The organism is Lacticaseibacillus zeae subsp. silagei, assembly GCF_030770335.1.
Lineage (GTDB): Bacteria > Bacillota > Bacilli > Lactobacillales > Lactobacillaceae > Lacticaseibacillus > Lacticaseibacillus zeae.
This window is the reverse complement of the sequence record NZ_CP132484.1, coordinates 2,420,793-2,478,463: the sequence shown is the minus strand read 5'-3', so window position 1 is coordinate 2,478,463 and position 57,671 is coordinate 2,420,793. Positions and strand designations below refer to the sequence as shown.

The 57,671-nt window shown below is 47.4% G+C and carries 48 protein-coding genes, 1 pseudogene and 1 riboswitch (2 of these 50 cut by a window edge); of the genes and pseudogenes, 34 read left to right on the top strand and 15 right to left on the bottom strand.

Features of this window, described 5'->3' with window-relative positions:
• The 4 genes and pseudogenes from LACZS1_RS11520 to LACZS1_RS11510 all read left to right on the top strand — a co-directional run.
• On the top strand, nucleotides 1–104 hold the 3' end of the coding sequence (locus tag LACZS1_RS11520) for a bacterial Ig-like domain-containing protein (RefSeq protein WP_070652041.1). Its footprint begins 142 nt before the window's first position; the window shows 104 of its 246 coding nt (coding positions 143–246); the start codon falls outside the window, past its left edge; the stop codon is at nucleotides 102–104.
• Between the two features lie 191 nt (nucleotides 105–295).
• A pseudogene (locus tag LACZS1_RS14165) lies at nucleotides 296–403 on the top strand (KxYKxGKxW signal peptide domain-containing protein); the annotation flags it as partial.
• Between the two features lie 36 nt (nucleotides 404–439).
• Nucleotides 440–2,989: a CAP domain-containing protein gene (locus tag LACZS1_RS11515; RefSeq protein ID WP_168165313.1), complete on the top strand. Its 2,550-nt coding sequence runs from the start codon at nucleotides 440–442 to the stop codon at nucleotides 2,987–2,989.
• Nucleotides 2,990–3,151: 162 nt separating this feature from the next.
• Nucleotides 3,152–4,525, top strand: coding sequence for a prolipoprotein diacylglyceryl transferase (locus LACZS1_RS11510; RefSeq protein WP_070652043.1), 1,374 nt, complete (start codon nucleotides 3,152–3,154; stop codon nucleotides 4,523–4,525).
• A gap of 141 nt (nucleotides 4,526–4,666) precedes the next feature.
• Here the strand turns inward: LACZS1_RS11510 and LACZS1_RS11505 are convergent, their stop codons facing one another.
• Entirely contained in the window at nucleotides 4,667–6,898 is a 2,232-nt protein-coding gene (locus LACZS1_RS11505; RefSeq protein WP_070652044.1) for a coiled-coil domain-containing protein, read from the bottom strand.
• 837 nt (nucleotides 6,899–7,735) lie between these two features.
• Between LACZS1_RS11505 and LACZS1_RS11500 the strand changes: the two genes are divergently transcribed.
• The 5 genes from LACZS1_RS11500 (at nucleotide 7,736) to LACZS1_RS11480 (ending at nucleotide 14,482) form a co-directional block, all read left to right on the top strand.
• Nucleotides 7,736–8,623: a hypothetical protein gene (locus LACZS1_RS11500; protein ID WP_143450883.1), complete on the top strand. Its 888-nt coding sequence runs from the start codon at nucleotides 7,736–7,738 to the stop codon at nucleotides 8,621–8,623.
• A gap of 38 nt (nucleotides 8,624–8,661) precedes the next feature.
• A complete protein-coding gene (locus LACZS1_RS11495; RefSeq protein ID WP_070652046.1) occupies nucleotides 8,662–10,125 on the top strand; it encodes a hypothetical protein in 1,464 nt (487 codons plus the stop codon).
• Nucleotides 10,126–10,185: 60 nt separating this feature from the next.
• Nucleotides 10,186–10,722 carry a hypothetical protein gene (locus tag LACZS1_RS11490; protein ID WP_010492491.1) on the top strand — a complete coding sequence of 179 codons (537 nt, stop codon included), beginning with the start codon at nucleotides 10,186–10,188 and terminating at the stop codon, nucleotides 10,720–10,722.
• A gap of 613 nt (nucleotides 10,723–11,335) precedes the next feature.
• The gene (locus tag LACZS1_RS11485; RefSeq protein ID WP_274804376.1) at nucleotides 11,336–12,004 is read left to right on the top strand and encodes a B3/B4 domain-containing protein; all 669 of its coding nucleotides are present in this window, start codon (nucleotides 11,336–11,338) and stop codon (nucleotides 12,002–12,004) included.
• 396 nt (nucleotides 12,005–12,400) lie between these two features.
• Nucleotides 12,401–14,482, top strand: coding sequence for a matrixin family metalloprotease (locus LACZS1_RS11480; protein ID WP_093997882.1), 2,082 nt, complete (start codon nucleotides 12,401–12,403; stop codon nucleotides 14,480–14,482).
• Between the two features lie 78 nt (nucleotides 14,483–14,560).
• Here the strand turns inward: LACZS1_RS11480 and LACZS1_RS11475 are convergent, their stop codons facing one another.
• The 3 genes from LACZS1_RS11475 to LACZS1_RS11465 form a co-directional block, all read right to left on the bottom strand.
• Nucleotides 14,561–14,863, bottom strand: a complete 303-nt coding sequence (locus LACZS1_RS11475; protein ID WP_070652060.1) for a hypothetical protein — start codon at nucleotides 14,861–14,863, stop codon at nucleotides 14,561–14,563.
• 127 nt (nucleotides 14,864–14,990) lie between these two features.
• On the bottom strand, nucleotides 14,991–15,638 hold the full coding sequence (locus LACZS1_RS11470) for an ABC transporter ATP-binding protein (RefSeq protein ID WP_070652048.1): 648 nt from the start codon (nucleotides 15,636–15,638) through the stop codon (nucleotides 14,991–14,993).
• 3 nt (nucleotides 15,639–15,641) lie between these two features.
• Nucleotides 15,642–17,759, bottom strand: coding sequence for a DUF1430 domain-containing protein (locus LACZS1_RS11465; protein ID WP_070652049.1), 2,118 nt, complete (start codon nucleotides 17,757–17,759; stop codon nucleotides 15,642–15,644).
• Between the two features lie 366 nt (nucleotides 17,760–18,125).
• Here LACZS1_RS11465 and LACZS1_RS11460 point away from each other — a divergent pair, with 366 nt between their 5' ends.
• The 12 genes from LACZS1_RS11460 (at nucleotide 18,126) to LACZS1_RS11405 (ending at nucleotide 29,241) form a co-directional block, all read left to right on the top strand.
• Nucleotides 18,126–18,941, top strand: a complete 816-nt coding sequence (locus tag LACZS1_RS11460) for an ABC transporter permease subunit (RefSeq protein WP_070652050.1) — start codon at nucleotides 18,126–18,128, stop codon at nucleotides 18,939–18,941.
• A complete protein-coding gene (locus LACZS1_RS11455) occupies nucleotides 18,938–19,642 on the top strand; it encodes an ABC transporter ATP-binding protein (RefSeq protein WP_010492477.1) in 705 nt (234 codons plus the stop codon). Before LACZS1_RS11460 ends, LACZS1_RS11455 begins: the two co-directional genes overlap by 4 nt.
• Nucleotides 19,639–20,877 (top strand): acyltransferase, encoded by a 1,239-nt coding sequence (locus LACZS1_RS11450; RefSeq protein WP_070652051.1) that lies wholly within the window; start codon nucleotides 19,639–19,641, stop codon nucleotides 20,875–20,877. Before LACZS1_RS11455 ends, LACZS1_RS11450 begins: the two co-directional genes overlap by 4 nt.
• The gene (locus LACZS1_RS11445; protein WP_070652052.1) at nucleotides 20,828–22,360 is read left to right on the top strand and encodes an AMP-binding protein; all 1,533 of its coding nucleotides are present in this window, start codon (nucleotides 20,828–20,830) and stop codon (nucleotides 22,358–22,360) included. Before LACZS1_RS11450 ends, LACZS1_RS11445 begins: the two co-directional genes overlap by 50 nt.
• On the top strand, nucleotides 22,350–23,318 hold the full coding sequence (locus LACZS1_RS11440) for an aliphatic sulfonate ABC transporter substrate-binding protein (protein ID WP_070652053.1): 969 nt from the start codon (nucleotides 22,350–22,352) through the stop codon (nucleotides 23,316–23,318). Before LACZS1_RS11445 ends, LACZS1_RS11440 begins: the two co-directional genes overlap by 11 nt.
• 195 nt (nucleotides 23,319–23,513) lie before the next feature.
• A complete protein-coding gene (locus LACZS1_RS11435) occupies nucleotides 23,514–23,852 on the top strand; it encodes a PadR family transcriptional regulator (protein WP_047105447.1) in 339 nt (112 codons plus the stop codon).
• On the top strand, nucleotides 23,849–24,469 hold the full coding sequence (locus LACZS1_RS11430; RefSeq protein WP_306402860.1) for a DUF1700 domain-containing protein: 621 nt from the start codon (nucleotides 23,849–23,851) through the stop codon (nucleotides 24,467–24,469). The genes LACZS1_RS11435 and LACZS1_RS11430 overlap by 4 nt, the downstream gene beginning before the upstream one ends.
• Nucleotides 24,466–25,335, top strand: coding sequence for a DUF4097 family beta strand repeat-containing protein (locus LACZS1_RS11425; RefSeq protein ID WP_070652055.1), 870 nt, complete (start codon nucleotides 24,466–24,468; stop codon nucleotides 25,333–25,335). Before LACZS1_RS11430 ends, LACZS1_RS11425 begins: the two co-directional genes overlap by 4 nt.
• Before the next feature lie 21 nt (nucleotides 25,336–25,356).
• Nucleotides 25,357–26,217: an ATP-binding cassette domain-containing protein gene (locus LACZS1_RS11420; protein ID WP_070652056.1), complete on the top strand. Its 861-nt coding sequence runs from the start codon at nucleotides 25,357–25,359 to the stop codon at nucleotides 26,215–26,217.
• 14 nt (nucleotides 26,218–26,231) lie between these two features.
• Nucleotides 26,232–27,734, top strand: coding sequence for a hypothetical protein (locus LACZS1_RS11415; protein ID WP_141753081.1), 1,503 nt, complete (start codon nucleotides 26,232–26,234; stop codon nucleotides 27,732–27,734).
• A gap of 931 nt (nucleotides 27,735–28,665) precedes the next feature.
• Nucleotides 28,666–28,914 (top strand): hypothetical protein, encoded by a 249-nt coding sequence (locus LACZS1_RS11410; protein WP_010492460.1) that lies wholly within the window; start codon nucleotides 28,666–28,668, stop codon nucleotides 28,912–28,914.
• Between the two features lie 78 nt (nucleotides 28,915–28,992).
• Entirely contained in the window at nucleotides 28,993–29,241 is a 249-nt protein-coding gene (locus tag LACZS1_RS11405; protein ID WP_070652058.1) for a hypothetical protein, read from the top strand.
• 156 nt (nucleotides 29,242–29,397) lie between these two features.
• On the opposite strand, the gene LACZS1_RS11400 is transcribed toward LACZS1_RS11405, so the two are convergent.
• Nucleotides 29,398–32,136 carry a family 78 glycoside hydrolase catalytic domain gene (locus tag LACZS1_RS11400; RefSeq protein ID WP_070650627.1) on the bottom strand — a complete coding sequence of 913 codons (2,739 nt, stop codon included), beginning with the start codon at nucleotides 32,134–32,136 and terminating at the stop codon, nucleotides 29,398–29,400.
• A 652-nt stretch (nucleotides 32,137–32,788) separates the two neighbouring features.
• Between LACZS1_RS11400 and LACZS1_RS11395 the strand changes: the two genes are divergently transcribed.
• The 3 genes from LACZS1_RS11395 to LACZS1_RS11385 all read left to right on the top strand — a co-directional run bounded on the left by LACZS1_RS11395 (nucleotide 32,789) and on the right by LACZS1_RS11385 (nucleotide 35,396).
• Nucleotides 32,789–34,303: an MFS transporter gene (locus LACZS1_RS11395; RefSeq protein ID WP_070650626.1), complete on the top strand. Its 1,515-nt coding sequence runs from the start codon at nucleotides 32,789–32,791 to the stop codon at nucleotides 34,301–34,303.
• A gap of 211 nt (nucleotides 34,304–34,514) precedes the next feature.
• A riboswitch (Fluoride riboswitch) is annotated at nucleotides 34,515–34,570 on the top strand.
• 71 nt (nucleotides 34,571–34,641) lie between these two features.
• Nucleotides 34,642–35,055, top strand: coding sequence for a fluoride efflux transporter FluC (locus LACZS1_RS11390; RefSeq protein WP_029345598.1), 414 nt, complete (start codon nucleotides 34,642–34,644; stop codon nucleotides 35,053–35,055).
• Nucleotides 35,049–35,396 (top strand): fluoride efflux transporter FluC, encoded by a 348-nt coding sequence (locus LACZS1_RS11385; RefSeq protein WP_010492455.1) that lies wholly within the window; start codon nucleotides 35,049–35,051, stop codon nucleotides 35,394–35,396. Before LACZS1_RS11390 ends, LACZS1_RS11385 begins: the two co-directional genes overlap by 7 nt.
• Nucleotides 35,397–35,469: 73 nt before the next feature.
• Here the strand turns inward: LACZS1_RS11385 and LACZS1_RS11380 are convergent, their stop codons facing one another.
• The 5 genes from LACZS1_RS11380 to LACZS1_RS11360 form a co-directional block, all read right to left on the bottom strand.
• Nucleotides 35,470–35,619 (bottom strand): hypothetical protein, encoded by a 150-nt coding sequence (locus LACZS1_RS11380; protein ID WP_041084771.1) that lies wholly within the window; start codon nucleotides 35,617–35,619, stop codon nucleotides 35,470–35,472.
• A gap of 202 nt (nucleotides 35,620–35,821) precedes the next feature.
• Nucleotides 35,822–36,724, bottom strand: coding sequence for a metal ABC transporter solute-binding protein (locus LACZS1_RS11375; RefSeq protein ID WP_070650625.1), 903 nt, complete (start codon nucleotides 36,722–36,724; stop codon nucleotides 35,822–35,824).
• Between the two features lie 210 nt (nucleotides 36,725–36,934).
• Nucleotides 36,935–38,956 (bottom strand): SpaA isopeptide-forming pilin-related protein, encoded by a 2,022-nt coding sequence (locus tag LACZS1_RS11370; protein WP_070650624.1) that lies wholly within the window; start codon nucleotides 38,954–38,956, stop codon nucleotides 36,935–36,937.
• Nucleotides 38,957–39,115: 159 nt separating this feature from the next.
• Nucleotides 39,116–39,757, bottom strand: coding sequence for an NAD(P)H-binding protein (locus LACZS1_RS11365; protein WP_070650623.1), 642 nt, complete (start codon nucleotides 39,755–39,757; stop codon nucleotides 39,116–39,118).
• A gap of 518 nt (nucleotides 39,758–40,275) precedes the next feature.
• On the bottom strand, nucleotides 40,276–41,205 hold the full coding sequence (locus LACZS1_RS11360; protein ID WP_010492449.1) for a metal ABC transporter solute-binding protein, Zn/Mn family: 930 nt from the start codon (nucleotides 41,203–41,205) through the stop codon (nucleotides 40,276–40,278).
• 199 nt (nucleotides 41,206–41,404) lie between these two features.
• On the opposite strand from LACZS1_RS11360, the gene LACZS1_RS11355 reads away from it, so the two are divergent.
• The 5 genes from LACZS1_RS11355 to LACZS1_RS11335 all read left to right on the top strand — a co-directional run bounded on the left by LACZS1_RS11355 (nucleotide 41,405) and on the right by LACZS1_RS11335 (nucleotide 44,784).
• Complete coding sequence (locus LACZS1_RS11355) at nucleotides 41,405–41,524, top strand: putative metal homeostasis protein (protein WP_306402859.1); 120 nt, start codon at nucleotides 41,405–41,407, stop codon at nucleotides 41,522–41,524.
• A gap of 76 nt (nucleotides 41,525–41,600) precedes the next feature.
• Entirely contained in the window at nucleotides 41,601–41,870 is a 270-nt protein-coding gene (gene rpsN, locus LACZS1_RS11350) for a 30S ribosomal protein S14 (protein WP_010492445.1), read from the top strand.
• A gap of 342 nt (nucleotides 41,871–42,212) precedes the next feature.
• Entirely contained in the window at nucleotides 42,213–42,956 is a 744-nt protein-coding gene (locus LACZS1_RS11345; RefSeq protein WP_010492443.1) for a metal ABC transporter ATP-binding protein, read from the top strand.
• On the top strand, nucleotides 42,953–43,846 hold the full coding sequence (locus LACZS1_RS11340; protein WP_070650622.1) for a metal ABC transporter permease: 894 nt from the start codon (nucleotides 42,953–42,955) through the stop codon (nucleotides 43,844–43,846). The genes LACZS1_RS11345 and LACZS1_RS11340 overlap by 4 nt, the downstream gene beginning before the upstream one ends.
• The gene (locus tag LACZS1_RS11335) at nucleotides 43,843–44,784 is read left to right on the top strand and encodes a metal ABC transporter solute-binding protein, Zn/Mn family (RefSeq protein ID WP_070650621.1); all 942 of its coding nucleotides are present in this window, start codon (nucleotides 43,843–43,845) and stop codon (nucleotides 44,782–44,784) included. Before LACZS1_RS11340 ends, LACZS1_RS11335 begins: the two co-directional genes overlap by 4 nt.
• A gap of 163 nt (nucleotides 44,785–44,947) precedes the next feature.
• Here LACZS1_RS11335 and LACZS1_RS11330 read toward each other — a convergent pair whose 3' ends face one another.
• The 3 genes from LACZS1_RS11330 to LACZS1_RS11320 form a co-directional block, all read right to left on the bottom strand.
• Nucleotides 44,948–45,280, bottom strand: a complete 333-nt coding sequence (locus LACZS1_RS11330) for an ArsR/SmtB family transcription factor (protein WP_047105461.1) — start codon at nucleotides 45,278–45,280, stop codon at nucleotides 44,948–44,950.
• 138 nt (nucleotides 45,281–45,418) lie between these two features.
• Nucleotides 45,419–46,048 (bottom strand): cation efflux transmembrane domain-containing protein, encoded by a 630-nt coding sequence (locus tag LACZS1_RS11325; RefSeq protein WP_070650620.1) that lies wholly within the window; start codon nucleotides 46,046–46,048, stop codon nucleotides 45,419–45,421.
• 122 nt (nucleotides 46,049–46,170) lie between these two features.
• On the bottom strand, nucleotides 46,171–46,371 hold the full coding sequence (locus LACZS1_RS11320; protein ID WP_010492431.1) for a hypothetical protein: 201 nt from the start codon (nucleotides 46,369–46,371) through the stop codon (nucleotides 46,171–46,173).
• 132 nt (nucleotides 46,372–46,503) lie between these two features.
• On the opposite strand from LACZS1_RS11320, the gene LACZS1_RS11315 reads away from it, so the two are divergent.
• Together LACZS1_RS11315 and LACZS1_RS11310 are read left to right on the top strand one after the other, a co-directional pair.
• On the top strand, nucleotides 46,504–48,033 hold the full coding sequence (locus LACZS1_RS11315; RefSeq protein ID WP_070650619.1) for a multicopper oxidase family protein: 1,530 nt from the start codon (nucleotides 46,504–46,506) through the stop codon (nucleotides 48,031–48,033).
• A 35-nt stretch (nucleotides 48,034–48,068) separates the two neighbouring features.
• Nucleotides 48,069–49,439 (top strand): MFS transporter, encoded by a 1,371-nt coding sequence (locus LACZS1_RS11310; RefSeq protein WP_070650618.1) that lies wholly within the window; start codon nucleotides 48,069–48,071, stop codon nucleotides 49,437–49,439.
• A gap of 240 nt (nucleotides 49,440–49,679) precedes the next feature.
• Here the strand turns inward: LACZS1_RS11310 and LACZS1_RS11305 are convergent, their stop codons facing one another.
• Both LACZS1_RS11305 and LACZS1_RS11300 read right to left on the bottom strand, forming a co-directional pair.
• The gene (locus LACZS1_RS11305) at nucleotides 49,680–50,045 is read right to left on the bottom strand and encodes a hypothetical protein (protein WP_070650617.1); all 366 of its coding nucleotides are present in this window, start codon (nucleotides 50,043–50,045) and stop codon (nucleotides 49,680–49,682) included.
• Between the two features lie 288 nt (nucleotides 50,046–50,333).
• Nucleotides 50,334–53,051, bottom strand: coding sequence for an HAD-IC family P-type ATPase (locus LACZS1_RS11300; protein WP_070650616.1), 2,718 nt, complete (start codon nucleotides 53,049–53,051; stop codon nucleotides 50,334–50,336).
• Between the two features lie 687 nt (nucleotides 53,052–53,738).
• Between LACZS1_RS11300 and LACZS1_RS11295 the strand changes: the two genes are divergently transcribed.
• The 3 genes from LACZS1_RS11295 to LACZS1_RS11285 form a co-directional block, all read left to right on the top strand.
• Complete coding sequence (locus LACZS1_RS11295; RefSeq protein WP_070650615.1) at nucleotides 53,739–55,346, top strand: Nramp family divalent metal transporter; 1,608 nt, start codon at nucleotides 53,739–53,741, stop codon at nucleotides 55,344–55,346.
• 344 nt (nucleotides 55,347–55,690) lie between these two features.
• Complete coding sequence (locus tag LACZS1_RS11290) at nucleotides 55,691–56,446, top strand: hypothetical protein (RefSeq protein WP_070650629.1); 756 nt, start codon at nucleotides 55,691–55,693, stop codon at nucleotides 56,444–56,446.
• Between the two features lie 150 nt (nucleotides 56,447–56,596).
• Nucleotides 56,597–57,671 carry the 5' portion of a class II fumarate hydratase gene (locus tag LACZS1_RS11285; protein WP_070650614.1) on the top strand. The gene runs 302 nt beyond the window's last position, so only the first 1,075 of its 1,377 coding nucleotides appear in the window; it begins with the start codon at nucleotides 56,597–56,599; the stop codon falls past the right edge of the window.

Genomic DNA, 57,671 nt, shown 5'->3' with positions numbered 1-57,671 from the left:
CTACTAATCCAGGTTTCTATCCTGTTAAAGTTGCGTTTTATGACGAGGTATCTGGTAAGAGAGTTGAAGAAAAGACAGTTGTCACAGTCCACGAAGTTGAGTAAGAAAGTTTTTATGTGAACAGTCACATCAGTTCACTGAAGGCGGGAAAGAAGTTAATCCGAGCTTTTGGGTTGACTTCTTTTTTTAAGTTTCAGTGCAAAAGATCATGATTTGAACAAGGAGACTGTTTTTGCAGTTATGAGTGAATTGCTTAGACATTAACGTTGGCAATTATGGAGAAGGAGATTAAATAATGGGGAATCATAGTGGGCAAAGGTGGCTTAAACAACAAACCAAGATCACTCGGTTTAGAAGATGGAAATCTGGAAAGAAGTGGTTGTATGCTTCGAGTGTGATTGTAACTTTTGCAAGTGGGGTATTTTTGGCGGATACAATCATGACAAATCATGTCAGGGCAGATACGCAATCGGATATTGAAACTGCCATTAAAGTGGCGGATCAGGTCCAGAAAACAGCAATTCAAGTTGCTAATACACAGAATTCTGAAGTACCAAGGGACAGGAATGCTGATTTGCAAGTGACTAGCGACCAAAATAATCAACCAACTGTTGACACTCAAGAAAAAGCAACAATATCGCCGCAGCAAGAGACACAACAAGTTTCGACAACAAAAGAGGCATCACAGGCAAGTGCACCTACCTCGCATCAAAGGAATGAAACGGTTGCAACAACGACAGAAGAGCCGGTTGTTCACTTAGCTTCTACAACTTCCGAAAACGATCCGAGTCGCAGTGCACAAAACGTTTCGCAGCCTGCTGCCACCGCCGAATTAACCAAAAACGATAAATATACTGAAGAAGGGTCTTCAGTGAGTGCTGAACTTCAAAGCATCGCTGAAAGTGAGATCAAGACTAGTTCTAGCGTCAGTCAAGATCCCACATCAATCACTCCCACCGCAACCAGTGACGAAACAGGAAAAAATCAAGAAGCATGGATTCGTCAAGCCATCAATGCCAGTCTTCACATTGATCAGTACGTATCCAATGTCAATCAGAGTCAAAATGAGGTAAAGCTGGAAGAAATCACATCATCATCAGCTGCTAATCACGCGTCAGCAATCATACTAGGCGCAACGAGTACATCAGCAGCAGCGCAACCGTGGCTTACGGCTCCGGACCTGAGTCAGATGGTCAAGCAAATTAGTGACGTCTACAATTTGACACTTGGAGATGCCGTTAAGTGGGCCATCAAAAATGGTGTTAATGGTGCTCTAGATGGGCTTTCCGCAATCGTTTCCGGGTTGCGGTCCGTAGCAGGATCGCTGCCAATTGTTAATGTGATTTTGCCACTTGCTAGTGGTGCAATCAAAGCTGCCCAAGATGCAGTTACTGTTGCCAATTCGCTTGGCATTGACCCAACCGGTTTGGTTTCCGGCGCACTAAACCTTGGCATTAACACGATTGGTAAAGCGATTCAAGGTGTGATCTCACCGGTATTAAAAGCCATTCCATTTATTGGTCAAAATCTGGCAAACTCCATTAACCCACTTTTAGATACTGCGACGAATCTAGGACCCGCTTCGATCGTCAAGGCGGTGGCGGGGGTTGTTGGACTTTCAGGTGTTTTGACCGGCGTTTCAAACATCACGGCCACAGTTGCACCAACAATCATTAACGCACTGCAAGGCGTTTTGAATATCAGTGTGTCAGTGGTCAATGGGATTGCTTCGTTTGCCGGATCGGCAATGACGATGTTTAAAGATGTTCTTGGCGGCATCATGGCACCAATTCAATGGGTGATTAACCAAGTGAAAACAACGATCCAAGGATTGTTTCCGGGTTCATCCAGTACCGGTGCAGCGACAAATAACAATAATGACAAGAACCATCAAAATGGTGACTCAAAGACGCCTGCCCCTGAAACCCCTGATGCCACCAATAGTGATAGTCCAGACACATCGAAGAGCACTACGCTAACACCATACATTAATCTTTTCGATATGAGCATTCCTTTGGGCACGCGTTGGAATCCAACTAAAATGTTAATAGCTGCTGTCGATTCCACTGGGAAAGCAGTTAGCTTGTCAGACATCAGAATTGATGGTACGGTTCCGGTAACATTACCAGGAATTTATTTTCAACGTTTTGAGTTTACCGATCCCAACGGCACTATCGTTACCAAAATGGGAAAAGTTAGAGTGGGAGGTAAAGAATCTTATGCCATCCCTTCTGACAGTGCCACGCTTGCTAGTATAACGAATGCTATCCAAGCCTTGCCGCACACTGACAGCAACCTTGCCTCCAGATTCACTTCCACAACGAATTACCCGAGCAAAGAAGCAGTTTATCTTGCTGCTAATCCGGACTTCAAACCAGACGCCAAAGAAATCGCTGCTGAATTTCTACAGTATGTCAATCAGCTACGCACGCTAAATGGCCAGAAACCGCTGACTTATTCAGCCAGTGAAGAGGCTTTTGCCACGAAGCGGGTTCAAGAAATTATGACGAACTTTAGTCACGATGGTTCTCATGGATCAACTGAGGATATTGGAGCCAGCAAGGGGATTATTGAGGACATGCGCTCTAATCAGGAAATCGCCTATTATCTGGTCATGGATTGGTATGATGAATCGGATAATCCGGAACCGATTGGCAATGGCCATTACGGTCACCGGGCTAATCTGCTGTATGGCGGTCCGACAATGGGGTTGGCATTTGCCCAATCGCCGAGCGAAAAAAATCAGTACAGCTATTATTACGCTTTTGAAGCTCCAACTTACAGTGATAAAAGCCTGTATGATAAGGCCTTGGCAATGGCCAATGCAAAGACAAATCCCCAAACAGTACCGCTCCCAGACACAACTTTTGTTTATGTTGACTCGCCGAAATTTGCAAGTCTTCAAGCACAGTTGAAACAGTTACAAACTGAACAAAAAGCAGTTGCGCCAAACCCGGCCCCAGCAATTAAAACCGTGGCGATCGCGTAATTGGGCTATTGGGTGCAAAAATAATGTTGCGAGATAATCGCACACGTCGTTGTTTTAAAAGTTACTGACAATGAAACGTGTGAGCCGATTTTTAGAAAGGAAGATGAAGATGGGCCTATTTTCCAAGAAAAAACGTCAGATCAGGATGATCTTCTCGGTGCGTTGGAGAAGCAACTGCGTAGGGCTGGGGATGATGGTCTCGCAGGCCTTGCGGAGTTGCTGCCCCGAACGGACACCAACGGTTTACAGACAGGGATCGCAGGGTCAGCGACAGCCGATGAATCAGAGTCATCCGGTAACGAGGGGGAAGCGCAGGCGGATGACGTTCCTGAAAAGTCTGAAGTAGTGAAAAGCAAAAACTGGACGATGAACATTTCCAAAGGTGCGCAACTGAGCTTTGCTAACGATCAGTTAACACTTTATGTTGATTCTGAGCAATCCGCGAGCAATCAAGCGGCATCTTCGGCTTCAGCGGCCGATGCTAATGATGCTGCTGATTTGAAAGTAACTGCTACTGAAAAGGAGAAAAAAGAAGGCGAAGCGTCAACTCCGGCAGCAGGCATGGCTTTTAAAACGGACAATGTGATTGACATTGATCATTTCAATCATAAAAGTCTCTCTGAAGCTGATGCGCAGGCTTCCGATGCTGCGGCCATTGCATCAGCAGGTGATACCCGTACCGAGATAGCCGCAACCGCCTCATCGGATTCGGCAAAAACAACACAACAACTTCAAGATGGAGAGAATGACTCGACCCCGGAAATGAATGTAGCCAAGTCAGCTTCACAAGCCTCAGCTGGAAAGGTTATCGAAGTCCCACCAGAAAAGAATGGAGAATTGAGTTCAACAGCAAACTCAACCCATTCACAGGCTCCAACTGAGGGTAGCTCTGGCGCATCTGCACCTAAACAACAGGCTACGCAAGTTTCGGAGGATCAACCGAGTGTTGAGCATGTAACTACCGAAAAGCCAAGGGTATCTGACCAAGCTTCCGACTCAACTGAAGTGCCTAGTGCCACAGATCGCAGCTCGGAGACGCAGACCGCTGTGATGGTCGCCATCAAAGCACTTCAGCAACAAAGCCAAACGAACCAGGAACAAATAGCGGTCCTGTCCACGAAACTTGCGCAGCACTTGGATGCTTCTACTGAGCTTGAGCGCACACATAGTAAAACGGTTAATAAACTTAGCGAGATTTTGATTAACCTGATTGTGACTAAGAATGAGCTTGAACAAACGAAAAAGGATTTAAATGTTACGAATGAAGCGCTTGGCAAGATTCGCGAACAGGTCAAACAAACACATGAAGAGGTGCTTGATCGCCAAAACGTTCAAAACGAAAGCCAGCATGTGCTTGTGACTGAATTGCAGGCCAAACTCCAAGAGGCACAAAAGTCGATCAAGACATTAACTGACAAGTATGCAGAAAGTCAAGAGCAAACGAAAACACTGCAAGATAAGGTCAACAATCTGCGCTTTGAAAATTTGCAGTTACAACATCAGATTGAGGACAGTAAGATGATTCAAGCTGAATAAACGATCTTTTCGGTCAGTATCAGAAGAGACAACAATAAGAACCCAGCGCGGTGAGCTCATCTAAGTGAGCAAAGCGCTGGGTTCTTATTGTGTGACCGGTTTGCAACCGAGTTCTTTTTCTATAGAAATTTTGGCTAATGATCAATCAGCGGGCATCGAAAGTTGAACCGGTAACGGCGCCTGCTTGAGCACATTAACATAAAGTGGCAGCTTGGCCTTTTTGGCTAAAGTACTTTGCGTGGTGACGTTGTTGGTGATAAATGCCTGTTGCTTGTGATCGGCCATCCAGCGAGTAAAGTCGTCTGTGTCGACAACGGCTTCATCGACAAATGGCACTAACTTGACGCCGGAATTAGCGGTTAAATCACGGTAGGCTTTGGATTTGAAGTTGCCAATCATAGCGCCTTCCTGTGGGAATGACTTTTGTAGCCACCAAACGTTGAGAGCTGCAAGCGAGTCGAAAGAGTTGATTTGCAAACCGGCTTCGTTGAAGACGCTAATGTCGCTCAACTTCTGACCTTGATAAGTTGCTGAAACGACGAGCAAACCATCGCGGCGGTAAAATTCTTTGCGCGTGATACCGTTGGCAGCGTCATAGAACGTGTTGGCCGATAGCACACCATTCTTACGGAAGAAGCTTTCTTTCGTGAGTTTGTCACCTTGACGATAAGCAATTTTTGAAATGAGCTTGGTCGGCTGCTTCTGGGCATCGAGTTGATAGGTGACAAGCATGTTCGTTTGCCCATCTGGCATGGTGATGGTTTCGGCCGTGTGGTTCTCATTCCATTGCCGATTTTTGATATTGGCAGGTAGCGTTGCCGCATTCTCGCTACCCTCACCAGCATTTTGCAATTGATAAAGGCAGTTGATGATTTGGATTTCATCTGGATTGAAGTTGTTAGCCGTTGACCAGGCATCGATGGTCGGGACCAAATCAATGTTGAAATAGGTCGTGAAAATACCGACCTGTTTCTTCGGCATTGATTGCAACATGTCGCTTAATTGGGGTAAAGCTTCAAAGTCATGAGCAGAGAACGAATCAATATCCAGAATTAATGGGGCATAGTCAGCTTCACTCAAAGCATGAACTGGCTGTGAGAAGTTCAACCATGCGGTGATGCCATCAGTGAGCGTATGCAACTGGTCATGTAAGCGTTTGGACTCGTCTGTTAAATCGGCCTGTTGATGCTCAAGTTTGTCTAATTGCGCTTTGTCGTCAGCCTGATCACTGGCCACTTTAGCCTTCAATGTATCGAGCTTGCGTTGAGCATCGGCGATGGCTTGGCCATTGATATTTTGTTCGCTATTGATTTTGCTGATTTCATCTTTAGCTTGGTTAATTTCATTGATAATATCTTCAAGTTGCTTCTTCAAGCTAATCTGCGTTGCGGTCAGCTTTTTTTCACCGGCCTTAATGTCATCAATTTGCTTACGATGAGCATCGGCAAAAGCGAGAACTTTTTCCGGATCTTTGATACCAGAAAAAGCAGACATGATTTCCTCTTCTTCCTGCTTGAATTTCTTACCCTGCTCAAGAGTCATTTGTGCTTGCTTTTCCAGAGATCGGCGCTGGCGGTTGAGATCATCAAGGACGCCTTGTTTGGACTTGAGCTGAGCTGCAATTTTATTGGCTTGGTTCTGTAAATCGCTAATTGTCTTTTGCGCAGGAACTAACTCGCTACCATCATTTTGGGCCATGCGTTTTTGCATGACTTTGATGTCGCGTTGTGTTTGGGCCAACGTCACCTTGTTTTGGGTTAGAGCGGCCTGCAAATCGGCACGTTTAGCAAACATATTCGTTTGAAGCGTTCGCCGTGCTTCATTGTATGTAGAAATCGCTTGTTTCAAGGTGTTCTTGGCATTGTCAATTTTAGCCGAATTTGCGGTGATATTTGTTGCTTCGGTTTGTGCAGCCGGATTTGGTGCAGCTGCCGATTTCTGCTCGTTCTGTGTTGGCTTTGTCATTGCCGGCTTATTGTCTTCTTGTGACTTGGTTGAAGAAGTTGCCACATGGGTACTTGTTGAAGCGGCTGAGGATGACTGAGAGCCTATGTGTGCGTTAGCGGTTGATGCTGAGGCAGATTCCGTCAGCGACGAGGATGTTGATTTAGCAATAGTCGTTGTGGTAGACGCGGTAGCAGAACGCAAATTGGCAACTGGACGATCCGTTACCGCGGTTTTCGTCCCTGTTTCTGGAAGTGAACGCGGTTTGGAAGTGACTTCTTGTTTGGCCTTAACAGATGAAGCAGACGAAAACAGACTAGTACCGCCATTTCCTGCAGCAGCGCTCGAGTTTTGTTCGCTTTCTTGTTGGAGCTTGTTTGGCTGATTGCGTAAAAACTGATTCCGCCCTTTTTTCCCAAAAATACTCATTCTTAAACCACCCCATAAATTAAGTTTTCTTTTTCTACTAAACAATTGAAGCATTATTTCTCACCTGCTAATTGTCTTGTTCTCTTGTGTCAGTTCGTCATCGTTTTTGTCCAGACCGCTGATTCTAGTTGACGCATTGCCTAGCCTCAATCGTATTATAAAGCATAATTACATGGCCGATGCACGTATTATTAAACTTGTCGTCGTTAATCTCAAGAGGTTCTGGCAAAACATCGGCATCAAGCAACAACATTGTTTGGCTAACCGGCGTGATGACAATTAGCCGGATAAAACTGTTTCTTTTAAGTACAATTAAATAATGAGAAACAGGCAGAATCCCATGTGCCTATTTTACAGCAAAGAGCCGATTTAAAAAAGAATTTTATCGTTGAATATTAATTATTCTAAAGCTGAAAATTCTTTTCGATTTTTTGATCTTGACTGGCATTTTAAGAGATATCCACTCCAAAAGTGGGTGTTGAGGTGCGTTCTGAATCACGACCATGTTATAATTATTAGTGTTGTTGGCTTTTGCCATTTACTATGGAAGACGCAAAACATTTCTTTGTTTATAGGCATTAAAAGGTTGCCAAATAATGAGTACATAAGTGACTTTTGACGTTTTTGTTTGCGACGGTGACATTGTTTGGACCATGCGCGTCTGGTTTGTTTCACCAAAGAACACGCATTAAATGAAGGTAGGGTGCAGTCATGGGCTGGTTGTCGAACAGATCAAAAAAGAAACAGGAAACAACGAATACAGCTAAAAAAACAAATGATTTTGTAATAAGCGATGATAAGCAGGACTTTTTTTACTTAGAGACGTTGCCAGAAGATATGTCACAGCAACTGTGGGCAAAAATTGCAACGGTGATGAATCATTTTAAAAACAAAGAATCGGCCCCAGCAATCATTGATGGCGGGTTCGGCTTTGGCAAAGTCTCACGTTTCATGCGTTATCGAGATAAAGAAAAGCTGTTTTTACCACCAACGTCATACCATAATTTTTATACGTTCCTACACCACCGCGGCAGTGTTGGACACGCAACGGCCACATTTGGTAGTGAGTTTACCAAGGAACTGACGCCTAAGCATACTTTGGGGACGCATGCGACACGTTATGTTGATCAAGATGGGCAAACTGCGATTAAAGTCGAACGTGATGACCAGGAGCGGGTGCAGGTTGTTAGTTATTTTCGCGATGGTAAGTTACGTCGCGAGGATAGTTACGATCACCAAGGGCGCCTGATGATGACCGAACGTTTTGCTGAAATGCCGAATATCCATCGGCAAAATGCAACGGATCCGTTTTTTGTGACGACTTCGGTGCAGCGTATGCTGGTTGACATGAGTGGGCGTCCGGTCATCGTAGCATTGCCGACTTTTAATCAGTTTTGGGTAGAGTCGGAAAGTGGGGAGCCGATTAAGGCCTTAGATGATGAGGCTGAGTTAATGGTTTGGTGGTTGTTGCAAAATTTTCAGCATACTAACCGTAAACTTTATATCGATGCTGACAGTGACCTGTTTGCGCAACTTATTGATGAGCCGGCAATACATCCGCATTTGGTGCCGATTGTTTATGACAAGCCTGACACTGCGCTCCTAGCAAATGTGAAGTCACCGGCGTATTTGATCAGCCAGCAATTTGTTGATGAACCGGGTGTTAAGAGATTGGCAGGCGACGTGTTGCCGATCTTAAGTTGGCATGAATATATGCCTCATTGAGTGGGTTGGCATCAGTAGAATGAATGCGGAGGGGAATAATGGTTTATTTTTTAACATATCGCTTTGAAGGCGGTACACCTAGTGGCGAAGAGCAGGTACAACGACTCCAATTATTTGCGGATCACCAAGTGCCAGCAAGTATCATTGTCTTGAGCGCGCAAGAAGATCTGGATGAGCAGGTTCAAAAGGCTCATTTACGGTCGGATCAGGTCATGTCACTTATCGATGTTTTACGTGGCACTGACACCAGTGAGGGAAAACCACTTTACACGATTGGCGACATTATGAAGCTGAACGATTATCAAACCAAGACGGTTGATCACCATTTACAATTTTTGAATGGTGACCATTTGATGTATGCTGTTACAGCTTTTGACGATGAAGCTGAGTTGACCGCACAGCGGATTCATACCATTACGTTCTTTGGCGATAACAACCGTAAAAGTTATGCCGAGTTTTATGATCGTCAAGGCAATAAGGTGAAAACCGTGTATTTCCAGGCAGATGGACAAGTACGATTAGCCGTGTATTTTTATGCGGATGGAACACCCCTCTTGTTTTGCCAGTATGATGGAAATGGTATTTTGCATCATCTGACCGTGTTAGACTTGGCCGGACAATCAGCCGAGTTTACGGATTGGGCGTCGTTTGGCAGATACTGTCTAGCACATGTGATAAAGCAACATCCGGGTAAGCTATTTGTGGATCAACCAAGCCGCGTTTTGCCCATGTTAGGACAAGAAACGGTGACTGATTTTGTGCCAGTTGTCAGAACCGAAGAGGATGTCAGTGCCATCAGGCAAACCGAGCAGTCAAACGGTAGTCGCGCTGCTTTTGGGCAATTGATTGCTGATCCGCAAGCCTCCTTTGCGTCATCTTTAACGCAACATGGGAAGGTAGTACCCATTGCGGCAACAGTGAACCAGCAGTCCACTATTCCGGAAGTTACGCCATGGGAACAGCGCCTGCCTGGCCGAGTAGCGATGGAACTAGACAATCAAAATTTAGCGATTTTTGAGCAGTTACTGAGCACGTTATCAATGGTTAAGATCAAAGAGAAACAGGTGAAGTTGAATCTCTTCGTCCATCATCAAGATCAAGCGTTGGCTCAGCAATTACAAGAAAGCATCGAGACGCTCGGATTGTCTTCAATTCTAGATATTCAAACCCGATCATTAGCAGATTCGGGCGACTTGGCGCGGGTCATAGCATTTATCGTGGCAGATCTAGGCAACTTGGGAGATGCTGATTTGTTGAGCTCGCTCACTTACGGTACGCCGGTCATCACATTTACCAAAGCGGCTGACCAGATGCTCAATGGTGCAACCAATGGCGAGCTTGGCATTGTAAAGCTCAGTGATCAAGTGCTTGACGCGGCGACTGATATGTTGAAATTATTAACGGATCAAACTTGGTGGCAGCAGATCAGCGATCAGGCGGTGGCAGCAGCCAAACCATTACGCGGCCTAACTGGCTGGGAGCTATGGAAAATGGTATTGTAACCATTGACATGGTAAAACTATCAGACGTGCAGAGATGACAACGCATTGGAGGAATGGAACGTGCGAAAATTAATGAGCTTATTGGTTCTAATGGTGACGATTGTCGGCATTGCCGGTTGTCAGTCAAAATCGTCAGATTCGTCAGCAAAAAAATCTTCGACGATGGTCACGACCAATAAGTTTGACCAAAAGGCGCTTCAGAAACGCTATACCAAGATCTCGGATACTGTGATCCAAACCTTAACCAAGATCACGGTGAAAGACGACCAAAAAGACATTATGGCGTCGGCTAAAAAAGGTGTTGACGATTTAGACAAAATCACCTTGGAACTGCAGAATAATCAACCAGCGTCTGGGATTGGCACAAAAAATACCAATGCTGACCTGACCAAGGCGCTGATTACATACAGCCAAACCGCCACCGATGCTCTGAAGAGCCTGCAAGGGAATGATTCGAATGCTTTTCAGTCGGACGTCAAGAACTTCTTCAGTCAAGCTGCCAGCATCGGCAAGCAGTACTTTAACGGCCAATTGCCGGTTTCCATTCAAAACTTTTCCCAGAATCGCCAAGCCGTTACAACGATTCCAAGCAAATAAAGGGCTTCTATGAGACATGGTCAAAGGTTAATTTGTGCTTGACCGGAAAATGGTGCCGTTCAAAAAGTTCCTACTTGGGTCATTGACTTTCCGCAACTTTGACACTAGTATAAAAGCAATTTAATCCTTCAAAAATGCAGAGAAGAGTAGCGGCGATGCAGGTATGCAGCGAGTCCGGAAGATGGGAAAGGATAACCAAGCGAGCCGTGAAGATGAGCTCTGCAATATTGTTAGTTTGTTGACGCAGGCTAGCCGGTCGGAACCGTTAACTTTCCGGACCTCGCAATGGGCGCTGCAACGGCACGCTATTGCGGCGTCGTTGAGGCATTGCTTGTGAAGGCAATGTAAATTTGGGTGGTACCACGTGACAGCACTCGTCCCTTTGATGATAGGGGATGGGTGCTCTTTTTGTGTGAGCGTGAGCGGGCGCGGTTAGAAGTCGGAGTGTAAGTGGCCTTGGGCGTGATGGCCCGGGTTTAGGCCATTGCGCCCAAGGTCCTTACACGCAGACTTCTGCGCCGGGGAGCGCGTTATAGAACACAAAAGTAGCATTTAACCGTCCTCCCAATCTGCGCAAATATCCCCACAACGCAAAAAGAAAGAGGCCATTCATATGAACTTTATTGTAGATCCAAGAGTACTAGCACTTGGTGTCAAAATCCGCGGCGTTGAATTGACCGGCGTGGATAACCACGCGTACCCGCAGGCACTAAAAGAAATGATTGCTAACGAGATTAGACAAGTCCTGACGACGTTGGATCGAGACCAAATTAAAACGGATCCGGTCATTCAAGGCTTTTGGGATTTGCATCGCGCGGTGCATTTGCCAAAACGCAATAACACGCCGGCACCGGCAACGTTGCTGAAGCTCATCCTGAAACGTGGTGAGTTGGCACCGATTAACCCGGTCGTTGACTTATATAATTTAATTTCGATTCAAAGTCATTTAGCCTTTGGTGCCCATGATGTTGACCGCATTGATGGTAATGTCAATTTGCGACTCACGACCGGCACCGAGAAATTCATCCCCATCGGTGCAAATGGTCAACCCGAGCCCGTCAAGGCAGGCGAATATGCTTACATTGACGACAGCAACGAAATCATCTGCCACTTGGAGACGCGCCAGGTGGAAAAGACAAAGGTGACGGCAGAAACAAGTCATCTGTACTACATTGTGCAAGGCAATCAACAGACTAGCCAAGACTTTGTGGATCAGACGGCTGAACAGGTCATCGATTTAACAACGAAGTATTTAGGCGGTAAAGGTAGAATGTTAAATTAAGTTTGGTAATATTGCGTGACCTGAAAATTGTATTGACGAATGTAGCACGGAAAATGATGAAATTAAAATAAGCCACTAAATGAAATGGTGGGAATATACTGTTAAAATGATATCCTTGCCGGCTTCGTTGTGAATGCCTTTAAATCCAAGTTGCATGAAAATAATTGTGAAGATTCACGAGATGACGGATTGACACAGAATATTAATCAACTCATAATCAAGACGATGAAGAGTTCTATAATTCATGTACGCTTGCTAATTTCTTCAGTGTTTCGAGTCAGAGAAGAAACTGATGATTAATGCCAGTGCGCAAGAGTTGCGTTTTCAAATTGAACTTTTTGATCAAGATGGTATCTAGGTTGAGAAATGCTTGGTTGGTACAATGGGGTGAATGATATGAATATGAAGAGCAAGATGATCCTATTTCATGGACACAGCAATTATGCAGAGCCTTTAGTGCATGGTAAAGGAACTGGTTTCATGGGTGACCCTGAAAAAGGGCATAAATTGGTCAGAGTTCTAAAGGGAATCGGACTAGTTCTAGCCTTCTTTTTGACGTCACAAATTTTCTTTGACCAAAACTATGGAATTGAGAATTCTTCACCAAACGTTGTCTATGCGGATGCAGATAAAGTATTTGGAAACGGTCCGGCAATCGAAGATCCTAAAGCGGTAAAAGTTGATTATCCGGCGCAAGTCACTTGGGCATGGGATTTAAAGGGCCAGTCTGGAAGCCAATATGACAACGGTGATCAATCAGTTCCGACGATCGGCAACTTGGGAGACCTGGACGGCAAAAATTATGTTGGTACGATTGTTGAAGTTCACGCAAGAGTTGCTGAACACGATTCCTTCAGTGGCTATGACGATTTGATAACGTTACCCAACGGCAAATCGTATTGGGTTAATGAAGTTGTTATCAAGAAGCTAGCAACTTTTGGAAACGGGCCAGCGGTTGAGGATCCTAACGCAACAAAAGTTGATTATCCGGCGCAAGTCACTTGGGCATGGGATTTAAAGGGCCAGTCTGGAAGCCAATATGACAACGGTGATCAATCAGTCGCAACCATTGGTAATTTAGGTAACTTGGATGGCAAGAATTATGTCAATACAATCGTTCAAGTCAACGCAAGGGTCAAAGAGCATGATGTGTTCAGTGGCTATGACGATTTAATTACGCTGCCAAATGGTAAATCGTATTGGGTTAATGAACTTGTCATTAAGAAATTAGCGACAGTTGGAAACGGCCCTGCGTTCGAGGATCCGACTGCGACCAAAGTGAATTATCAAGTAAAGATTACAGGAGACTGGTTTTTAAAGGGCCAATCTGGAAGCCAATATGATAATGGCGATATGTCAGTACCGACAATTGCAATGCTCAGCGATCTTGATGGCAAGAATTATGTTGGTACGATGGCTCAGGTTAGTGAAAGGGTCAAGGAAAATCTCCCATTTGGCGGTGGCTATGATTCCTTAATCACGCTGTCAAATGGCAAATCATATTGGGTCAATGACACTGCACTCGAAAAAGTCACACCTTCTGACCAATATAAAGTCCTTTCAGTTACAAAGTATGCTGCCGACACGTCTGACATTACCAGTGACCGAGATTTTCGAGCCGATGGCAGCAGATTCTATACCATCAAACCAACAACCGATTCGTATCCTCTTTACGCAGACACGTTTGGTAGTTCAAATGTTGTTGGGCAATCTTCGGATCTAGTGGGTACTTATTACCTGGCCTCTGAAGAAGAGAAAGTTCAAGCGCCAGATGGCACTCAAACTACAGCAGTTCATATCTCTAACGATAATAAGACTTGGTATTGGGTTGACAAGCGTGCATTAAGCACGGGATCTGACGGCTATAAAACAGCTTATGAAGGCATGATTGGCGATGGACCAAATGGAGCTATTAAATACTGGGTTTCCCCCGACGATCCGCTTGCAAGTGAAATTAAGGCAGCTGCTGATAAATGGAATGCCAAAATTCCTAATCTTTTTGTGGAATCGGATTCGCCAACAGATGTGAATCTTAATTTTGAAGAGAAGAACTTACAAAACGATGGTGTATGGGCGTCGACTTATTTCAAGATTTACCAGAATAATGTGACAAAGGCATATTCTTTCGGCAATGAAGCGACCGTTGCACTTAACACTGGCGGTAGTTCAAGTCTGTTAGTTAACAAGGAAAAAGATGATCAGGGAACTGTCAACATTATCGAGCATGAATTAGGACATGTTTTAGGCCTTGGTCATTCTGGAGCAGACGGTGCCTCTTGGTCGTTCTACACGTCACCGACTAACCTGATGTATACAACGACAGACGGTACCTCAAATGATTATAATTCACTTCCGGACACCATGGTCAATGTCATTAAGTTTATTCGTTCGCTTGGCTGGACTTATGTTGGTCAGCCTAATGCAGGTGAAGCAAGTTCTAGCGCAAATCTAACTGTCAAGTGGGTTGGTATACCGTAACTTTCAAAGAATGAAAGTTGAGGAGTTATAAAAGTCCCGGGAAACCGGGACTTTTTGTGATTATTCAGCTTTTCTTTTCTACTCCAGCACCTCATATTCCCTTAAGAACCTTCTGCGCGACACCACACGCTGATTGGTAGCATCCAGAAAATCGCCTGTATACCCATATGCGTAGACGCCAAATCCAGCATCGGTGTCGCCAGCGACCATGTTTGGCTTTTCAGTGATTGGCGGTCTCAACGCTGCCATTAAAATGCGAACACGGTTGTCTAACCAATAGATTTGATTTTTGTCTAAAGCGTCCTTTACCCAATCAGGACGTTCACCGGTTTGACTGATTTCCCAAACAGAGGCTGGTTTGCCTTTATAGAGGACTCTTATGATTGTCACCGTCCTTGTTAAGCGAAAATAGTGATGGAATCGTGGATAACTAAATTGACCCAATCATAATAACACTTCGTCTCTTCGGCAACAGCAGATTTCTTCAGCCTAGCCAGAACAGCTACAACTAATCCTCCGATGACGATCCAATCGCGATCATGCGGGAGCATTCTTTGGCCACAAGGGGATCATGGGTCACGATAATCACGGTTTTTCCTAGCCGATTAATGTTCTTGAGTTCGTTTAAGATGAGGCTGCGATTGTCGCCGTCCAGTGATCCGGTTGGTTCGTCGGCAAGGATGAGTTTGCTTGGCTTGATGAGGCAGCGGGCGACAGCAACGCGTTGTTGTTCGCCACCGGATAATTCAAATGTTTTTCGGTCAGCATAGCCGTTCAATCCGACTGTTTGAAGCGCATCGTCAATTTGTTTTTGCCGTTGCGCTTTATTTAGCTTGAGGTATTTCTGGGCGATTGCCAGGTTTTGCCCGACTGTTTCGTCATCGATCAGGGCAAAATTTTGGAAGATATAGCTTATTTTCTCGCGAATAGTGCGATTGGCTTGGCGGCTGTTGGGCTTAATATTCTTGACGCCATCGAATTCGTAGGTGCCCGAGGAAAAATCGTCAATCAACCCGATGATGTTCAGTAAGGTTGACTTGCCTGAACCACTTGGCCCCATAATAGCAACCATTTCACCTGTATCAATGTGGAGATTGAGGTTATCAAAAATTGTTTTGGAAGCGAACGTCTTGGTGACATTGGTCAAGTCGATCATGGCTTATTCCCCCTTCAGAACCTGGACGATATTTTTATTTTCTTCGTGATAAAGCATGGCAAAAGATACAAGTAGATCACAAGCAGCCAAGATGAGGCCAACCACGATGGCGAGCGCTGATTTCTGAAGCATAAAGGCGACGATGATTTGGGTCACGTACATTAAGAGAAGGAAGCCGATAATCTGTTGGTAGCGGTCAACCAACTTGATGCCTAGCACGCGCAGAACTGATAATTTGAACTTGTGCGTTTCGAAGTACAAAAAGCTGGCAAAGGCAGAGACGATAAGCGAGATCAGGAAGGTGATGATCAACAGGCCAGCAGAAATCTGTAAGCCTAGTCGCGAAGAATCGGTTTCGTTGTTTAAGATCGAGCCGATCGTGGCAAAGCGCAGTTCGATGCCGCCAAGCTTTTGCGCGTTTGTCATGGTCTTGAGTTTTTGCCGGTTTTGTTTGGTGTTCGTGATTCTCAGCGGGTTTGAAACGTCTGCAGTTAGCAATTGATTTTGGCTTTTATAATCAATTTTTTGCGGGTTAATCACTTCGAAAATGGGGTTCGAAGTGGCGTGCCATTTACCATCATTGGAGAAATATTTAGCCTTTTCACTGGTCGGCGTGTAGTACTGAAGCGCGACTTTTAACTGGCCAGGCGTCGTTTTCTTTTGTTCAGCTTCGGACAGTCGATCGTAGGCGAGTAGCTGGCTCAAAAGCTTGATATGCCGATCATTTTTGCGGGAGATTGGAATCAAGAACTGATTAGACAAATGCTTTTTAGTAGAAAGGTTAAGCGAGCGCAGGACATTTTGATTAACTCGAACAACCTGATAGGCGTCTTGCGGTTTGAAGGTACTTGCTGCGGGATAACGGGTCAAATTTCGCCGCGGATATACGGTGCCTCCGGAGATGAATTCGGCGCCAAGTTGCGTATCCAATTGCGAGAAAATGGCGCCGAGCCTAGCCTCATTTTTACCGTTGTTCAATTCGAAGTTTTTCAGTGCTTCGCCTTCAAATCCTAGTGAGTTAATCGTGAGCTTTTTTCCAACTTCAGCCACCTGATTGTAGCGCTTCGTCGCGGTGACAATGTCTTTGATGTTGGCCAGACTGCCGATTAAGAGAACCGTGGTCAAAATGATCATTACGGCTTTCAAAATGGCAAGGAGGCCAGTGCCGAGTTTAAAACTAATCGCATTTTTAAGGAATCGGACGACCTTAATACTGCGGATTAACACGAGGACAATGAGAATAGCAATCACAAAAATCATCAGAACAGCTAACTGTGAGGCACCCAAGAGTGTCCAGAAACCTTTGGGAAAATAGTCAAAGTAGAAATAGCAAGCCGCCAGCACTAGCACACTTGATGCAAGTGTCGTGATGATGGGCAGACGATAGAGTTGAAGTAAAATGTCGCGGGTTGACAGCCCGACAATCTTCCAAACGCCAATCGGTTTGATCCGGCCCATGGCTAAGGCGAGCACGCCTAGTAAAGACAGCAGTGCCAAAACACCAAAAGCAATCGCGTACATTAACAAGTCCCGATTGACATATTCTTTTTCAGATTGTGTTTTTGGTGTCAGCAACTCTGACTCGGGAACGTCGAAAAATGCCGCAAATTCCTTGGTGATGGCATCTTTGGAAGCGCCAGTGGCGGGAATGATAGTGTAAATACCGTTGGCCGATTTGTCACCGTTCTTAAAATAAGCTGCCATGTTTTGGAGGCGAATGTTGATGCTTTTTCCGAAAACCGGAATATGCGGCTGACCTTTAGAAGAAGCAGCTTGAGTATAAGTGGCGTTGGGCTTTTCGAAAAGCTTAACGGGCTGAGGATTCTGGAAGAAGTTGGTGTAAGGAAAACTTGACTGATCAACAACGGCGGATTTTAAAACAGTTTGGTTCGGAAAATCAGTTCGCACAATTGAGGCGTGGTGTTTTTTGGCCAATTGCTCGAAAAAGCTTAGCGTTGCTTGGGAACTTTTAGTAGCGTTGGCCAGATAGATCTTAAACGAGGCCGGCGTTGATTCAATGTTTTCGACTCGGATTTGATCGTTAGTTTGGAAAATGTTGATGACAAATAGCGATGCCAATAGAACCATGAGCGAAAGAAAAACACTGACAATTCGTTTCATGAACGTGCTCCCCCTTAAGTGCAGTTTGACGCTGCCATAAACACAAGTTCGAAGAACAGCGATCGCCCTGATTACCCCAACGACAGGACGTTTGCCTTAGTGTACTTCAGATTTTATGAAAGCGTCTACAAAAACGAACTAACACAAAAACTTTTGGCTTTTCGTGATTTATCAAAATGGCTTTTAAGGGATAAACACGTTATTTTCGTTTTTCCCAATCAGCTCATTCACTGGCCCAACGCCGTTTGACGCCTGAAAAGACATTTTTTCATGACGGTTTGGTCATAAACTTTTCAAATTGACTTAAGTCAGCTTTAAGTCGCTGCCCGTAGTATGAGCATCATCAACTTAAAGGAGATGGCGCTGATGCAAGAAGTAACGACACTGACGCAACAGCCAAAAAGGCGGACGAGACGATCCGTGAATTGGTTGAAGGTACTGCCATGGATCGTGCCGCTGGCGGTGCTGATTGGCTGGCAGGCTGCAGTCAGTTTTAACTGGATCACAAGTTCATTGATTCCGGCTCCGACGACCGTTATCCAAGATGGCATTACGTTGTGGCAAAACGGTGAATTGCCAAAGAACATTGCGATTAGCCTATATCGGGCCACGGCTGGTTTTGCCATTGGCGGCAGTGTCGGCTTTGTGCTTGGCCTCATTAACGGCTTGGTCAAACCGATCCGCGCGCTGCTGGATAGTCCCATTCAGATGTTGCGCAATATTCCGCATCTGTCGTTAATTCCCTTGATGATTATTCTCATGGGGATTGGCGAACCCGCTAAGATCGCGTTGGTGGCGATCGGGGTGATGTTCCCGATGTACATCAATACGTATCAAGGGATTACCGGCGCTGACCCGGAGTTACTGGAAATGGGCCGGGCTTATGGACTTTCCAGAAGAGCATTATTCACCCGCGTGATTTTTCCGGGCGCCTTGGCCAACATTCTGATGGGTGTTCGCTACGCACTGGGTGTCATGTGGACGACCCTGATTGTCGCCGAGACGATTTCGGCCACTTCAGGTTTAGGTTACATGGCCACCAACGCCCAAGAATTTATGCGCATGGATAGGGTGCTACTTTGTATTTTGATTTACGCCTTGCTAGGAAAACTTTCCGATGTGATTGCTAAGAATCTGGAACGGCTTTTCCTCAGCTGGCGTCAAGGAGGCGTTGACGCATGACCAATCCAATCGTGCAATTGCAACATGTGGAAAAAGTATACGGTGACAAAACCGTCCTGAATGACATTCAACTTAACTTGTACCCAGGTGAGTTCCTGGCCTTGGTCGGGATGAGCGGCGGCGGAAAAAGCACGATTTTACGCTTGATCGCCGGACTCGAAGCGCCGACAGCCGGTCACTTGAGTCGTGAAAAAGGCTTAGTGATGCGGGTGATGTTTCAAAATGACCGCCTGTTACCGTGGCTGACCAATCTGGATAATGTCTCGTTTAAGAATCGCGATCCGGAAGTCATCAGCGAGGCGAAGAGCCTCTTGCATGCAGTTGGCTTAACCGATAAAAGCACCGGTTATCCGGCTCAACTTTCCGGCGGGCAAAAGCAGCGGCTGGCGTTGGCCCGGGCGTTATTGGCTAAGCCGCAATTGTTGCTCCTCGATGAACCGCTGGGCGCGTTAGATGCGTTGACCCGGCAGCGGATGCAGGATCTCATTTTGAAAATTTTTACCGAGCAAAAGCTGAGTACGTTGCTCATCACGCATGATGTCAACGAAGCAGCCCGCATGGCAGATCGGATTATCGTCGTCAGGGATGGCCAGTTGGTCGCCGAAACGACCGGTGCCCGCGGGCAGTCGCCTGAAGCAGTGGCGCAAACCGCCGCTCGGGTGTTGCAAGCAATCCTGTCAGAAGAGCCGGTGACCTCATGAAAGAGCCAGTATTAACCGCTACTGCTGCCAAGCCCTCTAAGAAGCATCGTTACCTATATGAAATTGACTTGATGCGACTGATTTTCATTGCCGGGGTCTTGTTGAATCATACGACAACCACGTTTGAGCATCAGCTGTCATCCGGATTCGCAAGCACCGCCTTACTTGCCACGCACTTGATGATCCACTTCACGCGGATGGGCTTCATGTTCATGACCGGACTGGTTCTGACCATGGTGTACTTTTCGCGGAAACGTAATTGGCCGTTGTTCTTCAAAAAACGGTTCACAACTGTCGGCATTCCCTATGTTTTGTGGAATACGTTGTTGATGATCGGATCCATCTTGCTTGGTATTGGCGGTTTCACCATTGCCAATTTCTGGCCGGACTACCTCAGCGCCATCCTACACGGCGATCAGTTCTACCTATACTACGTCTTGGTCACGATGCAACTGTATCTGTTGTTTCCGGCGATGCTCTGGTTGTTCAAAAAGACAAAAGGGCATCACCGCGTCTTGGCGCTGGCCAGTTTTGGCTTACAACTGCTGATTGTGGCCGGGATTAAATACGGACTGCCCCACATCGATACCAGTGGTTGGCTATGGTGGTTCCGTGCTTATGGCGTCAATGTCTTCACGTATCAATTCTTCTTCATTGCCGGTGGTCTTTTCAGCTTACATGCCAAGGCAGTCAAGAATTGGTTGCTGGATCATCAACCGCTCATCGGCATCAGCACATTGATACTCAGTTTTGGCACAATTGGGCTTTATGTCTTTAATAAACAGATTTTGGGCATGACCCATAGCGCCGCCGTTTCACCGCATCAGCCCTACATGCTGGTCTACGACGTGGTGATGATTGCCTTTGTGGCGCTGCTTGGCCAAAAGTATGCTACCTGGCATGCCAAGCAGCCTAAGCACTGGTTCGCCCGCTTAGTTGGCAATGGCGCCCAAGTTTCTTTTGGGGTCTATCTTTGCCAAACGATCGCACTGTCGTTATTAAGCGGGGTGCTGGGATTGCTACATCTTAGCAATCTGACCCTGATGTTACTGCTACCGGTTGGTTATCTCGGTATTCTCGGCGGCTCTTTTGGGATCGCCTGGTTCTGTTACAAAGTTTCACCGTTTGGATGGCTGATAGGCCGTCCGCAATCGTTGTCGTTATCTGCGAAAGGAGTCCCGAATCATGAGCAAGCTCACCGATCAGTTATCTCAGAATCTCATCAATCATCGTGATTATCCCTTAGTTAAGTCCGTTGCTGCCAATACGTGGTACACGGGGCGCGACTTAGAAGAAGATGTTGCCGCCTTACGCGAGCAATTTGCCGAACAGAAAATCGGTGCCGGGGATCAGGTTTTGATCGTCTTGCCGAATTCACCGGTTTTCCTGCCGCTTAATCAGGCACTTTGGGAAATTGGTGCGGTCGCCCATCCGATCGCGGCTAAAACGCCGGTGCCAGAATTACTCGACGAGTGGACCACTTATCACTATCAAGCGGTCATCACCCTGCCAGCTCTGGGAGAAGCCATGGAAGCCCCCTTGATCCCATGGGCGCGGGTTCGCTTGCATACCATGCCGGAATTGGCCATCCTAACCGATGCCGGCCAGCTGGCTTATCGCATCAACGCCCCACAAATGGCGCCGCGCGAAGATGATCTGGCCTTAATTCTGAACACCTCAGGTACCACCGGTAAACCGAAACGTGTCGGCCTGACGCACCGAATGCTGGTTAACGCAGCCCACTATGACATTATGAGCCACGCGCTAACGCCGGATGACACGGCAATGGTCGTGATGCCGATGTTTCATATCAATGCGCAGGTGATTTCGGTTTTGGCCACCCGACTATCCGGCGGTAAATTAGTCATTGCGCCCAAGTTTTCGGCAAGTGCCTTTTGGCCGACCATCGAAGACAATCACGTCACCTGGGTGTCGGTGGTTCCGACGATCATTTCGATTCTGCTGATGAACCAAAATGCCTTAAAAGCGTATCACGACAATATCCATTTGCGGTTTGTCCGCAGTTCTTCTTTCGCCTTGCCGGAAGACAAACTCGTGTCGTTTCAATCGCGGTTTCACACGCAGGTTTTGGAAGGTTACGGCATGACGGAAACAGCCAGCCAAAGCACCCTAAATCCGATTCAGGCACCCAAAATCGGGTCAGCGGGCAAACCGGTTGGCACGGACCTCCGTATCAGATTGGCAGACGGCACGTTGACCAAAAAACCTTTTGTCGAAGGCGAGATTGTCCTTCGCGGCGACCACGTGATTCACGATTATCTCGAGCCCCATCCTGATTCATTTGCCGATGGCTGGTTCTTGACCGGTGATATCGGCTATCTGGATCAAGACGGCTACCTGTTTGTCAAAGGCCGCCGCAAAGAGATGATCAATCGTGGCGGTGAAAAGGTGGCACCGGCCAAAGTCGAAAATGTGCTTAATGAATTGGATTGGATCGCACAAGTGGCGGTCATTGGGTTACCGGACAATCTGTACGGAGAGGCCGTCACGGCTGTGGTCATTCGACAGGATCCAACTGCTGATCCGCAAAATGCCAAGGCTGACTTACTCGATTTTGCCCGCCACCACCTTGCTGCTTACGAATGTCCAACCGAAGTCGTGTTTGTTAAAGCTTTTCCAGTGAATACCACTGGCAAGGTTTTGCGACCGAAACTACGCGACCAACTCATGCGAGGCGGGAAACTTTATGAAGCGTAAATTTCGATTCATTTTACTGTTAGTCGGGCTCATTGCGTGGTTTAGCGTTGCGGTGTACGGCTATACCCAAACCACCACCGCTTCGACCAATCAGGAAACCGTCACGATTGGCTACCAAAAAGCCGATCCGGTGGACATCTCACGCCAGCGTGGCGAACTAGCCAAGAAACTGAAGGCAAAAGGCTATCAAGTGGTCTTCAAGGAATTCTCGGATGGCGCGGCACTGATGACCGCGCTTAAAAGCGGCGCCATTGACTACGCGCGAGTTGGCGATACGCCACCAGTCACGGCTAAGGCGTCCGGTACCGATATTGCTTTGATTGCGACAGGTGCCACGAAAGAATACGGCAGCGGCATTCTGGTTGGCAAAAATAGCGGCATCACCAGTCTCAAGCAACTCAAAGGCAAGACGATTGCTTATCAAAAAGGCACTGCTGCTCAGTACCTGATCATGCAGGCGCTCAAGAAAGCCGGCTTATCAACCAGCGATGTCAAGTTGGTGAATATGGATCAGAGTTCGGCGTCGGTTGCTTTTGCCAAAGGTAGTGTGGATGCCTGGGTCACATGGGATCCGTACACGGCAACCGCGCAAGTGAACAACAATGCCAAGCTGCTGACAAACGGCACCGGCCTGTCCAAAAACCGGGACTTCCTGATTTCGACGCAAAGCTATGCCAAGAATCATACGTCATTAAGCAAGTTGTTGACCACAGCGTTGAATGACGACATGACGTGGGCGAATGCGCACCATACCCAACTGATTGCCATGCTAAGCAAGACCCTCAAGCTTTCGAATGAGGTGATCCAAAAGATGGTCGAACGCCGAACCTATTCCATGACGTTGATTAATGGCAACAGCACAATTGTCGCCGAAGAAAACGCCATTGCCAAGGCGCTGTATCAAGCTGGTGTTGTCACCAAGGAAGTGGATATGAAAACAACGTTAGTCGACGAATAGACCTTATGTGTGAAAGTTTACGATAAATCGCAAAATATCGTTAAGCGGCCAATCCCTTTGGTATGAAGGAGTTGGCCGTTTTTTCGTGCTTATAACTGTCAAAGAGTTTGGGCCTTTTTCGCCTAGCTTTCTTGCATATGATATTATATGACGTATAATATAAGCGATGATGTAATAAGGAAGGAGGTTGGGTTCATGAGTATGCCGCTCAGTGCGGAACTATTAGATGGCATTGTGCTCGCCGTGTTGCAACAATCCGATGCATACGGGTACGCACTGACCCAACAGATTCAAGCGGTGATCAGCATTTCCCCTTCCACGTTGTATCCGGTGTTGCGCCGTTTAAAAGCGCAAGGTGCGTTAACCACTTATGATCAACCATACGAAGGGCGCAATCGCCGTTATTATCGGATCACGCCTGCCGGATCCAAGTTGTTACAGGAAACCGAAACCAATTGGCAGACTTTTAAACAGCAGATTGAGCATTTTCTGACCGACGCGGGTAATCAAGCGAAGAAGGAGGACCAGTCATGACGAGTGAAGCTTATTTTCAGGCATTAACACAACTACTGTCACCGCTAACCAGCGATGAACGGGCAGAAGCCGTTGCCTTTTTTCAGGATTATGCCGAAGATGGCGGCTTGACGGATGGTGATGCGATTACCAAGGTACTTGGCACACCGCAGCAGCTTGGTCGCCAGATTTTGGCAGATTATGCGATTAAAAGCAGCACGGCTTCTGGCTCCGCGGCGTCGCCTAAAGCCAACGCTCGACAGATCAAGACCATTGTATTGGCGATTTTGTCGGCGCCGATGACAGTTCCGGTTGCCATTGCGTTGTTTGTCATCGTTTTGGCACTGCTGATTGTGATTGCGGCAGTTAGCTTGGCGATTCTGCTGGTGCTTGCCGGTGCCACTGGTCTGGGCTTGGGCGTTGGCGCCTTCTCGATCTTCGCCGGACTGTTCCTGCTGGCTCATCCCATGGTGGCGTTGAGATACGTGGGTTTAGGGATCGCAGCCATTGGCGTGGGACTTTTCCTGATACCGTTATTGAAATGGACGACGCAAGGCATGTTTAACGTGGTGGCCCGCTTCTTCCGGTGGATTTATCGACACATCCGCAAGCAACATTTGGAGGTGACCCAATTATGATGAAAAGATTACTCGCAATTGGGGCGCTGCTAATTGTGCTTGGCTTGGCTATGCTTGGCATCGGTGCCGCCCATGATGGGTTGCAGCCGATTGCAGTGGTACACGGGCAACCCATTATTGCCAATCCGACGACCAAAACGCAACAGGTCAAACCGTTCTCACGACTCTCGGTGACTGCCAATGATATGGACGTGGTCGTGAAAACCGGCGCGCAATATCGCGTTCAAGTTACATCGGTTGGATCCGGACACGTCAAGCAGACGGTTCGTTCCGGTCAGCTCAACTTGACGCAAAAAGGGAAACCGATTTTCGGCATGATGCTCGGCCAGACGCGCGCGCCGCAAATTACGATTACAGTTCCGCGCGATCAAACCATCACAGCGGCAACGGTCCACACCAGCTCCGGTAACTTGACGTATGCCGTTGCCAAAACGATTCGGCTTAAGCTCGGTGCAACCAGCGGGGATATGACGGTCAGCCATGTTCAGCAGGCACAGTTGCAGTTACAGTCAAATTCCGGCAATGTCCGCGTGACGAACGCAACATTGCGTGAACCAAAAGTCACAACGAAATATGGCGATCTGTTTGTCACCGACAGCACGATCAATCAGGGTCAATTTACTTTGAGCAGTGGCGATTTTCACATGGCACATACCAAGCTGAAAGGGAAGAATCAGGTTAACAATACCTATGGCGATAATGTCGTCACTGGCGCAGATAAGCAGACTGGCTATGAATTACGTACCGGTTCTGGCGATAACAAGGTGTTTACACGTGCCACAACTGAAAATAACGTTACTTATAACCGGCGAGCTGACACGCAGCTTCGCCTAGTGACGCATAATGGCGACAATCAGGTGAAATAACGCGTTCGGAGGTTGATTTTTATGAAACTAACAACGAAAAATTTGACCATGCAATTTCACAATAAAATGGCCTTGAATCATGTTTCAGTGACGATTGAAAGCGGTGGCTTAGTTGGTTTGATTGGGCCAAATGGGGCCGGTAAGTCGACGTTTATGAAAATTTTGGCGACGTTAATGCGCCCCACGGCTGGAGATGTTTTGCTGAACGGGCAAAGCATTTTACGGCATCCTGGCAAAATGCGGCGAGTATTGGGTTATATGCCGCAGACTGTACCGATTATTCCGCAGTTGACCGCAACGGAGTATTTGCAATATTTGTCCGCACTCAAAGGGTTGCCAACGACCAAAGCTAATCGCCAAATTAAGGAATTGTTGCAGCAAATGCATTTGCAGGGTGCCGCCCATGCACGTTTAGGCGGCTTTTCCGGCGGCATGCGGCAACGTGTGGGCTTGGCGGCCGCATTGTTAGGCGATCCGCAGATCATTATTGTCGATGAGCCGTCTGCCGGACTTGATCCAATTGAGCGGATTATGATGCGTAATTTGTTAAGTGAACTGGCCCAAACACGGATTGTCTTGTTGTCAACGCACATTGTTTCAGATGTCGAAGCCGTTGCCAGTCAATTGTTGTTGCTAAAAGGCGGGCAGTTGGTCTTCCAAGGCACTGCGCCGGCACTGATTCAAGCCGCGACGGGTCACGTGTGGGAGTATGTGCTGCCGCAAGGGACGGAACCGCAGACCGATCAGGCGATGAGCGAAATGCGGCAAGCCACTGATGGCATTCATATTCGAACCGTTGCCAAGCAATCACCAACACCTCAGGCAGTAGCGGTGACGCCCACGTTGGAAGACGCAACGTTAAGTGCTTTGGAAAGCCGGTGATCAGCATGTTAACCATGATCAAAACATCGTTCAAAGAAAGAGTCCGGCAGCACTCATTCTGGCTGATGATCGGGACAGTGGTCGTGTTAGCGATTCTGTGTACCCCGCGGTTTAACACCGGTATTAAAGTCCTATCGTTAGATCCTAAGATTTTTCGGCAGGCGGATAATCCGACTTGGTTGCCAATCTGTGCTGCGCTGATTTTCGGCTTCACGTTGCCATTTTTTGGCATAGGCGCGGTTGAAAATGCGCTGCAAACCGATCGCACTAGTGGCGTATGGCCATGGATTGCAACAACGCGGTTTGCGCGGCTATCGTATGGACTGGCTTTATTTGTCGGTAACTTTTTGGTGTTGCTGTCAATGTGGTTCGTAACACTGTTGGCTACCGGTTTGATGGTGGTGATCCGGTTTCCGGGACAAGGTATTAGTTTGGCCACCTTCTTGTCGCCGTTTTTGGCTTTGTTGCCGAGTATGGCCTTGATTGCGGCGCTGGCGTTGCTGGTCGAAAGTATCACAGCTAAACGCAGCAGTGGATTGGTCACAGTCTTTATGTTCGGCCTCTTGTATGTGTATGCCACGCAGCTATCGGAGCCGCACGCATTTTGGCATCGCTTGTTGAGTCTCAGCGGATTGACGTCACTGCAGGATACGGTCAGTCGCGCTAGTGAACGTGTCATCGGTCGCCCGATCGATGGGATTCAAATGTTCAGCAGTTATGCAGGACAGCAAGGCAAGCTGTCGCTACATTTTGGACCCGTGGCGTTTGACCGGACAACCTTGGCCTTTATGCTCGGTGAGATACTGATTGCGGTAGGTATTGCGCTGGTGGCGGCATTGCTGATGCACAAGGCACGGCAAACCGGCAGTCTAAAAGTAAGGCATCAAGTCCAAGCGCCAGCATCTAGCGCTCCAGTACCAGCGGACTATGTTCCCATTCAGCCTAGGCATTTTCAGTGGGCACAACTCCTGCAGGTGGAAGCAAAACGTCAGTGGCATATCGGTTCATGGCGTTATCGTGCGCTTTTGCTAGGCAGTTGGTTGCTTGTCTGGTTTGTTCCCACCGCAGCACAACAAGAAGCGGGCTTGCCGATCGTATGGCTTTTGGCCTTGCCATGGCTGAGTGCGTTAGGCTCATCACCACGCGGCTGGCAGTCGTGGCTGCATACGGTTCCGGCAGCGAATCAGCACCAAAAATGGGCCGAATTGTTGGTCAGCGGCGGATTGGCACTGGTCATCATGTTACCTTTCATCGTCCGGACGCCTAGTGTCGCGCTTCAGCTGGTACTCGTAGCCGTAGCGACAGTTGCATTGGCGCAAGGGATGGGAAGCTTGCTAAACTCAGGGCATTTGCTAGCGTTGCTGATGGCGCTATTCTGGTTTTTCTACATGAATGGTCTTACCGGGATGATCAGCCCAACGCACTTTTCCTTGATCGTTTGCGTCGTCTTTGCAGGGTTGTTCATTGTTGGCTTGGCGTTGACGCAGTTTGCGAACCGCCGGCGAAGCGTGGCTTGATGGTGTGAATATTGGGAAGTGGGGAATGCCTAATATGATGTGCTTGCAAGGTGGAAGCCCTCTCGCCTAAAGCTATCTTCACGCCGACTTCTAATTGCGTCGGTTCACGCTCACCATAACGCGCTCCCCGGCGCAGAAGCCTGCGTGTAAGGACCTTGGTCGCAATCGCCAAATAGTTTCAGTGGAAGATGGTTCTATTTTAGGCAAATGTGAGACCAGACTTCCGCTTTCTATAACGCGTTCACAGTCGCAGAAATCTACGTGTAAGGACCTCAGACCTAAATGGCCAAAGCCCAGCCATTTAGGTCTGAGGCCACTTACACTCCGATTTCTAAGCGCTCCTGTTCACGCTCACCATAACGCGTTCGCCAGCCCAGAAACCTGCGTGTAAGGACCTTGGTCGCAATGGCCTAAACCCGGGCCATCACGCCCAAGGACGCTTACACTCCGGTTTCTAAACGGGCTGGCTCACGCTCACTAAAAAAAGCAACCCCATCCAAAAGGATAAGGTTGCCACTGTGGCTTGTTTATCAAGCCACAGAAATGCCTTTCGCCATCATTACGGCAGGCATCAAGTATCGTTGCCGATACTACGGACTCGAGGTCCAATAAATTTACACGGAGTCTGCGCTCCGGTAACTTTATGATAGCGTTTTCGGAAAAATGGAAGCTATTTTACTTGGCTTTTTTTAGAATTCAAAAAGTTTAAAGCAAGAGCATTAACCTAGTGAGAATCTCGGCGTATAAATAACGAAGAATTTATAGATGCTCTTTTAAATAAATGGTATTTAGATGTTGATAATTCAGCAACAGAAGAACAGGTATAATTTGTTGACTGATATTAATGGATGGGTATAGATTACGTTTATACAAGATCCTTTTCTTTGAAGATCGGTGTCTGACACGACTAATAGGCAGGGAGCTGACGTAAATGACTTTCTGGGATATCGTTCAAATTATGTTCGCCCCAGTCGTGATTATTTGGATTATTGCGACATCGAAGGGCAAAATTGATCGCAGAACTAAGGAACTAATTTGGATTGTTGTTCTCTTAGTGATTGTCGGGAATGTCGCAGGTTATATCATTGCGACTGAACGAAGCCATTGGGCAATTGCCTATAATTACACATTTGCCTTTATCCAGTTAGTCATCATGTGGTCGTTTGCGCGAAACTTCTAAAGATTCATCTTAAAAGTCTGAAGTCACTTTCGGAAGACGCGCGGTGAACGGCATCACTTAGAGGTTAGGGGTGGGCGAATGAATATTGATGATGCAACTCAAATTGTTTTTACTACGATTGTCATCATTTGGATTCTTAAGACATCCAAAGGTAAACTTGATAAAAGGACAAAGGGCTTAATCTGGATTATCAATGTCCTGTTGATCACTGCTAACTTTGCTGCGTATTTCCTTACAACGGAGAATAGTAAGTGGGCATTGGCATATGATCTTTCTTTCTCCTTTATTCAACTTGTCATACTTTGGTATTTTGCACGGAATTTTTGAGGATTTTGTGCAAAAATCCATGTCCTCCTTCAGCGGTCATCCCATGAGCTGCATTTCATCCTTTTTGTACCAAGACCAAAAGACACCAGAACTCAAACTCAATTGAGACTCCGGTGTCTTTTTTTGATTACGTTCCCTTTTTCAAACGCATGCGCATCACTTACCCACAGTACCTTGTTGATAAGTAATCCGATAGCTGCCGGCCGGGATGGTCAAGGTCTGATCATCGTGCTGGACAGCAGTTGTCCAATCTTTGCCGAATTGATCCTGCACGGCCACTTGGTGTGCTTGGGCGGGGAGTTCGACCTGTGCTTTTGCATTCATCGGCACGGCAACGTCTAAGGTTTGGTTGCCTGCGTCTTGCTGATAATGAACGGTGATGGGACCTTTCACGGACGGGGTGGTGAGGTTCAGGTGGGTCAGTTTGCCAGCACGGACTTTGATTCTGAAGGTCGAAAAGCCGGGTTCGATTGGCATGATGCCCGCAATGCCCTGAACAATGGTTAATCCCGGGGTGGCACCCCACGGATGGGACAGCGTTAAGTTTGGCTTGTAGTGATTGCTCCAAGCTTCCGGGGCGATGGTGGCTTTCAGACTGTCGAGAATCGCGGCGAATGATTTGTGATCCTTTTGATCGTTCGGGTCTGTCAGCAACGTAATCGCGTCTGCCGCGTGACCGGATTCGAACAGGCTTTTGAGCATGAAGTAGATAAAGTAAATGCTGCCGACGAATTGGCCATTGTTGGCAACAAACTGGCTTAAGCGATCGGCCATGGCCTGATCGGTATAAACACCATAGCAAAGCGCATAGGCTGAAGCATGGTGTGAGGTATGGCGGTTGATGGTTTGGTCGGCATTCAGTGAATCAAAAAATCGGCCGGTCTGGTCATCGTACAACTTGTCGATCAGATTCTTTTTAATCGTTGCTGCCCGATCTTGATAGTGCGCCGCGTCGTCGTCATGATGCAGAACCTTGGCGATTTTGGCCATGGTCGAGTAAGCACCGTAGAAAATGGCGTTGAACGGGGTATTGTAGGTGCCTTCCACAAAGCCATCGCGTTCCGAAATTGGCCAGTCAACCAGACCGTCGTTAGTGACTAATCCGACTTTTTCATCGAAGTTGTCGACACCTTTGCTATTTTTCAGTGAGCCTTTGAAACTCTGCGATGCGCCGTCAAAACTTTCGGCAGACTTGCCGCGGTTGAGCTTGTATTGCAAGGCTGTGTAACGCGTCTTGAGTAGCGTATCGTCGCCGGTGTAAAGAAAATCAAGCCAAGCCATTTCAATTGCGAACAGCTTGTAATCTTCCGGCCAGGTCGGGTTGTCGATTAAATAATCCAAGGAGTGGCGGGCCAGTGAATAATTTGCAGATACCGTGTAACTTGTATTCGCGTTAACCAACAAGTCGCCTTCATACGGCCGCCGTTCACGAGCCTGCGAGTCAACAAAAACATCCTGATTAGTGGCCTTAATCGTGTACTTAGATAGCTCGTATTCACGGTTTAGCAGGTCGCTATCGCTTTGGAAGTTGCCTTCGTTGTCCGGGAAACGCTGCTGCATGGCCCAACCGTTAATGGCATCGAGGTGTAAGTCACCTTCGAAACCAAGTAGTTCAACATAGCGGAAGTTTTTCATCTGTAAGGTCGTGAAGCGATTTTCACCCTTGACCAGCGTCCAATTTTCAACATAGTCAGGGCCGCAAGCCATGTTGTGACGGACGTGGCCGTTGTCTTCGAGTTGTTCGCCCATCAGCACGGTCACGCGTTGATCCGTGTCACTGGCAAGATCAACAGTCAGGCCGCCGATAATTTCTTTACCTAGATCGATTAACCGATTTTGCGGTGAAAAAGTGATGATGCGTTTATTGGCGTCATGGACCTCAATACGCTCGGTATTTTCACTGCGATAGGGAACCAGCACTTCGTCATCAGCGATCATCGGTTGCGGGTTGCGCCAGGCAGCTGGCCAATCATGGTCATCGAAGGTCTTGCTTGCCCAGTTTTGTGGGTAGTAGCGCATATCGATATTTTCACTGACCATGCCAAAATATTGGGAGCGGATTTTGACCCCGAAGTCGCCAAAAGCACTGCTGCCGTCCAGCGCCCGCCAGCTAGGATCAGCTGTGGTGACGACTTCTTTGGTACCGTCATGTTTGTACACAATCAACTGGCACCAAAAAGCGCGTCGGTCTGAACTGCCGGTTGCCAGCGCTGCTACCGTATTGGTGCCACTTTCCAGGTAATCAGTGGCGTCGTAGACATTATAGTAAACTGCCGTGCGGTCCGTGCCGTGATCGTGTTCCTGCTGGCGCGCGGAACCGACGCCGAGGCAGTGACCATTAACGTACAGGTCAAAGCTTTGGGCAAAAATCGGTTCATTGCCGCGCGCGAAGGCAACCACAACTGCCGTGTCGACATCGTTCGTGTCAATGGTCAACTGCGGACTGCGAAGAAAGACGACGTTACCGATGTGGGCTAGTTCTTCACCAGATTTTGGTTGCGATTGCCGCCAGATGCCTTGCTGAACGGGCAGTGCGGGGTCAGCACAAATGAATTTCGCCGGCTGTGAGAAATCACTGGTGTGGCCAAGATTGTCTTTAATCCGGACCTGCCAGTAATAGAGATCACCAGGATGCAAGCTGTCTGCTAAGTCTGCGACAGTGACGGCTGTGTTTTGTGCTGAATGGACCCAGCCGCTGTCGTATAGGTAGGTTTGGTGATCGCGATCCTGAAGCCGCTTGAAGACAACTAGCTGATAGGCCGTTTGGGCGGCGTCAGAGAAACTACTATGATTCCACCAACTGAAGCGGGGATGTTGCTGAACGTTATAGGCAAAGTGCTGCAAGTTAACGCTTAAATGATCTGGCGCGTACAATGCTGCTGTTATGTTTGACATGATTTAACTTACTCCTTTATAAGTAAAGAACGCTTTTTCTTAGCGTACGTTGTAAATATTGAAAAATCAATATGGCGTTTAAGCGTTTACTAAAAATCAAAGCGACTAGGCGAGCATAAATTGCGTAATATCACCTATTCTCGAGAATAGTAGGATTGGCGAAATGTGTATTTGTTCCAAACTTAGTATTTCATTGTCCCAAAGTGAAAATACGCGACCAAAACAGGCGCTTTTTTTGACGAACAGCGTGAAGAGAAACTTCGAAACAATGGTCGATACCGGTAAATTCCGGGTCATTCTAGTAAAAAGGTCTATGTTTTAAGAAGCACTTGCCGCATGTTTCACAAGTTTTCGCGGCAGGGATTATAAACCCTGCCGATTGGACAGATGGCTATTAGTGAGTAAGTGGTATCGATTTTTTGCTAGTCGTCATTGTTAAACAAATATGAAGACAGATGGCTCAAAATGAACGGACCCTGTAGATTTGTTCCGGTTTTGGGACATATCAATAGCAATCGCGCCTCTTTTACTAAAATCTCCTAATTTTGGTAGCGGTTTTACGAAAACGATGTTAATCTCATTTTTGTAAACGTTTACGAAAAGCGGATTCGGATTCATATTTGTTGTTAATCAAACAGGGAGGTCTTTCATCGTGAAGAGGAAAGTCCGGTGGCGTAATGTTATTGGTTACGGTGCCGCAGATTTATTTGGTAATGGGGCGCTAACGGTTGCCTCAACGTGGATGCTTTTCTTCTACACATCCTTTGGTGGCTTGTCACCAGTCCTTGGTGGTACGATTCTTGCCATTGCTCGTGTAGCTGACTCATTAATTAGTCCACTGATGGGGTATTTAACCGATCATTTTGGCGCAACTAAAATGGGACGGAGATTTGGACGCAGACGATTCTTCCTGCTGATCTCCATTCCGTTAATGTTTATCTACGTTGTTATCTGGGTTTCGCATATGGGCTTCTGGTATTATCTGTTTACCTATCTGCTCATGGAAGCATTCACAGCGCTGGTTATGATTCCTTACGAGACCTTAGCTGCTGAAATGACAGATGATTACGATATGAAGGCTCGTTTGTCCAGTTCCCGGATGCTTTGGTCAGCGCTTGCAACGTTCCTTGCATCATGGTTGCCAGGTCGGATCTTTGCTATTATGGGTAAAAACAATCCCAACGCGTTCTTAACGCTTGGTATTGTCCTAGCCATCATCTTTATTCTTGCGATCGGCTTAACCTACTTCTCCACTTTCGAGCGGGAAACTGACGGTACGCCTGAAGAACGTAAAGCGATCATCGAAGAAAGCCGCAACAAAGGCGAAAATCCGTTGGTATCGCTTTGGAACATGATTAAAGATATGGGTTCGGTTTTCCGAATCAAGTCCTTTGCGCTTCACTTAGTTATTTATCTTAGTTCATTTACCGCCCGCGATATTGTGGGTGCGACTTATGTCTTCTACATTGTTTATGCGATGCAGAGTAACCCAACCGAAGCTTCGAACATCCTGACAGTTGGTTCGATCATCGGTATTCCATGTAACCTGTTCTGGCCGAAGATCATGAGCAAACTTGGCCCGTCTAAGTTATTGCGGATTATGTACTTAATGATGTTCTTTACGGTTGCTTGCTATGCCGGTCTTTATTATGGTTCGGCTGCAGGTACCAGTTGGGGCATCATGACCTTGTACGCACTTCAGGTTACGTGGGGCATTTCAAACTCTGGTACCGGTTATGTTCCGTGGACGGTTTACACCTTCATTCCTGATGTGGATGAAATGGTCACCAAACAACGGCGCGAAGGTATTTTTGCCGGCATCATGACGTTTGCTCGCAAGACCACTTCTGCACTGGCACCGTTCTTAACCGGGATTGTGCTATCAGCATTTGGCTTCAATGAATCAGCCAAAAGCCAAAGTGCAGGTGCGTTAAACGGTTTGATCTTATGGATGCTGCTTGGTACCGCCCTCATGCTGCTCTTGGCATTTGTCACTTCTTACTTCTTCAAATTGGATCGTGAAAGTCACAAGGTTCTGCGTGACGAAATCGATCGTCTGAAGGCCGGTGGTAAGATGTCCGATGTTGATCCGAAGGTTAAAGCGCAAGTTGAAAACCTAACCGGATTTAAGTATGACCATCTTTGGGGTCACAACAACATCGTCTGAGGTGTTCACGCAGCTACTCAAAAAAGGCTTTAGAGAGCGTTGTCATTTGATTCACTCCCAATTCAATCAATTCTGCCGCAACGAGCGGAACAACGCACAACGTAAACCATGGCCACCGGAAACATAAATCCGATGTGCGTGGCAAAATGAAAAACCCGTGTTCAGGTGAATGCGGGTTTTTTCGTGGAGAAAAGTTTGCTATAATTTTTTTGAATTGAATGGCGATGGTGTTCGCCTATACGTTTAGTTGATGACACCTACCTTGGGATATATGACAGGGTGGGTGTCTTTTTATGTATGGCTGGCAGGAGACGCACGAAAAGGAGAATGAACAGTTTATGATACAGCGAGAACAAGTACGGTTTGGCTGGCTGGTAGGTATTTTTGTTGGCGGTTTTTTCGGTGGCGTTTTGCGTTACTGGATTAGCGCAGTAACAACAGATCAAGCAACTATGATGGGAACGACGATCGTGAATTTGCTAGGAAGCTTTTTGTTGGCAGTAACCACTTATGGATTGGACTTGAAGTTTGATTTGCCTGAATGGTTACTGTTAGCGATTGGAACAGGCTTGATCGGGGGGTTCACAACATTTTCCACGCTTATGTTGGACTTCGTAAGTCTGATCAGAACGAATATGCTTGCGGCTATCTTGATGCTAAGTGTGAATCTTCTGGGAGGGATGCTAGCTGTAGCGGGAGGCGTGCTAGTCGCCAAATTCACGGTTGGAGAGGATCATGGCGCTTTATGGTAATACTGATTGGGATCGGAACAGGATTGGGAGCAGTGTGTCGCTACGGGTTGACCGTGTTGGGACGAACTTTATGGCCGGGTAAGCCATTTGCTACGTTGTTGATTAATGTTTTGGGTGCATTTTTAGCTGGCCTTCTGGCGGGATTGCCAGTATTGTCGAATTTCCGACTATTTTTATTGACTGGCTTTTGTGGTGGATTTACAACATTTTCAACTTTCACGACGGACACGTTTATTTTGCTGAGGAACCGTCAATGGCGATTGGCAGCACTTTATGGTCTGAGTAGTGTGCTGCTAGGGATACTGGCAATGGTAACAGGATTGACATTGTCCGGAGCTTAAGTGTGTAACTTTTGCGCATAAAAAAAGCCGCCTCAACCAACGTCGAGACAGCCAGAACCGTGGTAACCATCAATCAAAATCTTGCATTTGTTTTTGGTTGTAGGCTACTGAGATTTGTGTAGAACAAGTCAGCCTGCAAACGGGCTTGTTCTTCTTCGTGGGGATCGCGTGGTGTGGCGATCAGATGCTCAACGCGTTTAAAAGTATGCTTGATCAGTGACATTAGAAACATCTCCCCTTTGGTTGCTCCTGTTTACAACTACATTGTAGGAGCTATGTCAAAGAAATTCAATCGGTCTAGGGCAAATGAAAACGCATTCATTGCAAAAAGTTTACGAAAAGATTGCAGATGTCACAATGTTTCACAAGCGACCAAGAAAAGTTCCTAAAATAAACAGCGAAATCGGAGCGATTGGTGGTCAAAATTACTTAGCAGCTATTTGGTTTTGAATCTTTTCTAACTGCTGATACTGACTGAGCATCCAGCTGCGATAGTTTTTGCCTTTAGGTAAGGTTTCGGTGACATTAAGAACAGGAACCTTATTTTCTTTTGCGAGTTTAATGAAACTATCGACAACTTTAGAACTGGCTTGACTATTGTTAACGAAAAAGGCAATTTTCTTTGTCTTAATGTCTTCTTCGACGCTATGAATATCTTTAGCGCTATAATCGGTACCTTCTTCAGTCGCCTGGGCAAAGTGGCGGTTGTTAATCTGATAGCCGAGGTAATCGAGCGCATAACCGAAGACCGGTTCGGAAACATCTACTTTCTTGCCTTTGGCGTTTTGCCTAAGTTTTCCGATCAGGTCATTGAGTTTATCGAGTGAAGCAATATAGCGCTTGGCGTTAGCTTTAAACGTCGCCTTTTTGTCTGGGTTCTGTTTTGCAAATCTGGCAGCTAGCGCGTTTGCGAGTTTCGGCATGGTTCGCGGATCGTACCAGATGTGCTCATTGTCGCCTTCATGTTTACCCATGATATCTTCCGCGACCCGTAAAGACTGTTTAGACTTGTTCTCGGACTTGATCAATTTGGTCATCCAGCCGTCGTAGCCGATGCCATTAGCAATCACCACATTGGCAGTCGCTATCTGCTTGCCGACTTGGGTGGTTGGTTCATAATCGTGGGGATCAATTGCCGGGTTGTCAATAATCGAAGTGACTTGCACTTGTTTGCCGCCGACAGCTTTGGCGACTTCACCATAAAAATCAACAGAAGCGACGACTTGAATTTTATCATTGTCACCGGACTGCTTAGCGGTTGTGCCACAAGCGCCCGCCACAACCGACAATAATAGTAGACTGATGACTGTCAATACTCGTTTCATCATTCGTAAAACCCCTTTAACCGTAATCGTTACGAGCATAAGCGTAGCGTATTGAGGGCTATAGACGCAAGTAAAATATTCGTTTGATCAGCTGTCAGCCTTGAGGGATTCATAATCGAATCAAGGATGACCGCGGTTTTGTTCTAAAGACGAGAAAAAGAATAAGCCCTTGATTTGGCCTATTCTTTTCAGTAAAAGCGTTTGAATTGATGTTTATCGATGATTCTTAAAGAACAGAACGCTACCGACTACAGTTAACACGATACCGATCGCAGTGGACAGGGCGCTTACAAGGCGTTCACCTGTATTGGGTAGGATCATCCATCGCTTGGAGGCGAGCTTGCTGTGGGGATTAATTGTTTCAGTTGAGGGATCGTCTTGCCCGGATTGCGTGTTCGTGTCTGAGTCCGTTGGCAAAGCTGTATCGGAACTGGCTACCGAAGAAGTTACTGCAGATTTGGCTGGCTGAGACGTATGACTTTCAGAGGTCGAACTGGCGGATTCTCTAGTAGGGGCTGATGAAGAAGCGCCCATTGATGGCTTAAGACTTGCTGATGAATCACTTGACCCAGTACTGGAAGCTGATTCAGGAACTGACGAACTCGATTTAGAAGAGGCAATCTGATGGCTTGAGGAAGATGCAGACGACTGCGCGCTTGATGGCATTGACGGCGGGTTAGACGGCTTGGTGCTTGAGGATGGTTTCGACGGTTTGACGCTGCTCGATGCCTGAGATGACGACTCAGATGGCTTGGGGCTGCTGCTCGGTGCTTTAGATGAAGGTTCTGAACTGCTGGATGCCTTAGACGAGGGCTCCGATGGTTTTGAACTTCTTGAGGCTTCAGACGAAGGTTTTGATGGCTTAGAGCTGCTCGATGCTTTAGAAGATGGCTTAGCCGATGATGCAGACGAACTGGAAGTGCTCGATGAATTTGATGATGAAGCAGGTGTTATCGGCATATCCGCTGACTTGATGGCCACCCGCGGATGATCTTTGGTCAAAGTGAATTTAATTGGCTGTCGGTTGAGGCGGTAGCCAGCGAGTGCTTTGGTTTCGAGAAACTGATACTGACCAGCCAGTAGCTGAGAAATTGATAAGCTGCCATTCTTGTCAGTCGTCAGCCCGTTTTTAACAAGTTTGCCATCATTGCGGTAAAGTGCAAAAGTTTCCCCTTTTAATGGTTGCTGCGGTCTTGTCGCACCTACTTTAGTTAGCTTCACCTGACTGACTGAGCCAATACCAACACCAGTGTTATTCCAAGTGATTTTACCCTTGGCAGTTGGATTCAACCCGCTATCTTGCGAGCCTGTTGCCGTGACCTGATTGTTCCAGGTGTTCTTGTCACCGCTAAAACTTCCAAAACTGGTTGAAAGCGGATTGGTCCATAAGCTGACTTCAACGGCTGTGGTAATGGTGCCTAAGGGGATCGTCATTTCCCGATCGTTTACTTGAGGAGTAACTTTAATCGTACCATTTTGATGAAAGGCGTTCTGACTGTATGTGCCAGTGGCTGCGGTCAATGCATGCGAAGTATCAAATGTTTGACCTGCATCCAAAGTATCATGCAGGACAACATCGTGGATAGTTTTGCCTTGAGGGTTTAACGTGATTTGCCATTGAAAGAGTTTTGGTCTGCCCAGTGAATCGACATATTGGTTCGAATCCGCTGCATGATTACCCTTAGGCGGCGTCACCACCCAGCCGGCTTTATTGATATACCAGCTAACCTGCTGGTGATCGGGATCGTTAAAGCGGCCATTGACTTGGAGTTTTAAGGTGCCTTCGCGTTTGACCGTCTTTTGGCTGAAAAAGTCGGTAAAGGTGATGAGCCCTTGGGAGCTGCCTGCTTTAACAAAAACATTGCCAATCGTTTCCTGGGTGCCGGGGTTTAATATTTTGAAGCTAATGTCGGATTGCGGCAACACCGATGATGGCAGTGAAAATTCGGCAGTGTCGCCGGCATTAACGGTGACCCCATCGGAAATTTGCCAATGGTACGTTAAGTAATAAAGCTGGCCTCGTGAAAGACGCGCTGTATGGGTCACATCTTTTTGATTAATGTCGGTAATCGTTGCATCATTGCGATTTAAACCAGAAACCGGGACATTCTTTCCCGCATCAACGACGGTCGGCGGGCTGATTAGCGGGCTGAACAAGAACGTTAGACTTGCAAGCAGCAGCGTTAACAGTAACCAACTCGACGTATATTTTCGGATGCGGTTTTGAATTTGCATAGATACATTCCCTCTTAAAAATTAGATTCCAATTTATTTATATCAGATCGCGGTTTATGGAATTAATAATATAAAAAAATTCGCCGAGTCCTCTTAAAAAGTTGCTACCTACTGAGTAGGCTTCCGGTGAAATCTTTTTTAATTGGCAAAGAACGGGTTTCAATAGAAGGAAGGTTTGTCACCTTGCGTATTCGGTTGGTCAACCCCAAGTGATTGACCAATGTGCTGGCTAGGATCGTTGATTAAATTGACGACTAGATCCGCAATGCTGCGACGTGAAACCTCTGTTCCCTTGAACGGCTCATCTTTTTGGGTGATCTCGTAGCTCACGATATTTTTGTTGGACAGCCATGCCGGACGGATAATCGTATAAGCTAAATCAGACGTCTCAATGACTTTAGCGGCCGCCGCATAAGTTTCCAGATAGCCACCGTCTAACATTTTGTGATTCCAGCGGCCAAATGCACCGGGAACTTCATCATAAATGCCCAGCGTTGAAATCCAGATTAACCGTTTAATGTTGTTGGCATCCATGGCTTGGACCACTGACTTGGCTTGGTTTTCAATGCCTTTGTTGCCTAGATTGGCATAGACAAGATCACTGCCGTTCATGGCTTTTGTCAGAAGGGGAGTGTCGGTGACATCTCCGTCAACAACGGTTTCCCGCTGGTCATTAACGTTTTGCAGCCGCTCAGCGTGACGCAGAAACAAGTTAAGATGATGCTGAGTTTCTTTCAACAGGCGCTGGCGTACCAATGTTGCAATTTGTCCGTGGGCGCCTAGAATCATGACATTTGCCATGGTCATCTTCCTTTCTTGTTCGTAAGTCAATTTCATTGTAACACTGTCGATTTTGGGTGGAAGGCGGCGGAAGGGAGGTGTTGGCTTCTATAACGCGTTCGCCGGCGCAGGGGTCTGCGTGTAAGGACCTCAGTCGCAATGACCAAGCCCGGGTCATCACGCCTGGGGCCACTTATGCTCCGGTTTCTAACCGGGCTGGTTCGCGCTCACCATAACGCGTTCACCGGCGCAGGGGTCTGCGTGTAAGGACCTCAGTCGCAATGACCAAGCCCGGGTCATCGCGCCTGAGGCCGCTTACACTCCGACCCCTAAACGCGCCGACTCACGCTCACACAAAAAAGCACGCCATTTCTGGCGTGCTTTCCTTCTGGCCGGGGTTGTCCGGTGCTTTTGACCCGGAGCTATGGTTTGTCATGTAATCAAAGCTAAGCGATTGACGAATTCGACAGGGGATGTGTCTTGCCGAAATTAAAAGTAAAGGAGAAAAAGTGTGGCAAGCCCTCGTGGCCAGAAAGAGGTTATTTGCTTACCGAAGTGGCGCTGGATGATGACTGATCCTGGATTTTTTCAAGTTGCTCATATTGGCTTGTCATCCAAGTGCGGTAGTTTTTACCTTTTGGCAGCGTTTCGGTAACCTTTAAGACCGGAACATTGTTTTGTTCGGCTAATTTGACCAAACGTGTTACAGTCTTGGAAGATGCCTGGATGTTATTAACGAAGAAGGCAATCTTCTTTTCTTTAATATCGGTTTCGATACCGTGGATATCCTTGGCACTGTAATCGGTACCGTCTTCAGTAGACTTGGAGAAGTGTTCATCGTTGACTTTATAACCCATGTAATCCAAGGCATAGCCGAAGACTGGTTCGGAAACGTCAACGAGTTTGCCATTTGCATTAGCCTTTAGTTTGTTGATTAAAGCGTTGAGATCATCCAAGGAAGCGATATACTTCTTCGCGTTGGCTTTGAACTTAGCCTTGTCAGCCGGGTCCTTCTTGGCGAACTTGTCGGCTAAGGCATTAGCCAACTTCGGCATGGTACGCGGATCATACCAGATATGTTCGTTGTCGCCTTCCTTTTTGCCCATCAGATCGTCAGCAACTTTTAAGTAATTTTTCGACTTGTTTTCGGACTTGACGACTTTGTCCATCCAGCCGTCATAACCGATACCGCTGGCAACCACTAAGTCAGATTTTGCAACTGACTTGCCGACTTTAGTAGTTGGTTCATAATCGTGCGGATCCACGGCCGGATTGTCGATAATCGACTGAACCGAAACTTTATTACCGCCAACCGCTTTGGCGACCTCACCATAAAAATCGACGCTGGCAACAACCTGAATTTTGCTGTTGCTAGTGCTGGATTGCTTTGCGGCACCATTATTACCGCACGCTACGCCGAAAATGGCTAGCAGTACGACACTGATACCTGCAAGTAATCGCTTCATCATAAATACCCGCTTCCTTCCAAAACGTAATCATTACGCTTTAAACCATAAAGCAAGCGGAGCAAATTGACAAGCAAAATTTTTAAATTCTAATCCGAAAACAATTGCTGCCAAAATTTCATTGACAGCAAAAAGGCCGGCATGATAAGGTTAAATCCGTCGTTTAAGCGTAATGATTACGATTAAAAGGAGCTGAAAAATTTTGGGAAAAACCGATTTGGCGAGTGCACGGCGGCGTATGAAAAGCCCAAACATTAAAACCCGTAAGCGCGCCTTGAAGATTTTGCATGAGGCAAAACGCAAACAACAAAAGAATCGATAAAAGGAAGTATACGCTTGTCAATTTGCGAAACCAACAATGACAGTGTGGTCACTTCATAACAGAAAGAGGTAAGCGAATGGCAAAAAAATCAAAGATTGCCAAGGCCAAGCGCCAGGAAAAATTAGTTCAACAGTATGCGGCGAAGCGTGCGGAACTCAAAGCAAAAGGTGATTACATCGGACTTAGCAAATTGCCGCGTGATTCGAGTCCGGTTCGATTACACCATCGTGATGCATTGGATGGCCGACCACATGCGTATATGCGTAAATTCGGTCTTTCCCGACTCAACTTTCGCGAGCTGGCACACAAAGGACAGATTCCAGGTGTCCGCAAAGCTAGTTGGTAGTAGTGGCGTACCGCTGAAAAGATTCATTGCTTTTAGCGAGACATTGAGCCGTGAAAATGCTTAAAATAACATATCCATAAACACGGTCCTATGAACAATCAATGAGATTGCTCATGGGCCTTTTTTTATGGCTAATAGTGATGAATTTATGTATTCGATTTCATTGCTTATTAATTTAGCTTAATTAGCGGTCATCACGAAGAAATTTGGTTAACGAGTTATAACTTTAAATGGGTTACCAATATTTTTTAAGTATGCCTTAAAAAACACTTGTCAGTAGGCGCGGTTTTCTGTAAGCTAAGGATGAAAGCAAATTAGGTCACCCTAAAATTGGAGGTTCTTATGTTAACAGTCAAGAACCTGACCGTTGCCTACGCTGACACACCGGTGTTTGCTGATGTTGCCGTTCATTTTAACGCAGGCAAGATCACCGGGATCATTGGGCCTAACGGAGCAGGTAAATCGACCTTGATCAAAGCCATACTGGGCTTGATCAAGGTCCAATCAGGAACAGTGGACTTTTCTGGCAAAACACTCAAAGAAGTCCAGCAAGCCATTGCTTATGTTGAACAGCGTAAAGATCTGGATCTGACATTTCCGATTAATGTTCTGGATCTGGTGCTGACCGGGACGTATGGGCGCTTGGGTTTATTGAAAAGTCCCGGGAAAAAAGAACGTCAGGCAGCCTATGATGCGCTTGAACAAGTGGGATTGGAGGAATTTACCAAACGTCAAATCAGTCAGTTGTCCGGTGGCCAGCTACAGCGGGTCTTTGTTGCACGGGCGATCGTCCAGCAAGCTGACATCATGATTCTCGACGAACCATTTGTCGGTATTGACATGAAAAGTGAGCAAGAGATCATGACGATTCTGAACCAGTGGCGGGATGCCGGTAAAACATTAATTGTCGTGCATCACGATTTGAATAAGGTATCGAATTATTTTGACGAACTTGTCGTCATGAACCACGGCATTATTGCTGAAGGACCGGTTGAAGAAGTTTATACGGCCCGGAATATTGAACGGGCATTCTCGGCGGACCTTTCCAATGTATTGTTTGCAACTAAGGAGGGGGCGAGCGCATGAACTCATTGATTGAATTTTTTAACGCGTTAGGCAAGTATGACTTTCTGCAAAGCGCATTAGTAACCGCGATTATGGTCGGTATCATGTCCGGATTGATCGGTAGCTTCATTATTTTGCGCGGCATGTCGTTGATGGGCGATGCGATCTCCCATGCGGTGCTGCCGGGTGTGGCGGTTGCCTATATGCTGGGCGTCAACGTGATGATCGGCGCGTCGGTGTTTGGGATTATTGCCGCCTTATTAATCGGTTTTGTAGCCGCTAACAGCAAGATTAAAACCGACACCTCGATCGGCGTTGTGTTCAGTGCGTTTTATGCCTTAGGATTCATTTTGATTTCAATGGCAGAAAGCGCCACGAATTTACACCACATTCTGTTCGGTAACATTTTGGCGGTTAGCGATAGCGACATCATGACCACCGCGATCGTCTTAGGCATCGTCGTCCTGTTCGTGGTTCTGTTCTATAAGGAACTGTTGATCACGTCCTTTGATAATACCTTCGCCAAGACGTATGGGTTAAACACCACGGCCATTCACTATGCCTTGATGCTTGTTTTGACTTTGGTGACAGTTTCAGCCTTGCAGACAGTCGGGATCATTCTGGTGGTTGCGATGCTGATCACTCCAGCAGCAACGGCCTTTCTGTGGACCGACTGTCTCGAAACCATGCTCATCATGGCAGCCAGTGTGGGTGTGATCTCATCCATCACCGGCCTATACTTCAGCTTTACCTTAAACTGGGCATCCGGTCCGGCCATCGTGCTCGTAGCCGCCGTCCTATTCGCTATCTCATTTATTTTCTCGCCGAAGCAGGCATTCTTTAGTTTTAGCAAGCGTCAGCGGACCAAGGAAGCTGCGACAACTCAGACAGCGGAGGAGATTGTTCGATGAAAAAGATTTTAATCACAGTTGGGGCGTTAATTGTCATGATCGGTGGCGTGTTTTGGTTCGTCAACAGTCGCAGCAACGCACAAAAAGATGCAGCCAGTACCGGGCAAAAATTACGCGTCGTAACCACCAACTCGATTCTTGAAGATATGGTGCAAAATGTCGGCGGCGAGCGGATCAAACTTTATAGTATTGTGAAGCGCGGTACCGATCCGCATGAATACGAACCGCGACCGACCGATGTGGCGGCGACAAGCGAAGCCAATCTTGTTTTCCACAATGGCTTGAATCTCGAAACCGGTGGCAATGGCTGGTTCAAGAAATTAGTCAAAACCTCACACAAAGCTTTTGGTAAGGACGTCTTTTCCGCAAGTGCCGAGGTTACGCCGGAGCATTTGACAACCAACGTCAAGGAAGAAGATCCGCATGCGTGGCTGGATTTGGCTAACGGGATTCAATACGTTAAGACCATCACCAAAGTGCTTAAGGAAAAAGATGCCAAGAATGCTGATTACTATCAGAAGAACAGTGATCAGTATGTTGCCAAGTTACAAAAGCTGCATAAAACGGCGCAATCACGATTCCTGGACATTCCGGAAAAACAACGCGTTTTGGTAACATCAGAAGGTGCTTTTAAGTACTTCTCCAAGGCTTATCACGTGACTCCGGCCTACATTTGGGAAATCAACACCGAAGCTCAAGGGACGCCAGAGCAAATGCAAACGGTTTTGGCTAAGATCCGGTCGTCAGAAGTTAAACATTTATTCGTCGAAACGTCGGTATCACCGAAGTCGATGAACAAGGTAGCTAAAGAAACCGGACTTTCGATCTATTCCAAGATCTTCACCGACTCCCTTGCGGCTAAAGGCAAGCAAGGCGACACGTATTATACGATGATGAAGTGGAATCTCGACAAGATCCACGATGGCTTGGCGGGGTAGTGCTCGAAGCCTTTGATAAAGTACAGAGACATGCTCATGTGTGAAGTCGGCTAGTAATTGGCCGGATTCACATCAAAAACAGCGCTGCTCGCGGATTTTCGTAAAGGAATCTGCGAGTGGCGCTGTTTAGTTGGCATATAAGGGGGCCTTGCTACGCGTGTTGTTACTCACCATGTCGTTTACCACGGGCGACGTGGTCGGCGTGGGCGAGCATGGCGTCGATCACCGTGATAATGTGAGGATCGTCCAAGCGGTAGTAATTCGCCTTGCCCACTCGTTTGGCGCTGACCAGCTGATGCTTACGCAGGAGTGCCAGCTGATGGGAGACAATCGATTGTTCGAGCCCCAATAAGTCGCCAAGCTTGCTGACGTTGAGTTCCTGCTGTTCGAGTAACTTCAACATCTGTAGTCGGATCGGGTTGCTCAGCAGCTTAAAAATACGTTCGGCTTCGGCAAGCTTAGCTGATTCGACTAATTTTAACGAGTTGGCAGTCATAAATGTCATCGCTCTTTTCTGAAATGGGTTTCGCGGATTGTTTTTTGAATATAAAACGACCTTAAAGCAAGATGTCTTAACATTCAAGGCATGTTACTTTAAGGTCATTTTGATTCGAGGTGGTAATGAACCATGAATTCAATCACGGTCTAATCCCGTTTGTAGGCTTTCCCAACCTTCACTCGCAACAAAGTAAACCAGAATCAAGGCAGCCACTGAATCAGCCCACCACCAATTAAGCAGCCAAGTTAACAAACTGCCAAGCAAAACCGTAGCGGCCATATACGCACAGGTGATGTTGCACATGCCGTCTTCGACTAATGCTGCAGAAGCCAGCTTTTGGCCAAGATGGCGTTTTTTCGACGTCAGAATCGGCATTAGCAACACAGAGGCAATGGCAATTCCAATCCCGCTAAAGCTGCTTTCAGCGGCAGCATGGGTCACAAGGTTGAAGCCGGAAACACCGACTACATAAAGACTCAGCAGTAGCAAAACGCTGCCGACCACAAGACTCGAGCGCCGTTCAGCCGCGGCTACAACTGCCGCGGGTGCACCGCTGTTTTCTTTTTTAAGTCGCCAGATTAAGGTTGCTCCCGAAATGATTTCAAGAAGACTATCTAGCCCAAACGCGATTAATAGAATCGAACCGGCTTGAAGACCTGACCATAACCCGATGATGAATTCAAAAGCCATCCAAGCCGTCGAGAAGTATTCAACCCGAATGGCTGCGGTCATATCATGTTTTTCAGTAATGGAAAGTGGCTGCATGCTCATCCCCCTTGTTCATCTTGATTGCTAACACATGATACATTTAACATATGTATGTGTCAACATATATAACTGATCGAGGGGTTCATCGATGGCCAAAATCGGACAGCTGGTTGGTCACATTAATGTTGCGGAGCGTGGCCTTGATGATGCGTTTCGCGGTCAGCGTGATAGGCTGAGATTAACCCCGAGATGGCATCAAGCGACATGATAATACCCATTAACCACATCGCAGCCATGTTGTGCATGGTAGCAATTAGCACCAGCAACACGACATTGAGGGCCAGCATGAACCAGCCCATTGACTTTGACATTGTTTGCATGTTCATTTCCTCCTTTTTCAAAAAAGTTCCCCAAACGGCGCTGATGGATACGCGCCTAGTTTAGATTAATTCTAAATTGTATTTATGGCAACCCTAAAAAGTGCTAAAATTCAAATTAAGGGGGGACCGATGATGAAAACCTATACCGACTATTTCTTTGATGAGCCGGCGTTTGACTTGCACGATGGCGGCTATGTGCCGCTTGAGGTAAGCGATGCGCCAGCCAAACCCTTGAACGTACCGCCTTTGTTGAAGCCTGACAAAGAAACAGCAACTGATGTTTATTACACAGTCACGGCAGAAGCGGGCGAGACGCAACTGTTGCCGGGACCCAAGACCAAAACGTGGGGATACAATGCCAGCTTGTTGGGGCAGACCATTGTTTATCGCCGTGGTCAGCACGTTCACGTGACGTTGAAAAATGCGTTGCCAGAAGTGACAACCTTTCATTGGCATGGGGCCGATGTGAGTGGTCCTTATGTGGATGGTGGCTGCCATGCGCCGGTTTATCCAGGTGAAAGTAAGCAAATTGATTTCACACTGAATCAACCAGCTACAACGCTCTGGTTGCACGCCCATCCGTGCCCGGAAACGGCGGAGCAGGTATGGCATGGACTAGCGGCGATGGTCATTGTCAAAGATGACCATGAGGAGAGTCTGCCACTGCCACGGAACTATGGCGTGGATGATATTCCGGTTATTTTACAGGATCGGCGCTTTCATGAGAATAATCAGTGGGATTACCGTGCTGATTATGATCCTGATGGGGTTGCCGGCCCGACTGTTATGATCAACGGGACGGTTAATCCTTATTTTGACGTCACGACGCAAAAAGTTCGGTTACGCTTTTTGAACGGTGCCAATCGTCGTGAATGGCGTCTGCATTTTTCCGATGATCTGCCATTTACCCAAATTGGCGGGGATGGTTCGTTACTGCCCGAGCCAGTTTCATTGACTCATTTGATGATGACGTGTGCCGAGCGAGACGAGGTCATCGTTGATTTTGGTCAGTATCATGAAGGCGACGAGGTGACCCTGTTCACGGATGACGTGCCAATCTTAAAATTCCGGATTCATGCATTTAAGCCGGATCACTCCCAGTTGCCGGATAAGCTATTCACCGTGAATGCACCGGCAGTAGATCCTGCTTTGCCAATTCGGCATGTGGTTATGCAAGGGATGGATGAAAGTGTCGCCATTGACGGCAAGAAATTTGAAATGCAGCGGATTGACGCTACTCAACCGATTGGCAAGGCCCAGTATTGGGATGTCACCAATAGTAATGAGGCGCCTGGCATGGTTCATCCGTTCCATGTGCACGGCACGCAATTTTTGGTTCTGTCACGTAACGGTCATGCACCTTATCCGAATGAGCATGGCTACAAAGATACCATTGGCGTTAACCCGGGTGAAACGGTTCGGCTACTGGTTCGGTTTGACTTGCCCGGGGTTTACATGTATCACTGCCATATCCTCGAACATGAAGATGGCGGCATGATGGCGCAAATCGAAACGTTTGATCCGAATAAACCAAAACAGGAATACAAGTTGATGGACATGGATACGTTAATGAAGGCGTTGGCAAAAGAACGCGGCGTTAAGCCATCTGAATTATGGATGGGCGGTATGCAGTCCTATGAAAAAATGGGCATGAAAATGTGAGGCTCCAACCATACTAAATAGAAATCGATGATGTTATGAGTGTTTCAACGATAAGACATCGCGGTGCGTTTGTGGCAACATTGCTGACAGGAACGTTCTCGATGTCAATTTCGCAGTCTTCTTTGAGTACCGCGTATCCGGCGTTTATGAAAGCATTTGGCTTAGGCGCGGATACGGTCGCGTGGCTGACAACCGGTTTTATGCTGGTGATGACATTGATGATTCCGGTCAGTCCGTGGCTTTTGCATAACGTTCCGTTTCAACGGTTATTTCAGGCGATCGAACTGATCTTTGCAATCGGGACCGGGCTTTGTATCTGGGCGCCGAACTTTACCGTTTTGATGATTGGCCGGTTGCTTGAAGCAGTTGCCGTCGGGATTATTTTTCCTAGCTTCCAGACGGTCTTGTTGACGATTACACCGCATTCGGAACGGGGCAAAGTGATGGGCACCGCCGGCTTGGTAATGGGCTCAGCGTTGGCAGTCGGCCCGATTATTTCCGGGGTACTGCTGACTTGGTTTCCATGGCAGGCACTGTTTTTATTCTTCCTGATCGTGTCGCTGTTGGTGCTGGCAGTTTCGACGGTGACGATTGCTTCGGTGATGCCGATGGCGCCAACTCGATTGGACTGGGTTTCGTTTATTTTGTCTGCCAGTTTTCCAATTTTGCTATACGCCTTGAGCGCTTGGTCAAAGCAAGGCTTGCATGCCGGAGTTGTTGGCCTGTTGATTCTAGGCGTTTTAGCGGCCGGTATTTTCGTGGTTCGGCAGTTGAATCGCCAGCCACCGATGCTGCAAATGCGGGTGTTTGCGACCGGTATGTTTACCAAAGCGGTATTCTTAACCGGCATTTCCTATATCGGGTTAATTGTCACGACGATTTTAATGCCGCTGTACTTTCAGACGCTGTTAGGCTTATCGCCACTGGTTTCAGGACTGTCTTTGGTTCCGGCGGCAGTTTTACTGAGTCTGCTTAACCCGGTTAGCGGTCGGTTACTTGATCGCTTTGGGCCGCGATTGGTTGCGATGATCGGGATGGTTCTGATTACCGGCGGCTTTGGTTTGCTGGCTATTTTTGCCCATCACCTACCACTAATTGGCGCGATCGTGTTGGCGATGGCGACGGAAGCGGGTAATGCATTTGTGATGATGCCATCAGTGACCGCTGGTGCAAACGCCTTGCCGAATGACTTGGTGGCAGATGGCACCGCCGTCACCACAACCGCCCGGCAGCTATTCGGTTCGGCCGGCGTCATGTTTGCAGCGGTCCTGCTGGCTAACATGCAAACGACGCTGCACAGCAATGCTGGCGGGTTCGTTGTCACCTTTGCTGTCTTTGCCGGTGTGGGACTCATCGGCTTGTTACTGGCGTTGACGTTGCCGAAAACGGTCGCAAAAGCGCAATAAGACGATAAAGACGATAAAGGCGGCTTCCCTTGGCAGACAGTAACCGTAAGAAAGTCGTCTTGACGTAATATAGAATCTAGACTTAAAAATCATTTTCATACTTGTATGAACAAAACGCCGCCTAACCCGAAAAAGTTAGGCGGCGTTTTGTTGCAACTAAGCTGCTTGACTGAATGACTTAGCCGCAGTGATCAGGAGAGAAGCCGTGATGCGACTAGGAAAGGAGGTAACGCGGTTGCTTCAGTCAACAAAAACCAACTCGATTTCCGCGTCGGCCGGTTTAATGTTAACTGACAAATGACGGTTGAGGTCGGCAACCAGTTTGCGTGCAAATGCCATTTTTTCATCGAAATCAGTCATATGCGAGGTGAAAGGAACGCCTTGATAATCGAAATTTTCCCCGATGAACGCTGGGTCAGTCACATAACGCAAATTATTTTGGTCATGCCGGCTGCCTGGCCTTAAAACGGTATCCAAATACTGATACAAAATCGTTGGCTCGTAGTTCAGCGGTTTATCAAGGGTCGTGGTAATCTTATAGCCACTTGCTTCACCAGCAAATTCTTCGTTAATTTGGACTTGTGTGAGACCTTGGTACAATTTCAAAACGATCAGCTCCTCTTCTTTTCACTTACAGTATACCAGCTGTATTTTTATTTAAAAGACCGAATTTAGGATTGCCTGAAATATTTTTTGGTGACACGATGCGGATGTGCTCAACCTCGTCACTGGTACTGAAAAGAAAAAAGCACTCAAAAAACCCGTAAAGTCGGGGGATAATTAACCAACTTGGCGGGTTTTCTGAATACGCATAAGGTTTGTTAGGGAAACCTTACTTATATTATTACCATTATTATCGCAAAAAGAAAAGAAAAAGTTTAGGGCGTCCGAACATTATTCATTGGTTTTGGAAACAGAAGGGAAGGTACCGTGTCCGTGCAGCCTGTCCCACCGGATGCGAATGATTTTATCGATTTCCGTGACGATCAGGATGATAGACCCGGCCGCAACTGCCAACCCCCATTCGCGCCAAGACATAGGTGCGGTCTGAAAAATATCCTGCATAAACGGTACGTAAGTTAAGAAGCACTGCAGAGCCAGCATGACCGTGATGATGACAAACGCCATGGGATTACTGAAGAAGTTCTTGGAAAGTACCAAGGTGTTTGTGCGGATGTTGAAAAGGTAAAAGATTTTACCTAAGACAATCATGTTGACCATCATTGTGCTGGCAGTTACGCGGTCGGTCAAATGGTTGGCCGTCAACCAATCAAAGGCCCACAAGCCGATTCCGGCTATCATCATCGCCACGTATGCAATCTGGAAAACATCGTGCTTGTGCATCATCGAAGCGTTTTTCTTTCGCGGCGGGCGATCCATGGTACCGGCTTCGGCGGGTTCGAAGATGAAGGCAAATTGAATGGTAATGGCGCTGACCATGTTAATCCACAATAGTTGGCTGGCACGCAATGGCATGGCTTGTTGCGTCAGAATGGTGAACACGATCACTAAGCCTTCCGCAAATGATGTCGGCAGCAGGAACAAAATACTTTTCTTGATATTTTGGTAAATCCGGCGGCCTTGAGCAATCGCCGTTTCCATGCGGGCAAAGCGATCATCGGTCAAAACCATGTCGGCCGCATCTTTGGCGACATCGGTTCCGGATTGACCCATAGCAACGCCGACATCTGACTTTTTGAGGGCCGGTGCATCATTGACACCGTCGCCGACCATGGCAGTGACGTTCCCGGCATCCTGTAAGGCGGTCACAATCGTTAGTTTATCTTTTGGCGTGGTTCGCGCAAAAACATCGGTGTCCAGAATGGCCTGTTGCCGCTGTTCATCTGATAGTGCGGCTAACTGAGCGCCAGTCATGGCTTTTGGAGAATCGGCCATATCCAGTTTCTGTGCAATTGCCAGCGCCGTTTCTGGATGATCGCCGGTAATCATTTTGACTTTAACGCCAGCACGCCGCATTTGTTTGATCGCGGAGATGACCGATTCACGCGGCGGATCAATGATCGCGGTGAGCCCCAGAAAATCAAGTCCTTGTTCTAAAAGAGCCGGAGTGATCTCGGTGGTGTCAGGCTCGACGGTGCTTTCGGCAACGGCAATGACACGCTGGCCTTGGACACTGAATTGACTGGTTAACTTTAAATAATAGTCGGTGTCGAAATCCGGATGAGCAGTTACGACCAAAGGCAGCAGCTTATCGGGCGATCCTTTGACAAATAAGCGGGTTTTCCCGTCAGCACACTTTGCCAACTTGGCCATATAGCGATTGTTGGAATCAAACGGCATTAAATCGCGTTCGGTGTTGTCCGGATCCTTTTTAAAGACTTTGTAATAGGCAGTGAGAAAAGCGCCATCAGTGGGCTCGCCGTTGATCACATACCGGCCGTCTTCTTGATGCAGCTCGGTGTCGTTCGCTTCAAAACCGGCCGTCAGCAAAGCAATTAAATCCGGATGGGCGGTCGGCTGAATCGGCTTGCCGCCACGTGTAAAGTTTCCCTTTGGCGTGTAACCCGAACCGCTGACCTCATAGGTGGCCTTTGGCGTGACAACGGTGGTAATGGTCATTTCATTTTTGGTCAGCGTGCCGGTCTTATCGGTACAGATGACATCAACGGAGCCCAAAGTCTCGGCGGCTGGTAAGGTTTTGACGATGACGTGCTGCTTTTTGGCCATGTTGGAAACGCCCATAGCCAAGATGACGGAGGTGGTGGCCGGCAAGCCTTCTGGCATCGAGCCGACGACCATCGTGACAATGGCGAGTGCCAATACAGGCAGACTGTACTTGCCGATGATCAGGCCAAAAATGAAGAGCAGAACCGCCGCGGCGATGATCGCATATGAAATGCCTTTCCCGATGCCATCAATTTCACGCATCATCGGGGAGCGGCCCTTGCGAACATCGGAGACGGCTTGGGAAATTTTACCGAATTCCGTGTCGTGGCCAGTGGCGACCACGATCCCGATGCCGCTACCACCTGCAACGGCTGTCGAAGCAAAAGCCATATTGCTTTGATCGGCAAGCGGCGTATCAGCCGGCAGCGTGGCAGTGGTCTTAATGACAGAATTAGCCTCACCGGTCAAGACGGCTTCTTGAATGGTGAGGTTGTCGATATCAACGAGGCGCAAGTCGGCAGGTACATTGTCGCCGGCTTCTAAGAACACAACATCGCCAACCACTAAATCCGCACTGGGGATGTCGAGACGCTCACCGTCCCGATAGACAGTGGCTTCAGGCGCCAGCATTTTTTTGATTTTCTCAAGCGAGTCGCTGGCGTTGCTTTCCTGATAGTAGCCGATGATCGCGTTGACGATAATCACCAAAACAATGACTGAAGTATCGGTGACATCACCAATAATCGTGGTCAAAATTGCGGCAATCATCAGAATATAAATGATCAGGTTGTTAAACTGTCGCAGAAAAATCAGCCATTTTGGCGTCGGATGCGATTCAATGGCGTTCGGACCATTAACTTTTAAACGTTCAGCGGCCTCAGCTTTGGAGAGACCGTGGTCAAGGGATGGGATCTGCAACTGCTGCTGCAGATCCTTGATACTGTGCGCCGTGGCGGGCGGTTGCGCGTCAGGAACTTCTTCCATACGTAATTCCTCATTTCGTGATATAAATTTTCTGTTACTATCCTTATCATATGGGATGCCTAAACCTGATGCAATAAATTTGTATAACTGATTTAATACGCAGGAAAAATTTCACATTTTTCAAATTTTAAAAGGGGGTCACGGTGAAATTGAAAAAAGTTTTCTGAAAGCAAGCTGGGCAAGGGAAAGCCGTGGAATGCCCATAAATCGGCATTCTTGAGGCAGCATTATTAAATTAACTAATCACAATTTGTTCACTGAAAATACAAATTATTTTCATGAAACGGTTGACGATATCAGCTTCAAGGCATATTCTATTAGAGGATTAAGTTAGGGAGACCTAAAAGGCCTTGTTCCCCAGGGACTTAACTTTTTTCAGAGCGTGAACCAGCCCGGTTAGAAACCGGAGTGTAAGTGGCCTCTGGCTTAAATGGCTGGGCTTTGGCCATTTAAGCCAGAGGTCCTTACACGCAGGTTTCTGGGCTGGTGAACGCGTTTAAAAGAGAGCGTGAACTGGGCCGGTTAGAAATCGGAGCATAAGTGGCCTCGACCGTAATGGCTGGGCTTTGGCCATTACGGTCGAGGTCCTTATGCGGAGGTTTCTGGCCCAGTGAACGCGTCTACAAAAAGCACTTACCGGCGCAATCTCCTGCACCAGCAAGCGACTTCAAGAGGGGGAGACATATTGTGAGTGATGATCACAAGAAGAAACATTCCATGAAGCTCATCCAATACGCGAATGGGCCATCATTGGAAGAAATTAACGGTACTGTTGAGGTACCGCACGGGAAAGGCTTTTGGCGCACGCTATTTGCTTATTCCGGGCCAGGGGCGCTGGTTGCCGTTGGTTACATGGATCCAGGTAATTGGTCCACTTCCATTACCGGTGGACAAAACTTCCAGTACTTATTGATTTCCGTTATCCTAATGTCAAGTTTGATTGCGATGTTGCTGCAATACATGGCAGCTAAACTTGGCATTGTGAGTCAAATGGATCTTGCCCAGGCGATTCGGGCAAGAACCTCGAAGACATTAGGGATTGTCTTATGGATTCTGACAGAGTTAGCGATCATGGCGACTGATATTGCCGAAGTTATCGGTGCCGCCATCGCGCTTTATCTTTTGTTCCACATTCCGCTAGTCATTTCGGTACTGATCACGGTGCTTGATGTCTTGGTATTACTGTTACTGACCAAGATCGGGTTCCGCAAAATCGAAGCCATTGTCGTTGCACTTATTCTTGTCATCCTGTTCGTGTTCATTTATCAAGTGGCTTTATCGGACCCGAACATGGGGGCACTGCTAAAAGGTTTCATTCCGACAAGCGAAACTTTCGCCAACTCACCTTCAGTGAATGGCATGAGTCCAATTCAAGGGGCGTTGGGCATTATTGGTGCGACGGTTATGCCGCATAACCTGTATCTGCATAGCGCGATTTCCCAGACACGGAAAATCGATCACCACGACCCAGATGATGTGGCCCAAGCGGTTAAGTTCTCCGCATGGGATTCCAATATCCAGTTATCATTTGCGTTCGTTGTTAACTGCTTGCTGCTGGTCATGGGGGTTGCGGTCTTCAAGAGCGGTGCGGTTAAAGATCCTTCCTTCTTCGGTTTGTTTGAAGCATTGTCAGATTCCTCGACCCTTAGTAATGGGGTTCTGATTGCCGTTGCCAAGTCCGGTATTTTGTCCATCCTGTTTGCGGTTGCGTTGTTGGCATCCGGCCAAAATTCAACCATTACCGGTACGTTAACTGGACAGGTTATCATGGAAGGTTTTATTCACATGAAGATGCCGTTGTGGGCACGCCGCCTGGTGACCCGGATTATCTCCGTCATTCCGGTTATTGTCTGCGTTATGTTGACTGCCAGAGAAACACCGATTCAGCAACATGAGGCACTAAATACATTGATGAATAACTCGCAGGTCTTCCTGGCCTTCGCGCTACCGTTCTCAATGTTGCCACTGTTAATGTTTACCAATAGTAAAGTTGAAATGGGTGAGCGGTTTAAGAACACTGGCTGGGTCAAAGTGCTTGGCTGGATCTCTGTTCTTGGTTTAACCTATCTGAATCTTAAAGGCCTGCCGGATTCAATTGCTGGATTCTTCGGTGATCATCCAACGGCTACGCAAACTACCATTGCGAACGACATTGCGTATGCTCTGATTGTTGCGGTGCTTGCTTTGTTAGCCTGGACTATCTGGGATCTCTATAAAGGTAACAAGCGCTACGAAGCGCATATGGAAGCTGTAGCCGATGCAAAAGAGGCGAAAGCAAGTAATGACGTACAATAATCTCGTTGCATCTTTGGTGATGAGTTGCGATGGAATTGAAGAGTCAGTAGGTTACGATCCGTGGCTATTTGCTATTCTCGAATTGGAACATACGCGAACCCAAGTCCCTTCGCATGAACGTACTTGACTGACCCGATAACGGAACTTGGTCGTCATGGTTAAAGCCCGGCCATCCCGTCCAAGCTCCGCACACTCCGAATTCTAATCGGGTGAGTTGACACGGTGACATCAAAAGATCGTTGAGATAGTTGTTAAGCATTGTTGTATATCAAAAAAGCCGCCTTGATCAGCTCAACGTGATCAGGGCGGCTTTTTGAATGATGCAGGATGAAAGTGGGGATGGAATGGAATCGTCGAAAGAATTAGGGAATGATGTTGAAACAGACGAAGGGACAGCCATGTTGTCGCAACACGCAACGGATTTGCTGATTGGGTTGATGTATGCTGATCATCTCGACGTGGAAAGTAGTCACGAACAGCGCACGATTTTTCGCGGTGGCAAGGATTTCTTTGCCACCTTTGCGCCACTGACAGGGATCAAAAATCGTACGACCTTAAAAAGAGCACGGTGGGAACTTCAGGCTTGTGGGGCATTGCTTTCGGATCAACAACAAACTCACAAGCACTACCACTTAGCGCAAACGCCTTGGCAGATTTTTAAGCAATTTAACGGCATCATGGCGTCGCCGGTGCGGGCAAGCCGAACCTATGATGCTGGCACGTTTGCCGAATTATTGAAGCTTAGCGGCGTTGATCGCAAGAATTTTCCGCTTCATACAGAAGGTGTGGTCATGCTGCAAGCCGCAACATTCGGCAGTGACCAGCCGCTCATTTACGCCGTTTCGCAATTAGCTTATGACCGCCTGTTGAAAGCCGAATTAGCACTCAAAATTGCGGGTTCGACGCCGGATCATCCTGATCGCCGCTTGGTCAGCATCCAAACCTGGTCAACCGACCCAGCCTTGGTCAGCCGCTGGTTGCACGCCGGAATGCCAACGCCGCAAGCTGATCCGCTTCACTATTACTTATCGGTTTTATCCTCGTCTTCCGTTGAATTGAAAAAAGATGCCGCCCAGCTCGTTGCGGCACTATTACACTGAAATTATTTAGAAAAGTACGCCTGAAGTCTGGAAAAATCATCTTCTGCGGCGTACTTTTTTGCTTCCTAGGGTTCGCTTGGCTGGTGGATCGTGTAAAATAAGACTATCAATCTGGCGACAGGCATGGTAACGCCGCAGACGGGGGCAAGGATGACAAAAACACGTACCGAATCAGATACATTAGGACCAGTTGAAATTCCGGAGACTGCTTTGTGGGGGCCGCAAACCGAGCGCAGCCGGCACAATTTTCAAGCGGGTCCGCTGATGCCGCTGGCGGTAATCAAGGCATTGTTACAAATTAAAAAAGCAGCCGCGCGTGCTAACGTCGCCGCGGATGTTTTACCTGCGCCCAAAGGTCAATTGATCACTCGAGCAGTAGATGTGCTGCTGTCCTTGCCAGATGAACAGTTGCGCCATGATTTTCCGTTGCATGTTTACCAAACCGGTTCCGGCACGCAGACGAATATGAATGTGAATGAGGTTGTCAGTCATCAGGCAGCGAAACTCAATCCTGATTTGCCGATTTTGCCTAACGACGATGTAAACCGCAGCCAAAGTTCCAACGATACCTTTCCAACGGCCATGAACATCACGGCAGCGTTGGCTGTGAATGAATTGTTGCAGGCAGTCGCTGATTTACACGAGGTTTTGCAAACAAGGGCCACAGAATATGCCACGACCGTTAAAATCGGACGCACCCATTTGCAAGATGCGACACCAATGACGTTTGGCCAGGAAGTCAGCGGGTGGGCGGCCATGCTTGCTCATGATCAGGCGGCAATCAAGCATCTCCAGCCGGCACTTTTTCGATTAGCCATTGGCGGCACCGCAGTGGGGACCGGACTAAATGCGGCACCAAACTTTGGGCGAATTGTTGCTGGCCGGTTGAGCGATGTTTATGGGTTGCCGTTGACGGCGCAGATCAATAAGTTTGCAGCTTTGGCGGCGCATTCCGAAATCAGTTTGGTTCATGGCGGTATCAGAACCTTGGCTGCTGATCTGTTGAAAATTGCTAACGACATTCGGTTTCTGGCCAGTGGTCCGCGCGCCGGTTATGGCGAATTGACCATCCCTGCCAATGAACCAGGCAGCTCGATTATGCCAGGCAAGGTGAATCCAACCCAGGCCGAAGCACTGACCATGGCGGCTGTGCGCGTGTTAGGCAACGATACCACCATTGCCGTTGCGGCTTCCCAAGGTAACTTCGAACTGAATGTTTATAAAC

Excerpts from the sequence above, each read along its gene's own strand:
- LACZS1_RS11450 (WP_070652051.1), top strand. The coding sequence starts at position 19,639 with ATGAAAGAGCCAGTATTAACCGCTACTGCTGCCAAGCCCTCTAAGAAG.
- LACZS1_RS11470 (WP_070652048.1), bottom strand. The coding sequence starts at position 15,638 with ATGATCGACTTGACCAATGTCACCAAGACGTTCGCTTCCAAAACAATT.
- LACZS1_RS11515 (WP_168165313.1), top strand. The coding sequence starts at position 440 with ATGACAAATCATGTCAGGGCAGATACGCAATCGGATATTGAAACTGCC.
- LACZS1_RS11500 (WP_143450883.1), top strand. The coding sequence starts at position 7,736 with ATGTCACAGCAACTGTGGGCAAAAATTGCAACGGTGATGAATCATTTT.
- LACZS1_RS11480 (WP_093997882.1), top strand. The coding sequence starts at position 12,401 with ATGAATATGAAGAGCAAGATGATCCTATTTCATGGACACAGCAATTAT.
- LACZS1_RS11505 (WP_070652044.1), bottom strand. The coding sequence starts at position 6,898 with ATGAGTATTTTTGGGAAAAAAGGGCGGAATCAGTTTTTACGCAATCAG.
- LACZS1_RS11445 (WP_070652052.1), top strand. The coding sequence starts at position 20,828 with ATGAGCAAGCTCACCGATCAGTTATCTCAGAATCTCATCAATCATCGT.
- LACZS1_RS11415 (WP_141753081.1), top strand. The coding sequence starts at position 26,232 with ATGATCAAAACATCGTTCAAAGAAAGAGTCCGGCAGCACTCATTCTGG.
- LACZS1_RS11455 (WP_010492477.1), top strand. The coding sequence starts at position 18,938 with ATGACCAATCCAATCGTGCAATTGCAACATGTGGAAAAAGTATACGGT.
- LACZS1_RS11405 (WP_070652058.1), top strand. The coding sequence starts at position 28,993 with ATGAATATTGATGATGCAACTCAAATTGTTTTTACTACGATTGTCATC.
- LACZS1_RS11495 (WP_070652046.1), top strand. The coding sequence starts at position 8,662 with ATGGTTTATTTTTTAACATATCGCTTTGAAGGCGGTACACCTAGTGGC.
- LACZS1_RS11370 (WP_070650624.1), bottom strand. The coding sequence starts at position 38,956 with ATGCAAATTCAAAACCGCATCCGAAAATATACGTCGAGTTGGTTACTG.
- LACZS1_RS11320 (WP_010492431.1), bottom strand. The coding sequence starts at position 46,371 with ATGCAAACAATGTCAAAGTCAATGGGCTGGTTCATGCTGGCCCTCAAT.
- LACZS1_RS11380 (WP_041084771.1), bottom strand. The coding sequence starts at position 35,619 with ATGTCACTGATCAAGCATACTTTTAAACGCGTTGAGCATCTGATCGCC.
- rpsN (WP_010492445.1), top strand. The coding sequence starts at position 41,601 with ATGGCAAAAAAATCAAAGATTGCCAAGGCCAAGCGCCAGGAAAAATTA.
- LACZS1_RS11430 (WP_306402860.1), top strand. The coding sequence starts at position 23,849 with ATGACGAGTGAAGCTTATTTTCAGGCATTAACACAACTACTGTCACCG.
- LACZS1_RS11315 (WP_070650619.1), top strand. The coding sequence starts at position 46,504 with ATGAAAACCTATACCGACTATTTCTTTGATGAGCCGGCGTTTGACTTG.
- LACZS1_RS11410 (WP_010492460.1), top strand. The coding sequence starts at position 28,666 with ATGACTTTCTGGGATATCGTTCAAATTATGTTCGCCCCAGTCGTGATT.
- LACZS1_RS11460 (WP_070652050.1), top strand. The coding sequence starts at position 18,126 with ATGCAAGAAGTAACGACACTGACGCAACAGCCAAAAAGGCGGACGAGA.
- LACZS1_RS11290 (WP_070650629.1), top strand. The coding sequence starts at position 55,691 with ATGGAATCGTCGAAAGAATTAGGGAATGATGTTGAAACAGACGAAGGG.
- LACZS1_RS11375 (WP_070650625.1), bottom strand. The coding sequence starts at position 36,724 with ATGATGAAACGAGTATTGACAGTCATCAGTCTACTATTATTGTCGGTT.
- LACZS1_RS11420 (WP_070652056.1), top strand. The coding sequence starts at position 25,357 with ATGAAACTAACAACGAAAAATTTGACCATGCAATTTCACAATAAAATG.
- LACZS1_RS11310 (WP_070650618.1), top strand. The coding sequence starts at position 48,069 with ATGAGTGTTTCAACGATAAGACATCGCGGTGCGTTTGTGGCAACATTG.
- LACZS1_RS11345 (WP_010492443.1), top strand. The coding sequence starts at position 42,213 with ATGTTAACAGTCAAGAACCTGACCGTTGCCTACGCTGACACACCGGTG.
- LACZS1_RS11365 (WP_070650623.1), bottom strand. The coding sequence starts at position 39,757 with ATGGCAAATGTCATGATTCTAGGCGCCCACGGACAAATTGCAACATTG.
- LACZS1_RS11425 (WP_070652055.1), top strand. The coding sequence starts at position 24,466 with ATGATGAAAAGATTACTCGCAATTGGGGCGCTGCTAATTGTGCTTGGC.
- LACZS1_RS11330 (WP_047105461.1), bottom strand. The coding sequence starts at position 45,280 with ATGACTGCCAACTCGTTAAAATTAGTCGAATCAGCTAAGCTTGCCGAA.
- LACZS1_RS11325 (WP_070650620.1), bottom strand. The coding sequence starts at position 46,048 with ATGCAGCCACTTTCCATTACTGAAAAACATGATATGACCGCAGCCATT.
- LACZS1_RS11390 (WP_029345598.1), top strand. The coding sequence starts at position 34,642 with ATGATACAGCGAGAACAAGTACGGTTTGGCTGGCTGGTAGGTATTTTT.
- LACZS1_RS11465 (WP_070652049.1), bottom strand. The coding sequence starts at position 17,759 with ATGAAACGAATTGTCAGTGTTTTTCTTTCGCTCATGGTTCTATTGGCA.
- LACZS1_RS11435 (WP_047105447.1), top strand. The coding sequence starts at position 23,514 with ATGAGTATGCCGCTCAGTGCGGAACTATTAGATGGCATTGTGCTCGCC.
- LACZS1_RS11385 (WP_010492455.1), top strand. The coding sequence starts at position 35,049 with ATGGTAATACTGATTGGGATCGGAACAGGATTGGGAGCAGTGTGTCGC.
- LACZS1_RS11400 (WP_070650627.1), bottom strand. The coding sequence starts at position 32,136 with ATGTCAAACATAACAGCAGCATTGTACGCGCCAGATCATTTAAGCGTT.
- LACZS1_RS11440 (WP_070652053.1), top strand. The coding sequence starts at position 22,350 with ATGAAGCGTAAATTTCGATTCATTTTACTGTTAGTCGGGCTCATTGCG.
- LACZS1_RS11485 (WP_274804376.1), top strand. The coding sequence starts at position 11,336 with ATGAACTTTATTGTAGATCCAAGAGTACTAGCACTTGGTGTCAAAATC.
- LACZS1_RS11360 (WP_010492449.1), bottom strand. The coding sequence starts at position 41,205 with ATGATGAAGCGATTACTTGCAGGTATCAGTGTCGTACTGCTAGCCATT.
- LACZS1_RS11300 (WP_070650616.1), bottom strand. The coding sequence starts at position 53,051 with ATGGAAGAAGTTCCTGACGCGCAACCGCCCGCCACGGCGCACAGTATC.
- LACZS1_RS11340 (WP_070650622.1), top strand. The coding sequence starts at position 42,953 with ATGAACTCATTGATTGAATTTTTTAACGCGTTAGGCAAGTATGACTTT.
- LACZS1_RS11335 (WP_070650621.1), top strand. The coding sequence starts at position 43,843 with ATGAAAAAGATTTTAATCACAGTTGGGGCGTTAATTGTCATGATCGGT.